The sequence below is a fragment of the Synechococcus sp. WC10meta genome, assembly GCF_047461475.1.
The window spans coordinates 1-55735 of record NZ_JANSHF010000013.1; the positions used below are offsets into that span (position 1 = coordinate 1).

The following is a 55735-nucleotide window of genomic DNA, read 5'->3' on the forward strand; positions in this document are numbered from 1 at the left end:
GTATAGGTGTGGGTGTGGGTTTGAGTTTCATCGCGACGGGGTGGGAGCACTCAACCTTCGCAGAACGTATCTGGGCTCTGGCCTAGTAGTTGGGGTTATGGCATCCCCCACAGGGTTGAGGTTTCAGCCTCATGCTCTTTCGCCTACGGCGGCGCGGAGCGCTTTGTAGCTCAGCCGGTAGGAGCCATCCTGCTGTCTGAGAAAGAATCCCTGCCTTTTATGGCAGGGAGAATGTCAAGTGCCCTGTCCCACACCAAAAGAGTATGAATCCCAAGCCAAAAGCTCGTCCACAGCCAGTTATCCACCCAGATCTTGCCGAGAACAGGTAGGGTCAAACCCTCTGTCCCTCCCAAAACTAGGCCAGCTGCCAAGATCAGCCCTTCAAAAGCAAGAAAACCCAGGATGAGCATGGCTGGGATCCAAAGATAATTCCACAGCCATCGTCCGGCTCGGAGAGGGTGGGGCTGGAAGAAGAGAGGGCGGTAGCTGGCTAGCAGGACCACTCCCACCGTGCCGATCCCCAAGACCACCCCCCAGGCAAAAGAGTCAGGCGTGCGGGGATAGTTGTGCCAGACATAGCCAAAGATTTGGTTGGCTAGCCAAATCATCGAGGCGCTAACTATTGCCCTTTGGCGAGTTAACGTGGTGCCCGCAATGATGCCAACGGTTACAAAAGGCAGCGTACAGGTATAGGCAATGTTGCTAAGGCAGCCAATGGTGGTAAATAGGCTGGGCCAAAATCGGCCACAGGCTAAGTCTTGGGCAGCCCGTAGCCAAATGGCAACTGGAATCCAGCGGCGAGGTTTGGGGATGGACTGCACAAGAGATTGCAGACTGACCATAGGCTAATCTCCGGGAAAAAGGTGAGCTTTCAGGGGGCAGTTCTTTAGCAGATGCTCCTGGACAATTTGCCGCGCTACTGGAGGTGTAACCCGCTTGTACCAAGTGCGGTCGCCAGAGTAGAAAACCACAGGCCCTTCTTGACAGACTTCTAGACATCCGGAAGTAATGACCCGAATATCTAAATTGGCTTCTTGCAGGGCAGATTGCAGGACTTCCACAACCGGTTGATAGTTGCGGGAAGGATAACAGCGGCTGGAGCGGCAAACCGCCAAGTAGGGCCGCTTGAGAGGGTTATCCTCGTAAGGGATCCGCCCTTTTCCCTCGACATAAATGGCTCGCAGGCGTTCATAGAGGGAGAGCTTTTGGTAGTTGGCTTTGCTTTCGGGCAGGTAGTCTTCTCCTGGCCCTAAAAAGGGACTGGGCAAGAAGATCTGCAGCAGAGATTCCTCTGCCCCGTTCCAAAATTGAATTCCCCATTGGCGAGGCTGGCGCTGCGGATTGAGGCGGCGATAGAGGGCGGCGCGGCTGACCAATCTTTTGCGGCGCAGTTCTAGGGGGGTTCGGCCATAGGGGCCGCCCCGGTGCTCTTCTAGACACAGATGCAAATGCCAAGTTTCGGTGGCCACGGTCAAGTAGCCGTCGTAGAGCACACAGAGAGCAGGGGGACTGGTAAAGGCCGCTTCCAGCACTCCTCCCTCCGCCACACAGCCCACTTGGATCTCAGCCCAGTGCTCCTGGAAGAGCTCATAGAGCAGCGGCCCAAGACAGTCGATGTGAGCCGGGATCCCTTCGTAGAGAGTTATCCAGCCAGTGGGGGAAACCTCCTGCCAACTTTGGTTTAGAGGCGTAATCCAGGGACTGAAAGCGGCCATAGGCTGCTCCTATTGGACTGGTGGAATGCGAGCAATCACCCCCTTTTTAAGAGGGCGCTCTGCCCAGGGCAGGACGCCATCGGGCTTTGTCAAATACAGCTCCGCTGTCTGCAAGATTGGCTCTACGTCTTGGGGATCGAGATCTCCAAACACGTAGGTCATCTTTCCAGGGGCTGCCAGGGCAATCACGCAAGCATGGCTGCAGCTGCTCATACAGGCAACTGGCTTAAGCTGCAATTAGGATTGAGCGCCTGCGATTGCAAGGCGGCTAGAAGCATTTCTCCTTTGCTAGTCCCTTCTTTTTGGCCGTTGACCCAGCGAGATCCACAGGTGGTACAAACCCAAAGGTAATGTTTGGCCTCAGCTTGAGTCGAGATTCTGGTTGAGATCGTCATACAGTTGCTTCCAAACTAGAAGCACCCTACAAATGGCTAGCCAGGGAGTTAAAAACAGCCTGAGATGTCGCTAAAATTGCCCCCGCAGGTTCACCCTTAGCGTGCGACCAACGCCGGGATAGCCGGGGAAAACTTCATACTGCTCATCCAGCAGGTTGTCGATCCCCATCTCTAGGCTTAGGTCCTCAGTCAACGGGATCCCTCCTCGCCAAGCTACGGTGGTGTAGCCTGGTAGGGATTCCGTGTTGGTGTTGTTGGTAAAAAAGCTCCCAATGTGATGGACTAAAATTGAGCTGTACCAGCCTTGCTCGTGGCGGTAGGTCAGGCCTAAGTCCAGGCTATCGGCTCCCACAAAGGCTAGCTGCTTGCCAACTGTAGCCGGGTCAAGGGCGGCGCGAATGATGGGATCATTGAGGGTGTAGTTGGCAAAAAGCATCCAGTTTTCCCCCAGCCGCACATCCAAAGCTGCCTCCAGGCCGGTATATTCAACCAGCCCAATATTTTCATAGGTTCCTCGGCGCGGCCCAAGGCTGACAAAGGTGATGCCATCGCGGATGCGGTTGTGGGCAACAGTCAAGCGCAGCAGGCCAAAATCTCCCAAGGTTTGATCTAAGCCAATGTCAAAGCTTTCCCCTCGCTCTGGGCGGAGATTGGGGTTGCCATCCACTTCAAAAAAGCCGCGCAGCCGGAAGAACAATTCCGAGATCAAGGGAGTGCGAAAGCTGCCGGCATAGCTGGCCCTCAAGGTGGTGCCTTCCGCCAAAGCCCAGCGGATCCCTAGAGCAGGCGAGGTAGCCGAGCCGCTGGCCAAACTGCTGAAGTCCTGGCGGATGCCTAAGTCGAGGTGGAAACGGGGATCTGGGCTGTAATCCAGGCGGGCAAACAGGGCTCCCTGGTTAACCGTATCGTCGTAGTTGGTATTGGTAGAACCCCTGGCAAACGAAAAAGTTGTATTGCGGGCTGAGATAGAGCGATAGTCTGCCCCCAAGACTCCCTCTAGGTTTTCGCCAGCTTTCCAAGCATACTGGAGCTGGGATCCCCAGCTATCGCGCAGGATGAGGTCGCGGGATCCCTGGCTTTGCGGGGCGCTGAAGCGGTAGTTGAGATCGTCCAAAAAGAGCCGAGCTTGCAGAGAGCCTGTTTCCTGAGTCCACAGCCACCTGAGATCCAGCAGCAGGTCGTTGGTGGTTTGCTCGGCATCGAGGGAGGGAAAGTCTATGCTGCCGGGCACGCGGAAGGTTTTGTTGAGGTAGAGGGCGTTTGCCGTTAGGACTTGGTCTTCGGCCAATTGCCAGGTGAGCTTGGCCTGCAAGTTGTGGTACTCCACCGCTGAGTTTTCCCGCCTGCCCGACTTGCCCAGCCGTCGGATGGTAAAGGGAAAGTCGTTGTTGCTCTGCAGGCGACGGTAGCTGAGCACCCAGCCCAGCTCCTGCCCTTGGCCGCGGCTTTGGATCCCTTGCTCATTGAGGCCATAGCTGCCGACCGCCGCTTCCACCACTGTCTCCGTTTCTGGCTGGGGCTCCACCGTGACGATGTTGATGACGCCGCCAACAGCGTCTGAGCCGTACAGGGTAGAGCCGCCGCCGGGGGAGACTTCAATTCGCTCGACGACATCGGTGGTGATTTGGGAGAGGTCAAACCCCCCAAAAAAACCCAGATCGTTGAGGGGGCGGCCATCCAACAGCACCAGCACCTGGGCCGTTCGCGCCCCTCGCAGGAACTGAGAGCTGAGGGCTCCCAACTGGTTGCCGGCTGTGCCATCGCTGAGGATGCCGGGCAGATAGCGCAGGGCTTCCTGCACGGTTCTTGCCCCTTGCTCGCGCATCTGCTGGCGGGTGATGACATAGACGGGGCGGGAAGACTCTCGCAAGAGGCCAGGACGGCGAAACGGGGTGGTGACGGGTTGATTCAAAATCTCGGCGCTGAGGCCGGTATCCAAGACCGCTTGCGCCCAGGCTGGGATCCCCAAAACCCAGCTTCCCAGCCCAAGGCTGAGGCCTAGAACTGTCTTTTTCATGTCAGCTCTTTGTTCCATGCGACCCGGAAGGGCTCTAAGCCCTGAGCTGAAGCCGCAGGCGGGCATCCTGACTGAGGGCTTTTGCCCATCACAGTTGCGGCACAGCGCCGGATTTGCACCGGACTTTCCCCATTGCTTGCCCTGGCTGATCCCCAGAGCAACCTAGCGGCACAGCTTTCTCCTTAGTCCTTCTGGAAAAAGCCGTGCTAGGCATCATACCTCTCCCGCCCTGGAGTTCCCATCCTGCTGGGGGGATCGGCGCTAGGGTCTAATCGTGAGACGGAAAAGAGCCTCGTCGGCCATTTGAAGAACTTCTTGCCCCGCTGCCATAAGCCGTTCTGGGGGCAGCTCTCGGTACTTAGCAATAAACCCAGGCAAGACTTGAAACTCCACTCGCTTGCCAGTTTCTCGATGGATGACAACACTGCGCATTTTGTCCAGGGAGTCCACCTCCACCAGCTTTAAGTTCAGCTTGCCCAAGCTGGCTCCAGTGGCGGCGTGCAACCCATCCACGATGCAGGCAAAGGGAATCTGGAGCGGCGACTCGTGAATGACTTCCACCACAAAGCGACTTGGGGAGGTGGGGGGGAGGGGACTTGCCAAGCCCAGCTCCTTGAGAGCCCGCATCCCCATGCGATAACCCACCACCGCCCAGGGGCCAGCACCGCCGTGGATTTCGGTAACTCGCTGGGTGGCAGCCTCAAGGGCAGCCGGAGGATTGGCAGAGCTGCTGCTGGGGTGGGCCAGGGCAGGGATCCCGACCGCTAGCTGAATGGCCATCCACAGCAGAGGAAGCTGCTGCGGCTTGAGAACCCATCGCTTGCGCATAGGCAGACAAGAACTAAACCCCAAGGCAGTATCCTAAGCCCTGCTCCTGGGTCTTGCCTATGCAGGGGGGGAGGTTACCTGAGCAAACGGAGAGCTAGACAACCACGTTGACCAGCTTCTTCGGCACCACGACGACCTTCTTCGGCGTCGCCCCTTGGAGATACTTCTGGGCCGCTTCCGACTGCAGAGCTAGCCGCTCCTGCTCCTCCGGCGTGACATCGGCAGGGGCTTCAAAGGAGCCGCGCAGCTTGCCGTTGACCTGCACCACAATCGTGACCGTATCGGCCACCAGCGCCGCCGGGTCGTAGCTGGGCCAAGACTGGCGATGCACCGAGTCGGTACCGCCTAGGGCCTGCCACAGCTCTTCGGCAATGTGGGGGGCAAAGGGCGCCAGGAGCAAGACCAGGGTGCGGATCCCTTCTGCATAAACTGGCGAGTCCGGGATCCCCGCCTCGGCTAGGGCATTGCTCAGCTTCATCAGCTCGGCAATGGCAGTGTTGAACTGGTACTCCTCCAGATCCTCACTGACTTCCTTGATGGCCGTGTGGACGGCGCGGCGCAGATCCCTTTCCGCCTTGGTCAGGGATCCCACCTCGACTTTGGCCTGCAAGGACGCCGTCCCGCCACCGCGACTGACAAAGTCGTACACCTGCCGCCAGACGCGGTTGAGAAAGCGGAACTGCCCTTCCACGTCGGCATCGTCCCATTCCAAGTCCTTTTCCGGTGGCGCCTTGAAGAGGATAAACATGCGGGCCGTGTCTGCCCCATAGTTGGCCAGCACCTCTTCCGGATCCACGCCGTTGCCCTTGGATTTGGACATCGTAGCGTAGATAACTTGCAGAGGCTCGCCGGTTTCGGGATCCCGCGGATCGTTGGGATCCTTAACCAGCGCTGTGGGGATCCAGCGATCCTTGCCGGACTTGTTGGGGTTGTAGTAAGTGCGCGCCTGCACCATCCCCTGGGTTAGCAGGCGGGAGAAGGGCTCATCGAAATTCAGCAACCCCAGATCCCGCAGCACTTTGGTGAAAAAGCGGGCGTAGAGCAGGTGCAAGATGGCGTGCTCGATGCCGCCCACGTACTGATCCACCGGCAGCCAGGCGTTGACCAGATCCTTGCGGAAGATCTCGCGGTCGTTGTGGGGATCACTAAAGCGCAGGAAATACCAGGACGAGCAGATGAAGGTGTCCATGGTGTCCGTTTCCCGGCGGGCCTCTGCGCCACAGGTGGGGCATTTCACCTTCACCCACTCCTCCAGTTGGGCTAATGGGGATCCGCCTCGCCCCGTCAGCTCTACATCTTCTGGCAAGAGCACTGGCAGATCTTCTTCCGGCACCGGCACAATGCCGCAACGGGGGCAGTGGATGACCGGGATGGGGCAGCCCCAGTAGCGCTGCCGCGAGATAAGCCAGTCGCGCAGGCGGTAGTTGACCTGCCGTTCCCCTAGCCCCTGCTCCTCCAGCCAGGCGATGGCCCTTTCCACACTTTGCCCTGGGCCCTTGCCCACCGGGATTCCGTTCAAGGGGCCGGAGTTTATCAACACCCCCTCCCCTGTCCAGGCCGCCTGCAGATCTTCAGCAGTCTCCACCCCACCCTGAGGCGGCTGCACCACCAGCTTGATGGGCAGGCCAAACTTGCGGGCAAACTCAAAGTCCCGCTGGTCGTGGGCCGGCACGGCCATGATGGCCCCTGTGCCATAGCCCATCAACACGTAGTCGGCAATCCAGATGGGGATGCGCTCTTGGTTGACGGGGTTGATGGCGTAGGAGCCCGTCCAGACGCCCGTCTTTTCCCGATCCTCAGCGCTGCGCTCGATCTCGCTGCGGGCAGCGGCCTCGGCCTGGTAGGCTTTGACGGCAGCCTGCTGCTCGGGGGTGGTGAGCTTCTCCACCAAAGGATGCTCCGGCGCCAGCACCATAAAGGTGGCTCCCCAGAGGGTATCAGGCCGGGTGGTAAACACCGGCAGCTCTTCCCCTGTTTCGGTTTTGAAGAGAACTCTAGCCCCTACCGACTGGCCAATCCAGTTCTCCTGCATGGTGCGCACCCGCTCTGGCCAGCCGGAGAGCTTCTCCAGGTCAGCCAGGAGTTGGTCGGCATAGGCCGTGATCTTGAGAAACCACTGCTTGAGGAGGCGCTTTTCCACCCGAGCCCCAGATCTCCAGGATCTCCCTTCCGCATCCACCTGCTCGTTGGCCAGGACGGTCTGATCCACGGGATCCCAGTTCACCGGCGCTTCCTTTTGGTAGGCCAGGCCTGCCTTGAAAAACTGCAGGAACAGCCACTGCGTCCATTTGTAGTAGTCGGGGGCGCAGGTGGTAATCTCCCGCTCCCAGTCGTAGGAAAGCCCCAGCCGCTGCAGTTGATCCCGCATCTGGGCAATGTTCTGGTAGGTCCACTTGGCCGGCGGGATCCCCCGGTCAATGGCGGCGTTCTCTGCCGGCAAGCCAAAAGCGTCCCACCCCATGGGGTGCAGCACCGCATACCCCTGCATCCGCTTGTGGCGGGCAATGACATCCGTGATGGTGTAATTGCGCACATGCCCCATGTGCAGGCTGCCGCTGGGGTAGGGGAACATCGACAGGGCGTAGAACTTGCGGCTTTCTGCTGTTAGCTCTGGCGTGCGATCCAACCCAATTTCACGCCAGTGGGCCTGCCATTTCCTTTCAATGGCCTGGGGATTGTAGCGCGCGTCCACAGCTTAGGACTCCTGGAAAACCTTTTGCTCTGGGGAGCCTAGATACCAGCATTTTGGCATGCTTTGGCCGCTCCAGAAACCTCCAGGACCCCCTAGTAGGTTTCCTCGTTCCAGCGGCTAGCTTTCTTGAGCTCCTTCTGGAAGCTGCTCCAGTCTTGGCCTGCTTGTTGGGCTACGGCAGCCATGACGCTGTTGATGCCATCCTCCATCCCCTTGAGACCACAGATGTAGACGTAGGTGTTGGGTTTTTGCAGCATCTCCCACAGCTCGGCGCCGTACTCGGCCATGCGGTTTTGCACATACATCTTTTTGCCATCGGGGGTTTGCTGCTCGCGGCTGATGGCGTAGTCGACGCGAAAGCGATCCCCATGCTCAGCTTTCCAGGCTTCCAGGTCGCCCCGATACAGCAGGCTGGAAGTGGTGGGTACCCCAAAAAACAGCCAGATCTTGCCTTGGTAGTTGGGATCCTCCTCGAGCAAATGCTTGATGAAAGCCCGAAAAGGAGCAATGCCCGTGCCAGTGGCAATTAAGATCAGGTTGGCGTTTGGATCCTCCGGCAGGAGGAACGTCTTCCCAGCCGGCCCCGTGATCATCACCTCATCCCCAGCTCGGAGATCGGTGAGGAAGCCCGAGCAGACTCCCACTCCCGGCTGGCCGGTTTCCTTATCCACGTATTCGGCCCGCTTCACGCTCAAGGAAACCGTGCGTCCCTCGCCATCGTCGCCGTAGCGGGTGGAGGCTATCGAGTAGAGGCGGGGCTTGTGGGGCTTGCCTTGGGCATCGACGCCAGGAGGAATAATGCCAACGCTCTGGCCCTCCAGGTAGCGGAAGTTGGGATCGGGCAGGCTAAGCACAATGTGCTTGGTTAGGCCAGGTGCCCCTTCCTCAACAAGGGAGTAGGTCTCCAAACATTGGCCAACTAGAGGGGCATTGGGGCGGTAGAGATTGACCACAACTTCTCGTTTTTGGGCGCTGGCAACCATGACTGGGATCTGCTCCTGGCAGTGGTAGCTACAGCAAACACCTTAGCAGGCTGCCTTTGCGGAAGGGAACCTGCCCTGTCAACTGGCGGCGTCTCCCTTGCCCATCCAGAAAAACGCCTGCACTGCCCAGGAAATGGTTTGTCTTCTGCCAGCGCCAGCTTTTCCAGCCTCAGGCTCGCTTGCGGTGGAGCGTCTTGTGGTAATATGCAAAGCCATAAAGTTTTAGAAGCCTCCTTGCAGTTTTGCCCCGCCTATCCCCAAGGAGTTCCCATGGCAAGCAGTCCCGAACGCATTGTGATGATTGGTGTTGCTGGAGATTCTGGCTGTGGCAAGTCCACGTTTTTGCGGCGGCTGAGTGACTTGTTTGGCCGGGATCTCATCACCACCATTTGTCTAGATGACTACCACTCCTTGGATCGCCAACAGCGCAAGGAAAAGGGCATTACGGCGCTGGATCCCCGCGCTAACAACTTCGACCTCATGTACGAGCAGGCCAAGGCCCTCAAAAATGGCCAGAGCGTGATGAAGCCCATCTACAACCACGAGACGGGGACCATCGACCCCCCTGAGCGGGTGGATCCCAGCCCCATCATCGTCTTGGAGGGCCTTCACCCCATGTACGACGAGCGGGTGCGGGAGTTGCTGGACTTTAAGATCTATCTGGATCTGGCGCCGGAAATTAAGGTTGCCTGGAAGGTTAAGCGGGACATGGCAGAGCGGGGCCACACCTATGAGGATGTGCTGCGCTCCATCGAGGCCCGCCGCCCGGATTTCGAGGCCTACGTCGATGTGCAGAAGCGCTATGCCGATGTGGTGATTGAGGTGCTGCCCACTAAGCTTCTGCCAGAGCTGGATCCAGAGCACAAGGTGTTGCGGGTGCGCCTGATCCAGCGCGAGGGGGTGAAGTACTTTGACCACGTCTATTTATTTGACGAAGGCTCCACCATTGACTGGATCCCGTGCGGCAAGAAGCTAACCTGCTCCTATCCCGGCATTCGCCTACACTACGGCCCCTCCACCTATTTCGACCATCCGGTCTCGGTGTTGGAAATTGACGGCAGCTTCGACAAGCTGGAGGAGGTCATCTACATCGAGAACCACCTGAGCAATCTGTCGACCCGCTATTACGGCGAGCTGACAGAGCTTCTGCGCAAGCACCCCGAATATCCGGGATCCCGCAACGGCTCCGGGCTCATCCAGGTCATTGTGGGCCTAAAGCTGCGATCCCTCTACGAGAAAATCCAGGCGGAAACCAAGAAGATGGCGGTCGCTTCTTAGGGGGATCCCTTTGGCCCGGCTAAGGCAGTAGAAGGCACCGATGCAAGGGTTCCAGTTGGAAATCTGGCCGGAGGGGGCAGCTCTTTTCCGCCGGGCGGTGGAGATCTGGCAGGAGCAGGCTGCGGCGGCCATTCGTCAACGGGGTCGCTTTACGGTAGCTTTGGCAGGAGGAAACACCCCGCGAAAGTTGTATGCCGCTTTAACCCAGACGCCAGGGATCCCTTGGCAGCAAACCTGGTTGTTCTGGGGGGATGAGCGCTACGTTCCCCCGGATCACCCCGAGAGCAACTACGGCATGGTACGGCGGATCCTGCTGGAGACGGTCGGGGTTCCTGCCTCGCAGGTCTTTCCCATGCCTACCCAGGCAGGGGATCCCTTGCGGGATGCAGCGGAATACGAGGCAACCCTGCGGCGGGTTTTCGGCAACGAATGTCCTGCCTTTGATCTCATCTGGCTGGGAGTGGGGGAGGACGGCCATACGGCTTCCTTGTTCCCCGGCACAGCCGCCCTGCAGGTGCAACACCGCTGGGTAACCGTGGGGCAGAAAGGAGAGGAGCCGCGCCTGACCCTGACCTATCCTGTCCTAAACCAGGCGGCCCAGGTGGTGTTTTTGGTTGCCGGAGCTAGCAAAGCCGAGATTGTCAAAAAGGCGCTGACGACGGAGGCCCACCTGCCTTGTCAGAGCGTCAACCCTAGAGGGCGGCTGCTGTGGCTGCTGGATGCGGCAGCGGCGGCAGAGTTGCCCCTGCCGGCAGCGGGCTTGCTTGGCTAGGCCCTGGCTGAGGATGGCCATTTGACTTGGATCACGGCTGTCTCCTCCTCCTTCTGAATTTCATAGGGGTAGTTGAGTTAGAGCGCTGCCCCATGTCCATTCGCCTAATTGTCGAATCAGTTCTCCAGAGTGCCTGCCTCACCCGCGAACAAGAATCCCAAATCTGCTATCTCCTCCAAGAACGGTTCTACGACGAATTGGATCTGGAGGCCCTTGACCGGCTAACCCTGGCTTTGCTGGAAGGGCAAGTCCACCTGGAGGGAGAGGAAAGCCGCGCTGCCTAGCCAGATCCTCAAGAAGCCCGATAGTTTGGCGGCCCGCCTGGCCTACCCTGCCCAGGGACGCCCTACCGCCACCGCTAGCAGCTTGCCTCCCTGAGGCCTTCTTGCCCATCTAAGCTATTGATAGCCATTCGAGAGCGCTGCCCCAAAGGAACGCGGACTGCCTGCAGTTATATGGAAAGAACTCTAGACGAAATTAACCGGCGGATTCTCCAAGGCCGGGTGCGGGTGTGGACGGCTCAGGAGGCCAAGGCCAAGCTAGCTACCCTTAGCCTTGAGGAGGCCTTCGAGCAGGTGGACGTGGTAACCACCGGTACCTTTGAGCCGATGGAGTCCTCGGGAGCGATCCTCAACCTAGGGCACACGGATCCCCCAATCAAGATTCGCCAGGCCTGGTTAAATGGTGTGCCCGCCTATGCCGGCTTTGGGGCTGTCGATCTCTACATCGGGGCGGCCCAGCCCAGTGAGCAGACTGACCAGCCCTATGGAGGGGGCCATGTCATCGCCGATCTGGTTGCCGGCAAGCGGGTGCACCTGCGGGCCATTGGCCAAGTAACCGACTGCTATCCCCGCGCCGACTACGAGACCTTGCTGACGCGGGATCAGCTTAACCAGTTCTACCTGTTCAACCCCCGCAACGCCTACCAAAACTTCATTGTCGGCGTCAATGGCGGCGATCGGCCGCTGTACACCTACTTGGGCCTGTTGGAGCCCAACCTGGGCAACGCCATCTATTCCAATCCCGGCGAGCTATGCCCCCTGCTCAATGATCCCCTCCTGCGCCGGGTGGGGATTGGCAGCCGCATCTTTCTAGGGGGCGGCATCGGCTATATAGCTTGGGAAGGTACCCAACACTTTCCGCTGCAAAAGCGGCTGCCCAACCAAACTCCCATTGGCCCCGCAGCCACCCTGGCCTTGATTGGCGACGCCAAACAGATGCAAGCCGAATGGGTGCGAGGCTGCTACTTCCGCAACTACGGCCCCAGCTTGATGTTAGGGGTTGGGATCCCCATCCCCATCCTTTCCCCCAGCGATTTGGAGCCCATTGCCATCCGGGACAAAGATTTGGTGGCGCCCGTGATTGACTTTTCTATCCCCCGGCGGGTGCGGCCCACCTTTGGCCTGGTGAGCTATGCCCAGCTCAAATCCGGCTACATTGTCCTCAATGGCCGCAAGGTGCGCACTGCCCCCCTAGTCAGCCTGCGCCGCTCGATGCAAGTTGCCGAGATTCTCAAACAGTGGATTGCCAGCGGTCAGTTTACCCTTACCCAGCCAGTGGCTCCCCTACCGCTAGATCGGGAGTTCCTCACCCAAAATCCCTATTCATGAGAGAACCTTGGCTGGCAAGGGGTTGCCTAGCTGAGAGTTGCCGCTACCATTACGCCTTAGGTGTCCCTGGGGGAAGAGGATGTTCCGGCGTATGGCTTTTGGCTGGGCGGTGTTGGGATGGCTCCTAGCCCTGCCTGTTCTTCCCGGCCACGGGTTTGGAGAGCGGCGGGTTGTGCCTGACACCCCCTTCTACTTCGATAACCACTACTTTGATCGCTACCCCGAGGCAGTGGTGGTGGGCGTGGTCAATGGCGACACGCTGGTGGCGCAGATTGAAGGGGAACAGAAATTGCGCTTGATCCGGCTGGCCGGGATCCAGGGCCTTAGCCCCCAGGAGGATCCTTTTTATCAGCAGGCGCTTGAGCTAATGCGTGAGCGCATCCTCCGCCGCACGGTCAAGCTGGAAGGGGATAAGCTGCTGCGCAACGTCGATGCCACTGGCTTGGTGGAAGCCTATGTCTGGCTGGAGGGCCAGCAGATGAACGCCATGCTGGTGCGCAACGGCTTGGCTCGCATCGCCCCCTACACCCACAACATCAAGTACGACAGCTACTTCCGCGGCCTGGAAAAAAGAGCTCGCCAAGAGCGCCTCGGCATCTGGAGCCGCCTCTAAGACCTTGGGTAGCTCTAGACTGGACTTAGCGCTAGACGTCTCTTCCTGCTTTGAGGGTCAAGCGAGATCCCAACCGCTGGCTGCGGCGACTGCCTTTGGTGGCAGGCGTTTTGGGCAGCATTCTCCTAGTCATCAACCGGCTGGCCTTTACGCCAGAACTGCTGGCCAGTCAATCCCGCTCTGACGCTTTGGGGATCCTCCTCAGCGCCGTCTTAATCCTAACTGGCCTTTTGTGGCAGCAGGTTCAGCCCCGTCCTCCCCAGACCGCTCCCCTGCAGGGGAGTCCAGGTTGCGATTGGCATCCTGAGCTGTCTGAACGCGAAAAACTGGAGCTGGCCTGGGCCTCCCACACTCTCCTTAGCACTACCGCCGCCCGCACCGTGGTGATCTGGGTGGAGGGACGCACTCTGCTGCAGCGAGGGATCCTAGCTAGCCCTGGCCAGTTGCCCTCCCTCCAGCCCCAAGGCACTCTGCAGCAGGTGTTGAAGACGGGGCAGCCGGTTTACCTAGGGGATCTGCGATTTTTCCCCGCCCGCGCCGAGTTCGAGGGCCTGTTGCCGGCCGGATCCCAGGCGGTTCTCTGCCAGCCCATTGGCCAAAAGGGATGCCTTATCTTGGGCAGTGACAGGCCGCGCAGCTTCAGCCGCCAGGAGCAAGCCTGGATTGCTGCCATCGCCAACAAACTAGAAACCCTGTTTGCCTAACTCCCCCCCTGGAGGAGGGGTTGGGAGCAAGGGCTAGGCAGCGCTCTCCAGGCTCACCTGAAACACCTCGCTAAAGGCCTTCTCGACCTTGTAGCCGGAGTCGATGGTTTCCAGAGGATCCTTGCGCAGGCGGTGGCGCAAGCACAAGCTAATCACCCGGCGAATGTCGGCAACAGTAACTTCCGTACGCCCTTCTAGAGCCGCTAGGGCCTTGGCCGCCCGGTTGGTGACGATATCTCCCCGCAGCCCGTCGACTTCCAAGGCCGCACACACGCCAGAGATCTTCAAGCGCAATTCGGGATCAATCCCCACCTGCGGCAATAGGTGTTGGGCTTTTTCAATGCGCTCCCGCAGGCGCTGCTGGGCATCGGCGTATTTGGCTAAGAAAGCCTGGGGATCGGCGTCGAACTGGCTGCGCTCTTCCACAATCTGCACTCGCAGGGCCGGATCCCGCACCGTTTCGATGCGGACAAACATGCCGAAGCGATCCAGAAGCTGGGGGCGCAGCTCCCCTTCCTCGGGGTTGCCGGATCCCACGAGCACAAAGCGGGCTGGGTGGCGAATGGAGATCCCCTCCCGCTCGACGGTGTTCCAGCCGGAGGCCGCCGCATCCAGCAGTACGTCCACCAGGTGGTCGTCCAGGAGGTTGACCTCGTCCACATAGAGGATGCCGCGGTTGGCCTTGGCCAGAAGCCCCGGCTCAAAGGCCTTCACCCCTTGAGAGAGAGCCCGCTCGATATCCAGGGTGCCGCAGACCCGGTCTTCGGTGGCCCCCAGGGGCAAGTCCACCATCGGCACCTGGATCCAGGTGGTTTCCAGGGTTTCTCCTGCCTGCAGGCGCTCCCACACCTGATCGCTCATCAGATCCCGCTGCCGCGGATGGCTGTTGAAGGGATCCCCTTTGACGACCTCAATTTTGGGAAGGAGATCGGCCAAGGCGCGGATGGTGGTGGATTTGCCCGTGCCCCGATCCCCCATGATCAGCACGCCGCCGATGCGGGGATCGATAACGTTGAGGAGCAGGGCCAGCTTCATTTCTTCCTGGCCAACAATGGCCGTGAAAGGGAAAACCGGGCGACGCTCCAAGTTCATAAAGCCACAACCAGCAATCCACCCTCATTATCCCCCTTCTGGGCTGTTCAAGGCCCCAGCAGGAACCTTAGGGCCACTTTTTGGTCAAAAGAAGTAGGCGCCGGCGACAACTGGCGGTGGCTTGCCTGGGGTAGCTTGAAGCGGGTTGCAGACAAAAGCTACACCTAGGAGAAGATCCCAGCGACACCGGCAACGCAGTGATTGGGTGGGGAGATAGTAGCGGTGTTTGGTCAAGCAGGTCGGAAAGGAGGAGCGGCACTCTCGCTGGCAAGCGTGGCCCAGAAAGGGCTGGTGGGCTTGATCTGGGTTTGTACCTGGATCCCGCTGGTGGGTGTTTCCCTGGCTGTAGCCCAAACCCCTGCCACTCCCCTAGCTCTAAGCGATGAACAGGTTACCAAGTATGCCCGCATCGTCTTGGAGATGGAGCCCCACCGGCAGGAAGCCCAGCAGCGCTCTCAGGCTACCGAGGATCCGGCCACCAAGGATCAAATCCGGCGGGAGTTCATTCGCACCGCCACCGAGATCATCACCCGCCATGGCATGACCGTGCCGGAATATAACCGCATCACCTTGTGGATTCGCTCTGAAGAAGGAAAAGAGCTCAAACAACGCATCGAGGCGGAAATCCTGCGCCTGCAAAGCAGGGACTCCCATCGCAAGCCCTAGCCTTCTAGATGACCCCACGGCTTAAGGTAGAGGCTTCTGCGCCGCGCCTTTCGGTGACGGGGGGCAGAGGATGGGGATAGGCTGGAAGCGGACAGAGAGCGGGGGAAGAAGGATGAGCGGACCCATGTCGCAGCTAGGAGGGGCGACGGTTGAGCGCATGCGGTCTCGCTTGCGCTTGACGCGCCGCTTTGGGTTCTGGTTTCAGGGGGTTCTGGGGGCAACGGCCCTGCTGCTGTGGCTTGGTTTTTTAATTGGCCAGAATACCGTCTATCGAGATGACTCGCTGGGGGCTACTATCGCCTTCTGGTTTACTCTGCTGACTTTACTCACTCTAGCAGCCGGCCTCTTCCTCAACTGGCGCTACTTGCTGCACGCAGAGCGCCGCTCAGCTTCCGCTACTGCCTCAGGCCAATTCGATTTGCCCAAGCAATTGCAGTTGGTTACCTACGTCAGCCTCATTGGAGCGTTCCTGGCTTTGATTGGCATGGAAGCCCAAGTCGGCGAGCTATTGGCACGCATTTTCGCCCGCACCCAGGCCAACCAGGTAACAGGAGTACTGCTCTTGGCTGCCAATATCAACGTCACCTTCGCCCACTTTGTCTGCTTGGCAGGAGTGCTCTGGATTACCGGTGTCCTTGACCGCGATCTCTGACTCCTCTAGAAGAGCTACTAGCCTGGGGCAGGGCATTCTGCAAAGACAACTAACCCCTCCGCGAGTGCAAGAGGGGCAAGCCGGAGCTACCGATTCCAGCCGACTGGGACTTTACTTAAAGCCCACCGCCGCCTGCCAGACAAAGGCAAGCAGGAAAAACAGAACGGGGATGATCGGCAAAATATCGACCAGTGGGTCGAACAGTTCATAGCCTTCTGGCAAAGCAGCCAGGAGCATCGTTACAGGCATGACACCAAACCTCACCAGGAAGGAAGTGGGACTAGAGAAACGAGTTCGTTAGGGATTTTCCTATTGGCTCCAGATCTTGGCTGGGTCGCAGTTTTCCTGAACCGCTCTGAAAGACTTATTCAACCCCGGGCAAAAGCAGACTTTCGCTCGGCGTTGAGGCTTTCTTCCTGCTTCCACGACCCGTAGCTAGTAGTAGAGTTCACCTCTACTACCCCGCCAGAGGGATCTCCACAGGCGTGACTTCCCCGCGAGCTGCAGGTAGTTGCCCCTTGCTCTTGATCGAGCACACCGGCTAAAGACGGAGCCAACTTTAGCCTAGGCAAAACGCCTACTCAAGAAGATGTACCTGCTAGCCTACTAGCTCAGCCCATCTACGTCAAGGCAGAAGGTTAGTTAGGTCCGGTGAACCAAGGACTAGAGGAGAACCCTGAGGGCAGGAGTGCTTTCAAGAAGCTGCGTCGCCACCTTACTGGCAGAGCCATAACTAGGCTAGCACAAGGCGACTTGTCCTCGGTCGCAGCAGCAGTGCAGAGCGCTTGGCACGAAGGCCAGGGCTTGCGTTGCCATGCAACCTAGAGAACCCCCATGTTGGAGAGGCCCAAGATTACTCCTACCCCCAGCAGATGACCAAAGCTGGCAACTCCCAAGACTTCTGGCCAGGTCATCCCCAACACCGGTCCAGTTTCTGAAGCCACCCCCGAAGAGGACTTGAAGCTCAGGTATGCCAGTCCCGTGCAGAGCAGAATGATCACCGCGCTTAGGGGAGACCAGGGGCTGGTGTGAGCGGTTATAGCTAGCGGCGCAACAAGGGGCAGCATGGTTTTCCTCCTTGGCTTAGGTTAACCGCCCCCTAGATTACCCCTGTTTTGCAAGGCTTAAAGGGATCCCCCCGCGATCTTCACATGAATTGCAACAGAGGCCGCAACAAAACCTCACAACAGTTCTTGCCGGGATCCCTGTCGGCGGCAGTTGGGGTTGGCGGGAAAATCAGGCCTGACGGGACAAGCTGAGCAGTTCTGTGCCGTATACTAACGAAAGTTAACAAAGTTTATCCCTGACGCTTGCTGGGGTTTGGCGGGTTGCCTTAAACCATCCCCACCGTCTGCGCTGTGCACACTCAAGGATGGCTGCCGATGACTGCTGCTGTGACTCCGCAACCGGACTCCAGGCCCTTTACCTTACCCCGTGAGCTGCTGGGGCCGCCGCCAGAATTTTGGAATCCCACCCTATTGATGTTTCTAGGGTCCGTGGCGCTGTCAGCCGCCTGCTTTTGTGGGTATGCCTTTTGGCATTGGCCCCGCTGGTTGGTGTTCTGGCTAAACTTTGTCGCCCTCTATGTGCTGGGCACGGTAATCCACGATGCCTCCCATGGCTCAGCCCACCGCAACCGCTTTTTGAACGAGGCTATGGGGCATGGATCTGCTCTGTTGCAGGGCTTTGTCTACCCTGTCTTTAAGCGGGTGCATATGCAACACCATGCCCACGTCAACCATCCTGAGAACGATCCGGATCACTACGTCTCCACGGGGGGGCCGCTGTGGCTTATTGCGCCGCGCTTTTTCTACCACGAGGTGTTTTTCTTCAAGCGGCAGCTCTGGCGCAAAGGCCGCTGGGACCTGCTGGAGTGGGCTTTGAGTCGGCTAGTAGTGGTCTTGACCTTTGCCTTGGCCTTCCACTTCGGCTACACCGACTACCTCCTGAACTACTGGCTGCCCCCTGCTTTTATCATGGGGCTTCTATTGGGCTTGTTTTTCGACTACCTGCCCCATCGCCCCTTTCAATCTCAGGAGCGGTGGTACAACGCCAGGGTCTACCCTAGCCGGCTAGCCAACATCCTCCTGTTGGGACAGAACTACCATCTCATCCACCACCTCTGGCCTTCGGTTCCCTGGTACAAGTATCAGGCGGCCTACTGGGTGGCTAAGCCAGAGCTGGACGCTCGCAACTGCCACCAAACCCTGGGCATTTGGCGAAAGGGTGAGTTTTGGAGCTTTCTTTACGACGCCCTAATTGGCCTGCACTGGCACAAGCCTGCCCCTGCGGCTGCCCAGGCCAAGTCACTAGGAGCGTCATCCTCTGCGGATCCTCAGCAGGGCGAAGAGGCCGATTGAGAGGGTCTTGCCCACGCCCGGATCCCTCAGTTGCTGCTGTTTGTCGAGGCAGCTAGCTTGCTGCAGGACGCCAGCCAAGCCGTTGTGGGCGCAGGTGCGCGGGTCCAGGGTCCGGCGGCACTGCTATCGCGAAGGCAAGCCAGCATGGGCTCGATCCCGCTAGAGGGAGATCTTGGCATAGGCCTGGCCAGCCTCTCGGCGCAGCTCTTGGGCCCGTCGAAACAGCTCTTGCCCGGTGTGCAGGTGGCGGTCGTCGAAGTTAAGCGGAAAATGGCTCAGCTCCTCCAGAGCATCTTCCAGGTGGTTGAGGGCGTAGTAGAGGCAGGAAGCCACTTTCCCCAAGCTGCTGGGGTTGGGAAGACGGCGAAAGATCTGCTGAGCTTGGGCCAATTTCTGCGCGCATTCCTCTAGGTATAGGCCAAAGGCCGCCAGCAACTCGGGATCGAAGGGATCGGCGGACAGAGCGTTTAGCTGGGGTTTTAGGGAAGCCAATAGAGATCCCAAGACTCGGTTCAGGGGGGTGTAAACCTGCCGAATCCAGTCTTCGCGGAGGAGGGCTTCTTGGCTGACCGTCGGCGGCGGGGAGGCTATCGGCTGAGAGCGGCGCCAGGTCTGGCTGGCAAGCAGTTGCCGGTCGTATTCGCGGCGGGCTTGGGGATCCCGGAGCACAGCGTAAGCGGCGTTGATCTGGCGGATCCGCTCAGCAGCGGCCTGATCCTTTTTGGCTAGCAGACTATCGGGGTGGTAGTACTTGACCAAGCGGCGGTAGGCACGCTTGATCTCGGCTGCCGTCGCCTGCATGGAGACTCCCAAAACCTCGTAGTGGGAAACCGCTTCCAATCCGCTCCCCATCGTCTTCCGCTAGCAAACCTTCACATTCTACGCTGGAGCCTACAATAAAGGTGAGCTCTCCCGTGTTGCCCCATGTCTTCCTCCTCTCCGGGATCCCCCCATCCCCTCAGCGCTCTCTTGGGGGCCACCTTTGCTGCCGGCCTAGGCTACGGTTTCCTGCAATTGCTGCTCTCAATGCTGGCCAAGCTGCCGCCTGTTGATCTAGACAGCGGATCCCTGGCACGGGGAGTCGGCATTTTGGTGCGCTACCTGTTGGTGGGCTCCGTTTCTCTAGTTGCCTTCATGTTTGTCATGGTAGGCTTGGGGCTGGCGGCCTACTCGGTGCAACTGCTGAGGGAGCGGCTGACCTCTTCCCGGCACCGGTCTAGCCTCTAGCTGGAGCGCGCTGGCCAGGGTGCGTCCTTCCCGCGTGTAGAGCTGCCAGTAGTTCCAGTAGTTGCCGAACACCGCCTTGACATAGCCGCGGGTTTCGGCAAAGGGGATCTGCTCCACAAACTCGTCGGGATCCTCAAAGCCAAATTGGCTCAGCCACTTGGCGACGTTGCCGGGGCCGCCGTTGTAGCTGGCCAGGGCCAGCAGGGTGTTGTCTTGATAGGCGCGGTGGGTGTAGTCGAAGTACCAGGATCCCAGGCGAAGGTTGTCGGCAGGGTTGGTGAGGCTATACTGGGCTAGGCCAATTTTTTGGGCAATCCAGCGGCCGGTGGCAGGCATCACCTGCATCAAGCCCAGCGCTCCTGAGGCCGAGACGATCTCCGGCTCAAAACGGGATTCCTGGCGAATCAAGGCCGCCACCATCAGGGGATTGAGGTTAAACTGTTGCGCCCAGTGGGCCAGGCCAGGCTGGGCATGGGGATCCCTCTCCCACCTGTTCTCGGGGCTGGCGTAGTAGTGCAGCGGGTAGAGGGCCTGCCAGAAGTCTTGCCGTTGCCTTAAGCTCTCCAGCAGCGGATCCGCCTCGGTGCTAAAGCGCAGGGCAGCCACCTGGTTGATGCCCCGCAGGTGCTCGCCGGCGTTGTTGCGCAAAATGCCACTTGCAAAGCGCTCGGCCACACTCATCTGGCCCGCATCCCGTTTCTGCAAAGCCATTTCCCCCTGCCAGCGCTCCCAGGCCAGTTGGCTAGCGCCGAGCAAATGCAGGGTCTGGGTGGCCTCGGAAACAGCAGGCAGAGGTTGGCGAACCGGCTGGAAATCCACTTCAACCCTTTGGCGCCCGCTGGAGAAATCTCCTACTGGCCAGCCCAGTTGCGCCGCCGCCCGCCAGCCGTAGTAAGTGCGAGGAAATCGCTGCAGCACCTGCTGATAGGTTTGCCGCGCCGCCGCCATGTCCCCCAGTCGTTCCCGCCATTTGCCTGCCCAGTAAAGTAGTTGCGCCCCCATTTCCGTATCCCGCTGGGCCAAGCCAATCTGCTGGGCCACAGCAATAGCTGCCCTCAGGTTGCCCGCCTGCGCCTGGCGCCAAGCCACTGTCCAGGCGGCGTTGGCTGCTGCTTCGCTGGCCGGGAAGCGCTCCCAAAGAGCCTGCCGCACCGCTTGGGCCAACTGGGGGCTGTTGTTGCGCTCATGAAGCTGGCTGAGGCTGAGGAGAGCCTCTGGGGCCTCTGGATCCGAGCCGGATCCCACCTGGCGAAGTAACTGGATTGCCGTCGGCAGGTCGCTCAGCTCGGCCAGGCGACGCCGGGTGAGGGAGGCCTCTGCAGCGTTGGGAAATTGCGCCAGTAGCGCCTGGTAGGCGGCCCTGGCCTGGGGGAGCTCTCGCGAGATCTGGTGGCTGCGGCCCCAGCGGTAGAGGTTCTGGGGGGTGGCAGGGGCGTACCTGTAGGCGCGGGCGGCTTTGCCGTACTCCCGTTGCTCCCAGTAGGCATCGGCCAGGATCTGCCAGTCGGAGGCCGTAAGGGATCCCTCTTGGGCTTGCCGCCAGCGATCCAAGAGGGGGGTTAACCCAGGGGTTTGCGGGTGATGTTGGGCCAAATCCCGCAGCAGGTCATAGCGGTTGGGATCCTGCTCCAGCAAGTGCTTGAGGGCGCGAGCAGTCAAGGGGTGGGTGGGAAATTGCTGCCGCAGTTGCTCCACCTGGCCTATTCCCCAAAGAGCATAGGCGGCTACAGGACTGTGGGGGTACTCCTGCAAAATCTTGGGCCACCAGACCCTCTGAGCAGTTTCTCGATCCCCCAGCTTTTCGTAGGCCTGGGCCCTGAGCTTCCAAATCTCATCGGTTAGAACGGGTAGCTTCTCTTCCAAGCCTTGCAAGTCCTCCAGGGCCGCTTGGGCTTGGCCGGCCTGCAAAGCTCTGTAGGCGCGCAAAAAGGCCGCGCCAGCAGTCGAGCTCAGGGGTGCTGGAGGCACTGCCGCCATCTCGACAGGTTCTGCCCAGGTGTAAAAGCCCCAAAGGGCACCGCTCAGCGCTCCGCCTGCTGCCAAAGCGCCAACAACCCATCGCCGCCAGCGTCCTCGGTTGCTCCTCGGGATCCCCATGCCTTTACGATACTCAACGGCAAAGTCTCGAGCTCCTTACCGGCTGGGAGCCGGTCCTCAAGGGGAAGGGCTCCAGTTTTCGATTGCAACTGGCTCGATGGGCTCTGCCAGGGGAAACCCCAGGATCTGGGCATAGAAGTAAAGCTCTGCCTCCAGGGCCCGTTTGAGGTTGGCTGCCTGGCGAAAGCCGTGCTGCTCTCCAGCAAAAGGCACGTAGGCCACTGGGATCCCTTTGGCCTGTAGGGCAGCCACCATCCTCTCCGCCTGGTTGGGAGGGACGATAGCGTCTTCCAGGCCCTGAAAGAAGATAACCGGGCAATTGAGGTCCTCTAGGTGGTAGATGGGAGAGCGTTCGCGGTAGAGATCCTGCCGCTCCGGGTAAGGACCGATGAGGCTGTCGAGGTAGTGCGACTCGAACTTGTGGGTCTCTTTGGCCAAAGCTTCCAGGTCGCTGATGCCATAGTAGCTAGCGCCGGCCTTAAAGACGTTGTGAAACGTCAAAGCCGCCAGGGTGGTATAGCCGCCAGCGCTGCCGCCGCGAATGAGCAATCGCTCCCCGTCCACCCGGCCTTGTTGGGCCAGAAACTTGGCCCCGGCGATGCAATCTTCCACGTCCACCACGCCCCATTGGCCCTTGAGGGCCTCCCGATAGGCCCGTCCATAGCCGCTGCTGCCGCGGTAGTTGACATCCAAAACGGCAATCCCGCGACTGGTCCAGTACTGGATCCCGAGATCGAGTACAGCTGCCGTTGCCCCTGTGGGCCCACCGTGGCTTTTGACCAAAAGAGGCGGCTTCTCGCCGGCAGGGGCCACGAAGTCGCGGTTCTTGGGGGGATAGAAGAAGCCGTAGGCCACTGCCCCGCCTGAGGTGGGAAAGGCGATGGGTTCGGGGATCGACAAATACTCTGGATCGACTGCCACATGGCTGGAGCGGGCCACCACCTCCAGCTGTCCAGACGGCAAATGCAAGCAGACTAGGGCAGGGGCTTCGCTAGGGGAGGCGGCCAGAAAGGCAGCTTTTTCGCCGCTAACTTGGAGGTTGTGCAGCTCGGTGTAGGACAAGGGGATCTCCTGAAGCTCTCCTGAACGGGGATCCAAAAGCGCCAGGTGGCAGAGCCCCTCTTGGCGATAGATGGCCAGGATCCGCCCGTCCTCACAAAAGCCGTAAGTGCTCAAGCCAAACACCCACTGGGGTTCTCCAAACTCGGCTTCCATAGGGCAGAGGGGAAGGGGGCCCTGGGGATCCCAGCGGTAGAGGTTCCACCAGCCGCTGCGGTCAGAAACCAAGTAAAGCTCCCCCTGCGGCGACCACTGGGGCTGGAAGATGGACTCAGCCGGGCCGCCGGCCAGTTTCTGGGGCTCTCCCAAACTGCCGTCGGGGGCAACCTCAGCCCGCCACAGCTCCGTGCCGTCCCAGGGCATCTGGGGGTGATCCCAGGTCAGCCACACCAGGGCTTGACCGTCTGGGCTGAGCCGCGGGCTGGCGTAGAAATCGTGGCCCCCGGCCAAAACCTGCTGAGCTCCGCTTTCAAGGTCAATGGCAACCAGCGTGTTTTCTGGCTCTCCCTGGCGGCTATGATCCTCGCGCACACAGAGAATGCGCCGGTGCCTCCTGTCCACCACCCCGTCGGCATAGCGGTAGGGGCCAGCTTCGGTGAGGGGCCGGATCTCCTCCCCTGGGGACAGGTAGTACAGCCGTTGATCGGCAAAGTTGCAGAAATACACCACTCCCTCAGAGACCCAGTAGGCGCCGCCACCGTACTCGTGGACTCGCGTGCGCACGTTAAAAGGCTCCGGTGTCAGCTCCTCCACCTTTCCGTTAGCCAAGCGCCGCCTCAGGACGTTGCGTCCTTTTTCCTGGGGCCGGCCCTCGATCCAGTAGAGATCCTGCCCTTCCCAGACCGGTTGTCCCAGGCGCAGGGATCCGGCTACCACCAAATCCGCGCTAATCGGGGACCGCCAGGATCCATAGCCAGCCTGTTGCACCATTTCTGCTCTGATCCAGGTCGATGCTTTCTTTTTCTACCATCCCGCCAGAGAGAAGGATCTCCACAGCCGTGACTTCCCCCCGAGCTGCAGGTACCTAGCCCTCAGCGTCGCCTAGGCAAAATGCCTGCTAGAAAAGACGCACCGGCAAGCGTACTAGCCAAGCTAGTCCAGGTCAAAGCAGGATGCTCGTTGTGCCCCAAAGCACCGTTTGCGCTACGCGAACGCAAGGGATCCCTGCAAAAGGGGGTATTCTACTGCTCCCGCAGGCAGAAATCTGTCAGGATCGAGCAAGAGAGAATCTCACACCTGTGGCTGCTCCCATTCACGTTACCGCCGAGCCCTGGCTGCACACCTACAGCGAGATTATCGACGTGCGCTCGCCAGCAGAGTATGCTGAAGACCATTGGCCAGGGGCCATTAACCTGCCTGTGCTCGACGATGCGGAACGGGCGGAGGTGGGCACGCTCTACAAGCAGGTGGATCCCTTCACAGCCCGCAAGCGGGGGGCCAGCCTGGTGGCCCAGAACATCGCCCGTCACCTGCAAACCCACTTTGCTGACAAGGACCGGGACTACCACCCCCTGATCTACTGCTGGCGGGGAGGACAGCGTTCGGCCAGCTTGGCCTTGGTGTTGTCCCAGGTGGGCTGGCAAGTAACCGTCTTGCAAGGCGGGTACAAAACCTACCGCGCCTGGGTGCGTCGGCAACTACAGACCTTGCCCCAGCAATTTACCTACCGAGTGCTCTGTGGGCCAACGGGGAGCGGCAAAACCTTGTTGCTCCACTATCTCCATCAGCAGGGGGCCCAAGTCCTGGATCTGGAGAAGCTGGCCTGCCATCGGGGATCCCTTCTGGGGGCCGAGTGGGGGAGGCCCCAGCCCAGCCAGAAGAGCTTTGAAAGCCAGTTGGTCCAGGTCTTCCTCAAGTGGGATCCCGCTAAGCCAGTTTGGGTGGAGGCAGAGAGTGCCAAAGTGGGCCAACTCCACCTGCCCCCAGCCCTTTGGCAAGCCCTCACCCAAGCCGACTGCATCGAGGTGCAGTTGCCCCTAGAAGAGCGCGTGAAGGGGTTGATTGCCCACTATCCCCACTGGATAGCCCATCCCCAGGCGCTCAAGGAGAAGTTGCTGCCCCTAAAAGCCCGCTATGGCCAAGCGCGCCTGCAGCGCTGGTTTGAGCTCATCGACGCCCAAGACTGGCCGCAGTTTGTCCGGGAGCTGCTGCTGCAGCACTACGACCCCACCTACCAGCACGGCCTGCAGCGGAACTTCAATCTTATTCGGGCCCGGCTTGAGCTGCCTGACCTCTCCGAGACCACCCTTAAGAAGGCTGCCACCTACCTCCTCGAGGGGCAGTTTGAGGTTGGCCTGACGGGGATCCCTGCACTTCAATCTCCCAGCCCGCCTCTAGCCTGGATATTAAGATAAGCAAATCAGCACCCAAAGAATTGTCTGGGCCTGAGCCTCAAGGGAGGCTTGCAGTTGGTGCAGAAGTCTCCAGGGTGCCCCTCTAGGTTTAGCAGGAGTGCATGTGAGGAAAGTTGGGCAGCTCCAGTCAGCGCAGCGACGCAACTTGGGCGTCCTGTTTGTAGCCGGCTTGCTCTTTTGGGCTAGTTTGTCCTCGCTGCTACCCACCCTGCCCCTCTATGTCCGGGATGCCGGCGGCACTAGCCAACAGGTGGGCTTGGTGATGGGATCCTTCTCCGTTGGGCTGCTAGCCTTTCGGCCTTGGTTGGGGCGCCTGGCAGATGGCTACAGCCGTCAGATTGTGCTTCTTATCGGCATGGGGGCAGCAGCAGTGGCTCCCTTGGGGTATTGGCTTTCGGACTGGATCCCATGGGTAGCGCTGGTGCGGGCCTTCCATGGAATTAGCATTGCTGCTTTCGCCACTGCCTACGTGGCTCTGGTCGCGGATCTTGCCCCCGAGGAAAGACGCGGCGAGATCCTAAGCTTCATGAGTTTGGTCAATCCTCTGGGTATTGCCATTGGCCCCGCTTTGGGGGGCTTTTTGCAGGAACTGGCTGGCTATGGGCCCCTATTTTTCTTCGCCGCTTTGCTGGGAGGGGTGGGCTTTCTCTGTACCTGCGCCGTCCAAGAGCAGCGGCGGGAACAAGGGGGATCCCTGGCCTGCAAGGGGGCCTTCTGGAGCCTTTTGCTTCACCCGAAGGTGTGCTCCCTCACGGGAGTGATGCTGCTGGTGGGGTTGGCCTTCGGCACCCACACAACTTTTGTGTCTCTGTTAATGCAGGAGGCTGGAGTTCCCTTGAATCCAGGTCTTTTCTACACGGCCGTGGCCTTTGCCAGCTTTGGCGTGCGCCTGCTCACGGGTCCCGCTTCCGATTGCTACGGGCGGGGGCCATTTATCGCTCTTAGCTTGGCCACCTATGCGCTGGTTATGGGAGTGCTGCTTGTAGCCAACAGCGCTTGGGCCTTTCTGGCTGCTGGGATTGGGGTGGGATCGAGCTTTGGCACCCTGATCCCGCTCATCTCTGCCCTTGTAGCCGACCGCTCTGAGCCAGCAGAGCGCGGGCGCCTGTTTAGCCTGGTGATGTGTGGGTTTGACTTGGGCGTGGGCCTGGCAGGGCCTCTTCTCGGCACCCTGGCGGTTGGGTCTAGCTATCGAATCCCGTTTGGCTACGCCGCTCTCCTGGCCTTTGCCTCCTGGGTCTGTTTTGTCTGCTTCTGCAACGGCAAGCTGGTCTCCTCCCTGCGCTTTGCTTTAGGTTGGGAGCCGGATCGCTACAGGTGGCAAGACAAGTCCCCTCAGCGGGATCCCGCTAATTTTCCCCGTCTCTTGCCCTATCCTAAGCTGAGGTGGCTGGAGAAACCCTAGCTAGATGAAAGCACGGCGTTGGCTTGCCTTCCTTGGATCCCTGCTGCTGGGCCTCTGGGGGGGAGAGGTGGAAGGCGCTTGGGCGGTAACGGTGCGGGTTCAGTTGGCTGATACCACCAGTCCTTTGGTGGTGGGGGTTTCTCTGCCTGCCCGGCTGACCAATGGTCGCGGAGAGGTGTTGGCAGATCTGCCGCCCCTACGGGGGTTTTGGGCCCGCCCCAGCCGCCGGGGAGTACACCTGCACGAGGCTGTGAGCCCAGTGCTGTTCATCGAGCCGCCGGAGGGGGGTCTTGTGGCAGTCAACGGCCGCTGGTATTCCGGCAAGGTGCTCTTGATGGGCTACAACCGCGTGCAAGCCATCAATTACGTTCACCTCGAGGACTATGTGGCCAGTGTGGTGGAAGCTGAGATGGGAGCCCGCTTCTTGCCGGAGGCCCTGAAGGCGCAGGCAGTAGCTGCTCGCACTTATGTCCTCTACCACCGCAATTCCCGGCGCTGGTTTGATGTGTTTAGCGACACCCGCTCCCAGGTGTACCGCGGCCTCTCGCAGCGCTCGGCAGCCGCCCTAGAGGCAACACGGGCTACCCGCGGCGTGGTCTTGGTGTATGGAGGAAAGTTTGTCAATGCCATGTACAGCGCCAGTGCCGGAAGCCGAACTGTGGGAGTGGACGGGATCCCTTACCTGCAGAGCCTGCCGGACTTTAGTCCCTACCCCAAGTTTGGCCATGGCATTGGCATGAGCCAGTGGGGTGCCCAGGAATTGGCCCGCCGGGGCTGGAGCTACCGCCAAATTTTGGCCTACTACTACCCAGGCGTTAGACTTGCCCGCTTGCCAGACTAAGACGTTCCTTGAGGTCTTTTGAGGGAAGGGGGGAAATGCCGCAGAATAGGGATGGCTATCCCCGCTTAAGTTTGCTTGCGCACCTCACCATGAACGAAACGACTTCCTACGATCCAGCCACAGCGGCCCCTGCTGGGGATCCTGCTGCTCCCAAAACTGCCGCGGGCTCTGAAAAGGGATCCCTTGGCCGCCGTCTCCGCCAATTGCTGGGCATGAAGGGGGCGGAGGTAGAGTCTCGCTCCATCTGGCAAGTCCACCTGCAACTGATGAAGCCGGTTACCTGGATCCCGTTGATGTGGGGCTTGATCCCGGGAGCGGCTTCCTCTGGCCACTTCACCTGGACTTGGGAGAACGTGGCGCTAGTCTTGGCGGGCATGGTCCTAGCCGGCCCTCTGATGGCAGGTTACACGCAAACTCTGAACGAGTACTATGACCGCGACATCGACGCCATCAACGAGCCCTACCGCCCCATCCCTTCCGGGGCCATTTCCCTGCGGCGGGTGGTCATCCAAATCTGGGTGCTGCTGATCCTGGGGCTGGCGCTGGCCTATGCCCTCGACTGGTATACTGGCCACCCCTTCCCGGTGATTACCGGCATTGCCCTGGGGGGAGCCTTGCTGGCCTACATCTACTCGGCGCCGCCCCTGAAGCTGAAGCGCAACGGCTGGCTGGGCAACTACGCCCTGGGCGCTAGTTACATCGCCCTGCCCTGGTGGACGGGCCACGCTCTATTTGGCGAGCTGAACTGGACGGTCTGCATCCTAACCCTCCTCTACAGCTTGGCGGGCCTGGGGATTGCCGTGGTCAATGATTTCAAGAGCATGGAAGGAGATCGGCAGTTTGGCCTGGCCTCGCTGCCGGTGATGTTTGGCGCCATGGGGGCAGCCTGGATCGCGGCGCTGATGATCGACCTGTTTCAGCTTGGCATGGCCGCGTTTTTGCTGGGAGCTGGTCTAAAGCTCTACGCCGCGGTTTTGGTGCTGCTCATTCTCCCCCAGATCACCTTCCAAGACATGTACCTGCTGCGGGATCCGCTGAAGAACGACGTGAAATACCAGGCCAGCGCTCAGCCTTTTTTGGTGTTGGGCATGCTAGTGGTGGGGCTGGCGTTGGGCCGCTCAGGGCTATGGTAGTCAAGCTAAGGTGCCCATTCTGGCAACCGAGGTGACGGTTTCTGCCCTAGATTGCCCCCGCTGTCTGGGCCAAGATCAAGCCAGGGATCCCGCTGGGATGAACAGTGGGATGGCCTCGGGCCAAAGGAGGTGTTCGATGAAGCTGTTTCTTCCCCTCCAACTCAGCCTGAGCCTGGCTTTGCTCTTGGGGGCTGGCGCTCCTGCCCAGGCGCAGCGGATTGTCATCGACGAGCGTGGGATTGTTGTCGAACCCAGCCCAGGTGGCTTGCTCATCCTCAACCCCAACCAGCCGCTTTTTGCTCCGATCCCACCCGGGAGAGTTCCTTTTTCCATCGATGCAGAGGGCCAAGTGGTCTCTGCCCCTGGCTATCGCTGCAGCGCCGCTACCGCTGCCGACAACTCTCCCATCCTCTGCCGCTCCCAGTTCAACCCTAGCGAGGTGGTAGTGTACGAGCGGGATGGCCGCCCCAACACCCTCTTTGCCGACAACGTGATCCGGCCCACCGGCAGCGGCCTGCGGATTCTGCCCAACCCTGGGCCAGGGCAGTCCTCCGGCAGTGGCCTACGCATTATCCTCAACTAGGAGGCGAGGAGCGTCCAGCCCGTCTTGCTTCCAGTTCCTGCAGGATCTGCCGATGGCGCTGCCGGGTAATGGGGTAAAGCCACACTAGACACATGCCGCCAATCAAAGCCACTGCCGGCAGGGGGCCGATGGCGAGGCGGATGGCCAGCAAGGCTGATTCGGGCTGGGAAGGCAGAGGCTCTCCAGCTACCGAAGGGATAAAGCCAGCCCAATCTAGAACTTGCCCCAGGAAAAACAGCCCCAGCCCCAGGCCTACCTTTTGCAGGAACACCATCAAGGCATAGAAGATCCCTTCCCGCCGCTCCCCGGTTTGCAGCTCGTCCAGGTCAATGACATCTGGCAACATCGACCAAGGCCCGAGGTAGGCCGTGGCTGAAACCCCTGCTCCTGCCAACAACGCCAGCGCAATCATGAGCTGCTCCTGGCCGGGCTGTAGGAAGAACAGGCCTGCCTGCGCGATCAACCAGAACCCCGCCCCGATCAGGTACATGGCGCGCTTGCCTAGCCGGGCGCTCAGTCGCGTCCAGGCAAACAGGGTCAGCACGGCAACGCTCTGAACCGCCAGCACCACCAGGGAAATCCACACCTCGGGCAAGTCCATCCAGAAAACGATGAAGTAGGGGATGATGGTGGCCGTAAACTGAAATGCCAGCCAGGAACATAGGTAGATGCCGCTTACAAATAGATAGGGGCGGTTGCTGAGGGCCACCCCCAACTGCTGGAGCAAAGGCAGCGGATCCCGCCAGGACTGATGCCGTTCCCGCACCCCCCAAAAGCAAAGCACTAGAGGCAGAGTGGAGATTACCCCAAAACAGCTCCCTGCCAGCAAATGCCCACTAGCTCGATCCGGCAGCAGGTTAACCAAGAGGGGAAAAGTGGCCACTGCAACCATGCTGCCCCCCACCGAGAAAGCAAAGCGGAATTGGTTAAGCTGGGTGCGCTCGTCGTAATCCTGGGTCAGCTCCGCCGTCAGGGAGGCATAGGGGATGTTGGCAGCCGAGTAGAAGGCGTTAAACAGCAGCGACACCGCCAGGTAGTAGGCAAACAGAAGCCCAGTTCGACCGGGAAAAGGGATCCACCACTGCGCTACAAAGGTTAGGCCAAAAGGGATGGCTGAAAACAGGAGCCAGGGGCGGCGGCGACCCCAACGGCTGCGAGTGCGGTCGCTGAGGAGGCCGATGATGGGATCGTTGATGGCATCCCAAAAGCGGGTGAGGGCGGAGATGCTGCCGGCCAAGCCTGCTGCCATGCCGACGGTGTTGGTGAGAAAGGGCAGCAGGAAAAAAATGAGGATACTGGCCGTCATGCCCGTGCCCAGATCCCCCACCCCGTAGGCCAGCTTTGTCTGCAGGCTGAGTTGTTGTCTGGTCATCATCCCCCCTGGAATGCCAGGATTCCAGTGTAGGGGGTATGGGGATCCCTTTAAAGCTCAGGGTCTTCTCCCAGCTCTCGGAGCCGCTGGGCCAGTCGTTCGGCCCGGGAGCGTTCTAGGTCTGCCCGCTGCCGCTCCATTTCTGCCCGTTCCCGTTCCCTTTCTGCTCTTTGCCGTTCCAACTCTGCCCGTTGCCGCTCTAACTCCGCTGCCGTGGGCAACAATTGCCCTGCTCTGTCGTACCAGCGCACCCAAAAGCGTTCTCGCCCCTCGTAGGATCCCCACCACCGACCGATGCTCAAGTCCAAATCGGGCAACAGAATTGGGGGATGTTCCCCAGCGCCTGAGCCGGGGAGCAGCTCATAGTGTCCGCCTTGGAGCTGATAAACGTTCAACTCACTGGTCTCTAGCTCGAAGGTGACGTAGTAAGGGATCCGCAGCCGCCTTTCATAGAGCTGGAACTTGGCTTGCCCGGGTTTTTCTTCCCCCAGGTCGTTGCAAATGATCTCCAAGATGAGGACAGGCAAGATATTCCCTTCATCCCAAACCACATAGCTTTTGCGGGCAGTGCCATCCCGCCAACGAGGAACCCCTAGCACTAGAAACAAATCTGGAACAACGACCTGCCGGGGTAGGGCGTAGTAAAGGCCCATATTGCAAGCCACAAAAAAGTCTTGCCGGTCTGACCAGTGCAGCAGCAGCGGTTCCCGCAGCAGGGGGTATTGGCGGCCTTGATCCTCGTTGTCCAAGGGAGTGTCGTCTGTGTCGGGCAGGTCGTGCTGGGTGGGCCAGCGATAAGGGGTAACGGTCATGGTCAGGGGGAAGCAGTACACCTCCACTCTAGCAATGGGTCAGGCCTGCATCTGGCTCATCGCCTCCAGATCCAGTACCTTGGCCACTTCTTCCGGGCCCATCAAGTTGCGCTCCAACAGGATCTGGCGGATGGGCTTCCCGGTTTCCAGGGAGATCTTGGCCACCTCTGCCGCCTGCAAGTAGCCAATGTAGGGATTGAGGGCAGTCACCAAAGCCAGGGTTCCCTCGGCATAGCTGCGACAGCGATCTGCCTGGGCCTTGATGCCGCGGACGCAGCGCTCAGTAAAGACGCGCAGGCTGTTGTTGAGGATCTGCAAGCTATGCAGGAGGTTATAGGCAATCAGCGGCATCATCACGTTGAGCTCAAATTGCCCTGCCTGAGCTGCCAAGGTGATGGCGGTGTCTAGCCCGATTACCTGAAAGCAGACCATGTTCAGCATCTCAGCTATCACCGGGTTGTACTTGCCAGGCATGATGGAGGAGCCAGGCTGCACGGGTGGCAGTTGGATCTCTTTGAGGCCAGTTTTGGGGCCAGAGTCCATCAGGCGTAGGTCGTTGGCCACTTTGATGCCGTCTTGGGCCAGGTTGCGCAGGGATCCCGACAGGTGCACAAAGGGAGCCATGCTCTGCATAGCCGCCATGGGATGGGGAGCCGGTGTGAGGGGCAACTGGGTGTACTCTGCCAGCCGCTGCACCACCTTCTGCCGGTACTGGGGGTGGGTGTTGAGGCCGGTGCCCACGGCGCTTCCCCCTAGCCCCAAGCTGCACAGGGCTTGGCTGGCCTCCTCGATCCACTGACGATGTTGGGCAAAGATGGCTGCGTAGGCGCCGAAGCTGTCTCCCAGGCGCACCGGCACGGCATCCTGCAAATGGGTGCGGCCCGCCTTGAGGATGTCGCGAAACTCCTGGGCCTTTTGCTCCAGCGCCGCCACCAGGTTGTCCAGCGTGCCCAAAAGATCCCGCCGCACCCGCAGCAGGGCTGCCAGGCGAATGGCGGTGGGAATGACATCGTTGGTGGATTGGCCGTAGTTGACATGGTCGTTGGGGCTGACCCGCTCGTACTTGCCCTTGGGCTCCCCTAGGATCTCCAAAGCCCGGTTGGCCAGCACCTCGTTGACGTTCATGTGGTGGGAGGTGCCTGCCCCGGCCTGGTACACATCCACCACAAACTGATCCCGCAGGGATCCCTGCAGGATCTCATCGGCTGCTTGGACAATGGCCCTGGCCACCTCCACTGGAATGCAGCCCAGCTCGCCGTTGACCTCCGCCGCCGCCTTTTTAATCAGCACGCAGGCTTCCACGTACTCTGGCAGCGGCTTGAGGCCGCTGATGGGAAAATTCTCCAGGGCGCGGGCCGTTTGAATGCCGTAGTACACCGACTGGGGCAGTTGCCACTCCCCCATCGAGTCTCGTTCGCTGCGCACCTGTGAAGGCATGGCCATTTGGCTGGCTTAGCTGGCGGGGTTGGATCCCTTTTCCTGCAAAGCAGCCAACTGCTGGCTGAGGCGCTCGTTGTTTTCCGCCAAGACCAGCACCATGGCTGCACAGGCCAAGTGAACTGCCGCCCGAAACTCTGCCGAAGTCTTATACTGGGCCAACGCCTCGCTGTCGCCTTCGCGGGGGCTAAGGATCAGTTGGACGGACTTTTGAGCCAGCTCTTTCAGTTCTCGTTCCGTTAAACCCAGTTGCACCGCTTTTGCCCTCCCTGTAAACTAGAAGGCTAACTTTGCCCCACCCTCTTTGCCAGCAGGGCTGCCACCTGGCTATCCTACCGCAGTTGTTACCCCAATCCAGCAGTATTTTTCCCGTGGGCAAGCCCAAAGCTTCTAGAAAGAAACAGGAAATACCGGCTAGTATAAGTGCAGAAGCTTCTGCCCTTCTGGCCAATAACAGGGTTTTTTGCCCATTGGCCGGCAGCGGCGCAAAGTAAACTAAATTCTGTTGTTCGTTCAGAGAGAGGAGAACTTGTCCGTCGAACGTCCACTTGACCCCTCTTCCCCCAAGCAGCGCGCAGAGCTGCCCGCTATCAACGAGCGGATTCGCTTCCCCAAAATCCGTCTCATCGATACCGATGGCACCCAGCTGGGGATCATGAGTCCTCAGGAAGCGCTGCGCATAGCAGAGGAAAAGGATCTGGACTTGGTCTTGGTGAGTGACAAAGCGGATCCTCCTGTCTGCCGCATTATGGACTACGGCAAGTTCAAGTTTGAGAAAGAGAAAAAAGAACGGGAGGCCCGCAAGAAACAACACACTGCCGAGATCAAGGAAGTGAAGTTTCGCTACAACATCGGCGAGCACGACTACCACGTGCGCCTGCGGAGTGCCCAACAGTTCCTGGGGGAGGGAGACAAGGTGAAGGCTACGGTAATGTTCCGTGGCCGCGAGGCACAGCACGCCGAGCTGGGGGAAGAGTTACTGCACCGCTTGTTCAGAGACTTACAAGAGGTGGCGGAAATGCAGCAGCCTCCCCAGAAGGAGGGTCGGAACATTACGATGATCCTTGCTCCTAAACCTGCTCCTAAAAAATCAACCTAAGGAGGGATCTTGCCCATGCCCCTTGCTGTTGGGGATCCTGCCCCGGAGTTTACCCTGCCGGATGCCGAGGGTAGGCCGATTAGCCTCAGCCAACTGCGGGGCCAGCGGGTGGTGCTCTACTTCTACCCACGGGACAACACTCCCGGCTGCACCAAAGAAGCCTGCGGCTTTCGGGACACCTATGCCGACTATCGAGCCCACGGGATTCAGATCCTGGGGGTGAGCCCCGACGATGCCCGCTCCCACCAAAAGTTTGCCCAGAAGCTGCAACTGCCCTTTCCGTTGTTGGTGGATGAGGGGGCTAAGGTGGCCACTGCCTACGGGGTCTACGGCCCGAAAAAGTTCATGGGCAAAGTCTACAACGGCGTCCACCGCACCACCTTCGTTATCGACCCGGAGGGGAAGATCGAGGCCGTTATCACTAAGGTCAAGGTGGAAACCCACGCGGCAGAACTGCTCAAGCAGCTAACCGGCTCCTAGCCTTTGGAGCTCAGCAGAGTTTTTGCTGGTGGATCCCGCCCCAAGCAAGGAAAGCGATTCCCCTTGGGCTAGACTGTGTCCCGGCGCACCCGCACCACCAAGTCAATCCACGACAGCTACCAGATCCTAGGCTTGGCTGGACAAGGACAGTATGGGCGAGTCTTCTGCGCCCGGCCCCGCCAAGGAGGGAAGCTGGTGGCTCTCAAGGAGCTGCCGCTGGAGCGCTTTCCCACCCCTAACCTACTGCGGGAGCTGCGCTATCTGCTGACGTTAAACCACCCCAACATCACCCGCTGTTACGCCCTGGAACATGCCCGCGAGGGGCGCTATCTGGTGTTGGAGTACTGCGAGGGAGGTACCCTGCGGGAGCTGATCAACCAGGTGGAGCAGGGGCTGTGGCTGCCCGTCAAGCTGGTTTTGGGCTTTGTGGATCAGATCCTGGCTGGCCTAGACCATGCCCATGGGCAGGGAGTCATTCACTGCGATGTAAAGCCCGAGAACATTTTGCTTAAGCCCACGCCCCAGGGCTGGCAACTGAAGTTGACCGATTTTGGCATTGCCCGCCAGCCGCAGCCAGTTCCTCGGGAGAGCGCTGCTACCGGCTCACCGGCCTACATGGCTCCCGAGCGGTTCTACGGTCAGTTTAGCCCTGCCTCGGATCTCTATGCGGTGGGAATCATCCTGCTGGAGCTGTTGACGGGCCGGCGGCCCTTTTCCGGATCTCCCCCCCAGTTGATGCACGCCCACCTCAACCAGCGGTTTGTCTGTCCGGAGGGGATCCCGGCGCCTTTGCAGGAGGTGCTAGAGGTGGCTTTGCGCAAGCTGCCCCTGCGGCGGTTCCGCACAGCAGCGCAGATGCGTTCGGCCCTGGCGGCGGTTGCCCAGAAGTGGCAAGAGCCAGCTGCCTGTTGGGTTGGCCCGCGCCTGCTGCGCCAGTCCCCCCCCGGGGTTCAGGTTTGGGATCTGCCAGCCAACGGCGGCTTGCAGAAGTTTTATGTCTGTGAGGATCCCAGCGGCTGCCGTTCCCCCCTGCTGCTGCGAGTTACCCCCCAGAGCTTAGAGTGGCTGGAACTCCAGACCCTTGCCCTGGGGGCGCCGCCGCTGGCCTGTTTTCCCTTGGCCGAGCCCCTGCAGGAGGTGGTGTTCCTGGGGACTTTTCCAGAAGCCCTGGCTGTTTCCAAAAGTAGCCTTCTGCACCTCAGTCCCACCCGCATCCGCACCCTCCTGAGTTTTGAGGAGAGGTGGCAAGCCACCTGGCTAGAGGAGCGCCAGGAGCTCATCTGGGCCACTGCCAAGGAAATTGGGGCAGTGCAATGGCTGCCAACTGGGCCAACTGCAGCTCAACCTTTTCCCGAGTTCCACTGCTACTTCCGCTGGCCTTGGCAGGTGCCAACGGGATCCCTGCCCCGTTTACTGGCCCTCTCGGAGCAGCTGGTGCTGCTAGTAGGGCGGGGACGGCAATGGGTGGACATGAGCGTGTTGCCCTATCCAGGAGTTGGGCAGACGGGAGTGCAGCCGCTTTGCTATCGCCTGCCGCTAGATCCCCGAGGGGAGGTGCTCAGCTTGGGAGAACGGCTGCTATTCGCCCCTAGCGAGGGCGAGAGACAGGGCGGCTGCCCCCACCTTGGCGTAGTCCAGCTCAACCCGCTGCGCCTGCGCCGCTGGTTTTTAAAAGGGTGGCCTGTCCAGATAGCCAAGGCCCCTTGGGGCGTGCTGCTGCTGTGTCAGGAGGGGGAGGGGTTCTTGTCCCTCTGGCTGTACAGCAAGGGGGGGGACCCCTTGGCCCAGGTGGCCGTGCCCGCCGCCTCCAGAGTGTTGCAGGTGGGAAAAAAGGGACGGGTCTGGCTGCAGGTGCCCAAGGCCGGGGAGCTGCAGCGCTTTGAGCTGTGGCAATTGGATTTCAACCAGTTGCCAGGGGAGGGCCATGCTGCCCGAGTAATTCCCTTGGACTAACTTGGCCCAGGGAAAGTCCTTAAAATCGTACTCTAACCTGGCCTCGGCGTGGCCAGCTGCCGCCCTTTGGGATTCCAGTGGATCTTTGCCCTGCTTTCTGGTAGTGGTTGCGGAGGAAGCTTTGCCATGAGTCAGCATTTGCCTGAACCCTCCCCCAGCGGGTTGCTGGAGCAGCTGCGGCGCAGGGAGGGAGGGTGGTTGGACTGGGCCAAGGCCTGCCAAAGCTTGCAGCACCAGAAAATGACCCCCCAGGCCATCTTTGAGGCAACGGGGCTTGAGCCTGCCCAACAAAACCAGATGGTTGTTGCCGCCCAAGTCTACGAGGGAATGGCCAAGGCAGGCGCCAGCGCGGCCCTCTTGGAGCACTTTGCCCAGCGAGGTAGCGACATCCTCTACGAGCTGCGCATCCTCTCCCCCAAGGATCGCATCCGGGTAGCGGAGCTGGTGGTCAGCCGCAACCTAGGTGCCGGGGAGGCCCACGAGATTGCTCGGGCTGTGAAAAGCTATGCCCAACTGCGGCAGCTTCCGGAAGGGTTTACGGATCACCCCGGCGACGCAGTGGCCTATCAAGCCTGGAAGACTGCCCAGCAAAGCCGCGATCTGCAGGAGCGGACACGGGCCATTGGCCGGGCTCTCCAGTATGTCCACAGCGAAACCGCCCGCCGCCAGATCGAGCAGCTCCTGACGACGCTGGCTCTCGGCTCCCGGCGCAAGCTCTTGCCCAGGCTGTCGGTATTTCGCCCGGAAGAGGAGTTGCCTCGCTTGTTGCCCGTGGCCGGATCCCTGCCGCTAGCCACCGCCACTTGGGAAGGGATCCCTCCTGCTGCACCGCAGGGGCCTTTTGGCTGGGTCAGCAGTGCCGCTGGACAGATGTGGATAGCTTTGCCCGCTTGGCCAGCCCTTCAGAGGGCCGCTGATCCCGTGGCCCTGCAGGTGGAAAATCAACTCCTGGGATCCCTCTTGGACCAGCCGGTGGCCGCTGAGGAGGAGCGGGATCCCGTCCTGCTAGTGGTCGATCGCGCCGTTCGCACCTGGGAAGGGAGAGCGGGGGTTTTTCTAGTGGATCGGGAGGGATGGCTCTCCCTGGAGTGGATCGACGAGGACTTGCCCCCCTCTCCCCTCTTGGGTCAAGTGCTAATGGCCATGCGCCCGCCCCGCATCTTCGATGAGGAGGTGGCCCAAGATCCCTGGCAGCTAGAGGAGTAAGCAGCGGCTCTTTTCACGCGGCCGCTAAGAGGGGCCCTTCAAGGGCCGGTGTAAAGCCACAGGGGCAAGCCAGAAGTACTGACCTCAAAGTGCAACCGTTCCAGGGCCTCTGCGACGGGCAGGAAGCGGGCCCACCCCCTGCGCCGGGGCAGCAGATCGTAGAACTTGGCCTCTGGTGGCAGCCCTGCGAGTTCAGCCGCCCAGAGGCGAGCATCTTCTTCCGTTCCCAAGCGATCAACTACTCCCAAGTGCAGCGCTTGCTCGCCACTGAAAATGCGGCCATCGGCAAAGGTTTTGACCACACTCACGCTCAGCCGTCGCGCCGCTGCAACGGTGTGCACGAACTGGTTGTAGGTGATGTCGATCAGCTCCTGGAGGATGTTGCGCTCTTCGGGAGTCAGCTCGCGATCAAAGGAGAGGATATCTTTGTAGGGGCCGGACTTAATTACCTTAAAGGAGATCCCAATTTTGTCTAGCAGCTTTTCAAGGTTGTTGCCGCGAATGATAACACCAATGCTGCCAGTGATGGTGCCAGGGTTGCTGACAATTTTTTCCGCTCCCATGGCAATGTAAACTCCCCCCGAGGCTGCGATGTTGCCAAAGCTAGCCACAATGGGGATACCTTTTCGATCCCGCAGGCGCACAAGGGCGCTGTAGATTTCCTGCGAGTCCGCCACCGTCCCGCCAGGGCTGTCGATGCGCAGCACCACGGCAGGGATCTGTTTTTCTTCCACCTCTTTCAAGGCTTTGAGAACCCGCTCCCGGGTTTTGCTATCGATAACTCCCGCCACCTCAATGCGGCCAATTTGCCGACGTAAACCACCCGAGAACCATTGCTTCAGCATAGTAAAGAACGGCACAAAAATAAGCCCATATCTCCTATCATGGTAAGGTGCTTGGTGGCTGGGTCAACCAACTGGATTAGACATTGCCATACACCGGGATCGCTGCCCCTCTGAGATCGCGGGCTGCTTCCGAGACCAAAAAGGCAATCACCTGCCCAATCGACTCCGGCTTCACCCACAGCTCTGCCTGCTCAGATCCCATGGCGGCGCGATTGGCGGGGGTGTCAATAATGCTGGGCAGGATGACGTTGGCGGTGATGTCGGTGCCTCTGGTCTCGGCGGCAATGGTGCGGGTGAGGGCCACTACCCCGGCTTTGGAGGCACAGTAGGCCGCCAGCTGAGATCCCGGTTCTACTGCCCCTCGGGAGGCTATCGTTACGATTCGTCCATAACCCTGTTGCCACATCTTGCGCAGGCTGTGCTTGCAGGCCAAAAAAGTGGTGGTGAGATTGAGGTCGAAGTCGCGCCGCCAAGCTTCTAGGCTGTACTCGTGGGTGGGGCCCATGGCAAAGCCACCCACCAGGTGCACCAAGCCATCGACGCGGGGCAGATCGTCAATGAGCCGGGCCACAGCCGCTTCGTTCAGCAAGTCCACCTGCACAAAGCGCACCCGATCCAGGCTATTGGCTGGCAGGCGCTGCCGCAAAGCAGCCAGCTCCTCTTCTTGGCGGTAGGTCAAGGTCAACGCTGCCCCTGTGTCCAGGAGCACAGGGGTTACTCCCAGCCCCAGCCCACCGGTACCTCCAGTAACAAGGATCTGTTTGCCCTGGTTGTTGAGCATAGGTTGTTCTGGGCGAGAACTCCCTCTCACCCTACCGCGGTTTTCCCTTGCCGGAAACGGCAGCCATCCTAGGCATCTGCTCCAGCAGTAGATTGCTCAGGGCCAGCCAATCGCCCAGATCCAGCTCTTCGGCGCGCGCCGTGGGGCTGAGGCGGAGTTGGGCCAGAGCGGCGGCCACGGTCTCGCGATCCACGAGCCCTCTTAGAGCGTTGACAAGTTGCTTGCGGCGGGCAGAGAAGCCCTGGCAAACCAGTTGGGAGAACCAGCGGGGATCGTGGGCGGGGGTGGGGGCAGGGCGGGGAGTGAGGCGAACCACTGCTGACTCCACTTGGGGAGGAGGCTGGAAGGCGCTGGGGGGCACGCGACAGATGAGCTCGCACTCAGCTAGGTAACGCACCCGCACACTCAAAGCGCCGTAGGCTTTGCTGCCGGGGCTGGCCTGCAGGCGCTCAGCCAGCTCTTTTTGCACCATCAAGACGATGCGCTCAAACTGCCTCACCGGCTGGGCTGGGGATCCCAGAACTTTCTCCAAAATGGGGCCAGTGAGGTTGTAGGGGATGTTGGCCACCAGCAGGCGGGGCTGAGGCGGGAGCGGCAGGCGCAGAAAATCTCCCTCCAATAGCTGAAAGCGGGACTCGTTGGCAAAGCGCTTGCGCAGCAACTGGCACAGATCCCGATCGATCTCCACTGCCACCACCTGGGCGCCTTGGGCCAACAGCCGCCGTGTTAACTGCCCCGTACCTGGGCCAATCTCCAGCACCCAGGGGGGATCCCTGCCCTCTTGGGGTGGTGGCAACTGGGCGGCCTCCACAATTGCCGCGTGGACAGCAGGATCTTTGAGCCAATGCTGGCCAAAGCGCTTGCGGGGATAGGGCATGGGTGGGCTGTCGGCTGGAGAATCAGGGTGAGACCGGCGTCTTCTCCTGGGGCAGGTTGGGATCCCTCCCTGGGAGAGGCTGGCGGTAGAGCGGCACGGTAAAGGTAACGGTGGAGCCCAATCCCTCTCCCAAGCTGTAGAAATGGATCTCCCCCCCCATTGCCTGCACCAGGCGTTGGCTGATGGCCAAGCCTAGGCCGGTGCCCCCGTACTGGCGAGTGGTGGAGCCATCTACCTGGGTGAAGGCCTGGAACAGCTTTTGCTGCTTTTCCAACGACACGCCGATCCCGGTGTCGATAACGCGAATGCGGGCCATCCCTGGCTCGCCAGGCAGGAGGTCTGCTCGCACCGTTACCGAACCCTTGGGGGTAAACTTGATGGCATTGCCCACTAGGTTAAGCATCACCTGCAGCAGGCGTTGGTAGTCGCCGTAGAGCAAAATGGGCTCCGCCGTGGGGGGCAGGTGAAAGCTGAGCTGCAATCCCTTTTGACTGGCCTGCAAACTGGTTTTGGCCTCCACATCCTTGAAGAGAGCTTGCAGGTCGCAGGGTTGAAACTGCAACTCCAGTTTGCCGGCTTCAATTTTGGCAATATCCAGCACGTCGTTGATTAAGGCCAACAGGTGCAGGGCAGAGCGGTAGGCTTCCTGCAAAAAGTCCAGCTCCTCTTCCCGGCTTTCGGCCATTCCATCCAGTACCAGCCTAATGAAGCCGATGATGCTGTTTAAAGGGGTGCGCAGCTCGTGGGAGGTGTTGGCCAGAAATTGGCTTTTGAGTTGGTTGGCCGATTCTGCTTGGGCGCGGGCCAGCTCTAGCTCTTTGTTTTTCTGAAGCAAGGTTTGGTTAGCCAGTTGCAGACGGGTGGCCAGTTGGCGACTTTGTTCGAGCAACCTGGCGTGGGCAATGGCAGTACCCAAGTAGGTGGCAATAATCTGCAGCAGCTGGAAGTGGCCGGTCTGCCAGGCAGGAGCTGTCTTGGGGGGCAGCACTTCTAGCCAAAGCAAGCTGTTGGGATAGCTGCGGTAGCACATGGCCACGGCTAGGTGGCGTTCTGTTACCACTGGCTCTTCCTGTCTAAGGGCCTGGAGCAAATGGGGGTGATCTCCTAGCCGCAGCGTCTGGTTGAGCAGCGAGGGAGTTTCCGGATAGCAGCGGTACTCGGCGTTAACCGTCAGGAAATCCTGTCCCACCTCGTAGAGGGCAAGTAGACACCGATCCACCCCAAACAACTGCCCCAACTGTTCTACCGTCTGCTGGCACAGCTCGCGGATACCTGCCGAGTGGCCAATGCTGCGCAGAAGCTGAGCTGTAACCGCCTGGAGCGGCTCACCGTCACTGAAGGAATAGGGCGACCTAGGAGTCTTGCTTGTCCCTCCAGCCAAGTTGAAGGGCGTTGCCCCCAGCACTCTACCCACCACCGCAACAGCTACCACCTCCCCCTCTGTATCCCGCACGGGGTTGAGGCAAAGGTGCAAATGCAGCTTGTAGCGGGGCGAGAGGACTTGGCATTCGTGCTGCAGGGGCTCCCCTGCCGCAAACACCTGGCTGAGCTTGGCTTGGTACTCCTCCCCGTTCACCAACTCCCACCTCTGCTGGGCAGCCACAATCTGCTGCGGGTAGATGCCGTAGCTCTCAGCGCCTTCCCAGTAAAAGCTTTGAAAGCGCTGCTGGCGATCCTGCGTGTAGAGGATGAGATCCGGTCGAAGCACACCCACCTTGCTTTGAGCTTTGAAAAACCAAGCTCTTGGGATCCAGAACTTAGGTTTTTGCAGAGGAAGCTGAGGTAGTGGGGTTGGAGTCTCTGTCGGCAAGGCGGGCAAAGAGCATTCGCCCTGCCGAGGTCTGGATGGAGCCAGTAACCACGACCGAGCGAGTTTTGCCTACGGCCCGCTGTCCCTCTTCCACCACCACCATCGTGCCATCTTCCAGATAGCCTACCCCCTGGCCTGGCTCCTTGCCCTCACGAGTAATCTTGATGTCGAAGCTATCGCCAGCGATGTAGATAGGCCGCAAAGCCTCGGCCAGCTCGTTGACATTCAGCACCTTGATCCCTTGCAGCAGAGCTACCTTCTTTAGGTTGTAATCAGTAGTTACCAGCGTCCCGCCCACACTTTGGGCAAGGCGCACCAGCTTCTCGTCGACGGTGTTTAGGTCAGGGTAGTTGGCTTCGTGGATAACAAAGCAGTTGGGGTTGGCCTGGCGAAGGGCCTGCAGCGTATCCAGCCCCCTCCGACCCCGCTCCCGTTTTTGGGGATCGGCCTTGTCAGCAATGGCCTGTAGCTCGGCAATCACAAAGCGGGGAACGACTAGCGTTCCCTCCAGAAAGCCCTTCTCAATCAACTGAGCCACGCGCCCGTCAATGATGGAGCTGGTATCCAAAACCTTGGGGCTGGCTGCCACCACACTCCCTTCTGCTGCCGCCTGTAGGGCATAGTTAGGGTTGAATAGGCGCAACAGCGCCGGGCCGTGGGTATCGGCCAAACTCACTCCCAAGTAGGCAAAGGAGAGGCTAAAGAAGACAGAGGCCAGGGGTTCCAGAAAATTGTTCAGCTCCTGGGGCAGGGGCAGTAAATAGACAGGAGCCATAGCCAAGTTGGCAATCACCAGGCCAATGACCAATCCTACCGAGCGGCTAATCAACACATCCGGTGGCAGCGAGCGCACGTTGGCCTCGAAGCGGCGGTAGCCCCAGCGCACCAGGGATCCCAGCGCCAAACCTGCCAAGGCCCCAAAGCCGCCAGTAACCACGCGCGCCCCTTCGACGTTGGCTCCTTCAAGAGCAGCAGGGGGGAGCAAATCCAGGCCGTAGAACCCAAGGCCCGAGCCCGCTAAGATGAAGATTGCAATGAGTAAAATGTCCAACATGGCGCGGAAAGTGCCCCTGCTGGGAATGGCAAGCTGTCAGCAAGGGGCAAACCTGCCCCCTATTCTAGTCTTCGGGCTGGAGGCGGATCTCCTCCCCAAACTCTAGAAAAAGGAGGCTATGCTGAAAAAGGGCGATCCCTGGCCGGCTTAAGTGCTAGTCAAGCTTAACGCCACCAATCAAGGTCTGAGCAAGCTAGAAGGAACCATGGCCCAAACCCTAGAACTAACTGCCGAAAATGTGGAAAAAGTCCTCAACGAGCTGCGCCCCTATCTGCAAGCTGATGGCGGCAATGTAGAGCTGGTGGAGATCGATGGCCCAGTGGTGAAGCTGCGCCTGCAGGGGGCCTGTGGCGCCTGCCCCAGTTCTACCCTAACCCTGAAGATGGGCATTGAGCGCAAGTTGCGGGAGAGGATCCCCGACATCCTAGAAGTGGAGCAGGTGTTCTGAGGATCCCTGCCCCGAGGACTTCGGGCTGAATTCCCCTCTCTTGCGAGGGTAGCTGTCTCCTCTTTTGTTGTTGCCAGCACATGCCGATTCTTCTCTCCATCGCCATCCTAGCCCTCCTCATTCTGGTGCACGAGGCGGGCCACTTCGCAGCAGCCAAACTGCAAGGGATCCACGTCAACCGCTTTTCGCTGGGGTTTGGCCCCGTGCTGTGGCGCTACCAGGGCAAGGAAACAGAGTATGCCATTCGCGCGCTGCCCTTGGGAGGCTACGTAGGGTTTCCTGACGATGACGAGCGCTCCCCCTACCCCCCCGATGACCCGAATCTCTTGAAAAACCGCCCCCTTGCGGATCGCCTGGTGGTGATGAGTGCCGGAGTGCTGGCCAACTTGGCCTTTGCCTACCTGGTGCTGGTGCTGACGTTTGCTCTGCTGGGGATCCCCTCGGTTACCCGCATCCAGCCCGGCATTCTCATTGCTCAGGTCATGCCAGGTAGCCCGGCAGAGCGGGCGGGCCTACAGGCAGAAGATGTGGTGCTGCGGGCAGCTGACCACGACTACAGCGACCTTGCCGATGCCGCCTCGGCCCTGTCTCTTATACACATCTGACGCTGCAGATGTGTATAAGAGACAGCCCTCAGAGCGCGTTGGCAGAAGCTTTAGCGAAGCAAGGGGTCCGAGAACAGTTTGAGAACAGATTAGCAGTCTTGGAGGCGTTGCTCAGCCGAGGGGCACCTCTGAGTGCTATCGCTCAGACGGTCTCCCAAGCGAAGGCCCTGCTTGAGAGCGTCGCGAAGCTCTAGAGCGTGCCGCTCTTCTCCTTGAGCTTCTCCTCATCTTTGATGATGATATAGTAGCGCTTCTTGTCCAAGATGCCCTCTTTGGCAAGGCGATTGAGGGCTGAGGTGGTGTTCTCGCGGGCAGACCCGATCAGATCAGCTAATTCTTTGTGAGTGATCTTGAAGCTGATCTGGGTTCCCTCGGGGGTCCGCTCGCCATGCTCCTCGATGAGTCTGAGTAACTGGCGCGAGAGCCGCGTCGTGATGTCTTTAAAGACTAAATCTTCGAGCTTTTGCTCCAAATCCCGCGCCCGCTTGCCAAAGAGCTGAATAATTTCTAGGGCTAACCAGGGCTTGCGCTCTAAGAGATAGAAGAACTTCTCACGCTCAATGGGGTGAATGATCGCATCTTGCAAGACTTGGGCCAAGTGTTCACGGCGCTTGGCCCCGACCAAGACCATCTCCCCGAAGATCTCACCTTCCCCCAAGATCGCTAAGGTCAATTTGCGCCCGCTCTCATCGAGATACGCCAACTTCACCTTGCCGGCCTTGATATAGTAGACCCGCTCGTCTACATCCCCTGGCTGGTAGATGACCTCGCCCTTTTTGTAGAACCGCCCGCTGGTGGATTCAACAAGCTCGCTGAGGGCTTGCGCGATCTGTTCGCCTTGGCGTCCGGTCATGCTCAGCATCGTGAAGTGATTGACCATAGTCTCTCCACACTCTCTCAAGGAGCGCCTGATCCGAGCGCTCTGGGATGCTCTTACTCTAGCGGGCTGAAGAAGAGACGAGAAGGACCTCTGGTAGAGTGGCGATGGCGGGTTCGTGACGCGGGCGACAGCCGAGGGCGCGTTTTTGGGACAACTGCCGTCACTTCGCGATGGGACAGAAGACCGGAAAGAAAAAAAAGAGAATGACAAGCTTGGATAGCATGAGCAAAGCGCCCTCAAGGAAGATCGTCTGCAGCTCTAAGGAGAGAACTCCTTAGAAAGGAGGTGATCCAGCCGCACGTTCCCGTACGGCTACCTTGTTACGACTTCACCCCCCTCACGAAAGCGGCCTTCGGCCCTTGCGGGACTTCGAGCCGCTCCCGCTCGGCTGGTGTGACGGGCGGTGTGTACAAAGCCCGAGTACGTATTCACCGCGGCGTGGCTGATCCGCGATTACTAGCGATTCCGGCTTCATGAGGTCGGGTTGCAGACCTCAATCCGAACTGAGGGCGGTTTTTTGGGATTGGCTCCCCCTTGCGGGTTCGCGACCCTTTGTACCGCCCATTGTAGCACGTGTGTCGCCCAGGGCATAAGGGCCATGCTGACTTGACGTCATCCCCTCCTTCCTCCGGCTATTCACCGGCAGTTCCCCTAGAGTGCCCAGCGGACCTGGTGGCAACTAGGGGTAGGGGTTGCGCTCGTTATGGGACTTAACCCGACGCCCCACGGCACGAGCTGACGACAGCCATGCAGCACCTGTGCCCGCTGCCTCCGGATTTCTCCGGAGGCTCGTTCCCCTTTCGGGGTCCTACTACGGGCATGTCAAGCCCTGGTAAGGTTCTTCGCTTACCATCGAATTGAACCACGTGCTCCACCGCTTGTGCGGGCTCCCGTCAATTCCCTTGAGTTTCAACCTTGCGGCCGTACTCCCCAGGCGGCCGACTTACCGCGTGAGCTGCGGCACTGGCCCAGCATGTGCGAGGCCAACACCTAGTCGGCATCGTTTAGGGCGTGGACTACCCGGGTATCTAATCCGGTTTGCTCCCCACGCTTTCGTGCCTCAGCGTCAGGAACCGGCCAGGAGGCTGCCTTCGCTATTGAGGTACCTTCCGGTATCTACGCATTTCACCGCTACTCCGGAAGTTCCGCCTCCCTCTCCGGCCCTCCAGCCGCGCAGTTTCGTTGGACCCCTCCCCGTTGAGCAGGGAGATTTCACCAACGACACGCGCGACCGCCTACGCACCCTTTACGCCCAGTGAATCCGGGTAACGCTCGCCACCTCTGTCTTACCGCGGCTGCTGGCACAGAGTTAGCCGTGGCTTCTTCCAGGGGTACCGTCATCATCCGGGCATTTCCTCCCGGACTTATTCGTCCCCCTGAAAAGGGGTTTACGACCCGAAGGCCTTCATCCCCCACGCGGCGTCGCTCGGTCAGGCTTGCGCCCATTGCCGAAGATTCCCCACTGCTGCCTCCCGTAGGAGTCAGGGCCGTGTCTCAGTCCCCATGTGGGGGGCCACGCTCTCACGCCCCCTACCCGTCATCGCCTTGGTGGGCCGTTACCCCACCAACAAGCTGATAGGCCGCAGCCCCCTCTCCGCGCGCTCCCTTGCAGGAGCTTTCCTCGCAGGGCCGAAGCCCCGTGAGCATATCGGGTATTAGCCACCCTTTCGAGTGGTTATCCCCGTCGCGGAGGCAGGTTAGCTACGTGTTACTCACCCGTTTGCCGCTGCGGTAGGACCGCAGCCCCTCCTGAGGGCAACCCTTGTGGGGCTCCCCTCAGCAAGGCTGCGGCCCTGCCGCCGCACGACTTGCATGTGTTAGGCGCGCCGCCAGCGTTCACCCTGAGCCGGGATCATACCCTCTAGAAAATCCTAGAGAGACTCAAGGGCCCATCTCCCTTACGTAAAAGAGAGATAGCGCTTTGCTTCATGCTATCCACTTGTCAAAGAGCGACCTTCCTTGAGGAGCGCCCGCATTATAGCACAGAGTTAGTCACTTGTCAAGGCCCCCAAAATCTCGTTGTTAAAAGAATTTTCACGCAAGCCCCTCCAACGCCCCCCGGATGGCAGCTAGGTCCGGCAGTTGCCGCGGGTCCTCGCTCACCCACTTATATCGAACTACCCCTTGCTTGTCTATCACGAAGACGCTGCGCTTGGAGACCCCCTTCAGCCCCATCAAGTCCTCGTGGAGCACCCCGTATGCTCGGCTGATCTCTCTGTTGAAGTCCGTCAAGAGCTTGAACTTCAGATCGTGAGCCTTGATGAACGCGTTGAGCACAAACGGGCTGTCTACGCTGATCCCGTAGACGCGAGCCTTTAGTGAACTAAACTGACTTAAATTATCGCGGAACGAGCACATCTCGTTGGTGCAGACGGGGCTGAACGCCAAAGGGAAGAACGCTAAGACGATATTCTCCTTGCCCAGCTCCTTGCTGAGCGTAAAGTCTTCAAACTTTTCGCCATCACAGACTTTGGTGGTGAAGTCTGGAGCTTTCTGATTGAGCTCTGCAGGCATGATCGAGCCTCCTTTGGGATACGCTGAGATAGCTGTATTGTAAAGCAGACTGGGAGAGTCTGCAAACTAGTGAAACTCAGGGCACACCTGGGGGCTATATATTCCGTCCATCTCTCAGCAGAAAGGGGTGAGCACAATGACGGGCAAGAAGATCGTGCGCATGATGGCGCTGGCTCTGCCAGTGATGGCCCTCATGGCCGCCGGACCGATCTTGGTAACTCAATCGCACAGCAGCGACTCTGTCTCCGCGGGCATCAGCGAGCGGCCGGGCAAGCAGCTGACGCTCACCTTCACCAACGACACGGGCGTCGAAGTCGACGGCCTGCAGATCGAGTTCAAGAGGGTTCCTGCGGGCATACAGTCCGTCAAAGTCGAGCCGTTCAAGAGCACGATGGCGATTCTCAAGAGCAACGTGTTAGTGCTGACGAACGGGCGCGTCGGGCCGGGTGAGAAGGTGCGCCTGACGGTGCTCGCCGATCCGATGGGGCTTGCCGTGACGGACTTCCAATGGATTCGCCAAGGGGTGCTGATCGCCGGGAAGAGCCGGCAGATCGAGATCGAGGAGCGTGTCATCAATCGTGAGACGGTCTTGATAGATCGCACAGAGAAAGCGCCAGAACCACTGTTGGTCTCAGTGCGCTTCGAGCTGACCAATGGAGCGAGTCGGCTCTTTGTGACCCAAGGGATGATGGTCGCCGAAGGGGCGCTGCTGGCGATCAAAGACCAGGTGCGCTTCGAGCAGCTCATGAACGAGATCGCGCGGGCGAAGAACCTCAAAGAGCGCGAGAAACTGCAAGCTGAGCTGAAGAAGCTCGAGGTGCGGGCGCCGATCAGCGGGCTGGTGCGCGAGCTGGCGTTTGACGTCGGGGAAGAGACAACCAAAGTCGAAGCCAAGCTCATGGTCGTTGCCGGGGCAAACGCCCTCCAGTAAGAACGCTCATGCCAAAGAGCGCCGAGAAGCCACGGGGAAACCCCCGTGGCTTTTTGTAACATTAGAGATCGTTTCATGCCTAGCCCCAGTCGGTTTCTTGAGCCAGCATCACACCTCACCCTTGATAACGATCTCTTAGCGTAGGGCCCTTGGGGGACTTGACAGGCGAAGGGAAAAAAAAATTATAATTGGCTCTGTAGACATCCTTGGGAGCCGAATGCTGAAGCATCCGGCTCAGCAGATGAAAGCCCGCTGAAGCGGCTGTAGGAGCGTGCTTCAGCACGCTTTCATCTGCTAAGACGGCGGATTCATCCGCCGGTACAACAGTAAGGGGGAAGGTTAAGGTATGGATAAGGAGAAGGTTCTCCAAGCCTGGGAGAGCGCAGACGCTGGCTTGAGCATAGTTGCTTTAACACGTCTTGCCCTCGAACAGGGATGGACCTCCGTACCGGAGGGGAACCAAGAGGAGTTACTAGCTTCGGCTCGGCGCTGCGACCAAGCGTTCCATGAAGCAAGAAAGAGGATGTTCGAAGAGCTCATCGAAGGAGCTGATCCACGGGAGGCAGCTCAGAGGTTTGGTCAACAATTAGAGCAGATAGCGAAGAAGTTTATCCTTGAAGGCATACGGTTGGGAGAGCTCTCTAACGGAAGGCCTCTCTTAGAGGTTCTTGAAGAGCTCGCTAACAACCCGTGCTTTTGCTCTGACACAGAGTTAGCAGAGATCGGGGAGGAGTTCGGCATAGAGACAGACAAACTTTGGAAGATCAGGGAAGAGGCGAGAGAAAACATGAAGCGATTTGTCGAGGAAATCAAAGCTGAGCTCAGAGGGGGGAATTCCAAATGACTCAGAAAACTGCGCTTTCTCGACGTTCTTTCCTCAAAGCGGTTGGAGCAGCCCCTGTCATCATAGGTATTTCCTTCATAGTCCCCGGTTGCGCACCAGCAAAAGATCCACGATCGTTCCTCCTCTCACCTGCAGGACTTGCACCAGCGCAAGTTAATGGCAATTTTTGTTTAAGGTTCGCGCTTCGCGCGTGTTCTCGATTCCTGTTTACACCAAGTCTCTATATTGCTTGTGTAGGTGTTGTGTATGCAGCATGCGTGCGCGCAATACTGGCACCATGATGCCTGATCTTGTCCTATAATACTCTGTCTATGGCTTGAGCAACCCACAGATGTGCCCTGGTAACAATCTCTTGGCGCAGGGGCTTATTTATGATATAGTAAGGACAGTATGGCTAAGCCGAAACCTTCTACAGTTGAGATCGAGGTACACTACGACGAAGGCTGCTGGCAAGCCGCAGGAATCCACCACGGTATCTTCACAACGGGCCAGACCCTCGACGAATTATGGGCAAATCTTTGCGAGGCAGCTTCGTTGTATTTTGATGTGCCTGCTGAGCGCCTTCCCCAGATCGTGTTGAAGATCTCCCAAGATGCGACTGCCGCAGCTACGAGCCGTTGAAATCTTGCGTTTGCTGGACCTGAGCTGATCGGGCAGTTGCACCGCCCAGAGAATTTCAGTATCTTAACGGGGATTATCCCAGTCTGTCTTTTGCACGAGAGGAGTCGGGAATATGCATCGCAAGAATGAGCTATCATGGCTCGTGGGAGGCGCTCAGGGCAGCGGTGTAGACTCCGCTGCCAATATCTTTGCCAAAGCCTGCGCCTTCGGCGGATTGTACGTCTACGGCCAACGCGAGTACTATAGCAACATCATGGGCGAGCACAGCTACTACCAAGTTACGGTCAGCGACCGCCCCGTCCGCTCAACTCGTTCTTACACAGATATTTTAGTGAGCGCCGACGCCGAGACGGTCTTCCTGCATGCGCGCGATGTCAACCCCGGCGGCGCGATCATCTACGACCCCAAGCTCGCAGAGACCGCGCTCAGCAAAGTCGCGGCCCTGGAGCATCGCGCGCGCCATGACCTCCAACGCTATCTGAGCTCCAAGAATCTCCCTGAGACTCTGGGGGGAATGCTCCACGACGCGCACGCGCGCGGCGTGCGGCTCTACCCCGTGCCGTTCGATGAGCTTCTCCAGAAGATGACAGGGGAGAAGGCCCCACAGCTCTCCGTAGCCAAGCGCATGGCTAATACTATGGCCGTGGCGGCGTCGTGCGCCCTGGTGCGCTACGATCTTAAGTTCATAGAGCGAGCCCTCGAGGACGTCTTCCAGGGGAAAAAGAAAGTGATTGAACTCAACTTGCGCGCCTGCGAGCTGGCCTATGAGTACATCTTGAAAAACTTCGCGCAAGATTTTCCCATCGCTCTGGAAGCGCTGAAGGCGAGCGAGCCGCGCATCTATCTGACGGGCAACCAAGCCACAGCCCTGGGGAAGCTCGCCGCAGGCTGCACGGTGCAGACGTACTACCCCATCAGCCCGGCGACCGACGAGAGCACCTATCTTGAAGCCCACGGGGTCTTCGATCGTGGTGGCGAGCGCGGGGCAATACTAGTCGTCCAAGTCGAGGACGAGATCGCCGCGATCACCATGGCCACGGGGGCGGCGCTCGCCGGCGCGCGCGCCGCCACGAGCACCTCCGGGCCGGGCTTTTCGCTCATGGTCGAAGCGTTGGGCTGGGCAGGCATCAACGAAGTCCCAGTCGTCGTGACGCTCTATCAACGGGGCAGCCCCAGCACCGGGCTCCCCACCCGCCACGAGCAGGGCGATCTCCGATTTGTGCTGCACGCCGGACACGGGGAGTTCCCCAGAATCGTGCTCGCCTCAGGAGACTTAGAAGAGTGCTTCTACGATGAGATTCGCGCGTTCAACTACGCCGAGAAGTATCAAGTGCCCGTGATTCATCTCTTAGACAAGTCGTTGGCCAGCAGCAGCCAAACGCTGACGCTCTTCGAGCCCCAGCGGTGCCGCATCGAGCGAGGGGCATTGCTCAAGGGTTCGGCAGGCGAGGGCTACAAGCGATTCGCGTACACGGAGACGGGCATCTCCCCACGGGTTGCCTTGGGCACCCCCGGCGGGGTCTTCTGGAACACCGGCGATGAGCACGACGAGCTGGGGCACATTACCGAAGACCCCATCGAGCGCGTTCGGATGATGGAGAAGCGCGCCAAGAAATTAGAAGTTGCCGCGCGCGAGATCCCGCTCTCTGAGAAGCTCACTATCTTTGGCGATCCCAACGCTGAAGTGTTGCTACTCAGTTGGGGCTCGCCCAAGGGGGCTATTCTCGATGCTCTCGAAGTCTTGCACGCTGAAAAGCACTCGGTCTGTTTCGTGCAGTGTCGGCTGCTCTGCCCCCTGCCCAGCGACGACTTAGCCCAGCTGTTGCAGAAGGCGAAGCGTCGCGTCTGCATTGAGAATAACTACTCAGGGCAGTTTGCCGGGCTGGTGCGCGAATCTACCGGGATCGCTATGGACCATCTGATCGTCAAATTCAACGGACGGCCCATCACTATGGACGAAGTCTATGACGCTGTGAAGCAGATTCTTTCTGGCAAAGCCCCACGAAGGATGGTGTTGACGCATGGCGCGTAAGCCGCAAGACTACAAGACGGACGTGCACAACAACTGGTGCCCGGGCTGTGTGCTGCCCGGCTCGCTCATCCACACAAACCCCGATGTCAAGCCCATCGAATCCATCAAGGAAGGCGATCGGGTGCTGGGGTGGGACGGGCGCTACCACAGGGTGACGGAGGTCTTCAGCCACCGCCACCAGGGGATGATGTACAAGATCCGCGCGAAGTGTCTGGGAGAGGTCACGCTCACCCCAGAGCATCCCGTGCTCATCGCAAGACGAGCTCACCCGAAGCGACACAATGAGAAGTTCGAGCTGATCTGGGAACGAGCTGACCAAATCCACAAAGGGGACTATTTGGCGTATCCTATCCCCGCTGAGGTCGTTCCCCAAGAGAGCTTACAGCTCCCATCCCCCAAGGAGAAAGATCGGCACAGCACCCCACTGCCAGAGCGCGTCCCCATTACTCCTGATTTTCTGCGTCTAGCAGGGTATTATCTTTCTGAAGGGTGGATAGACCATCGCTCGAGTGAGAAAGACTATCTCGAAGCTTCCGTTTGCTTCACTGTTCACAGAAAAGAGAGGGCACTTGTGCGCGATATAGAGACGATCGTGGCCAAGCTCTTCGGGTTACACGTGTCGGTGACCGAAAGACCCTCTCGCAACACCATCGAGCTGGCTGTGCATTCTGCGCGATTGGCGCGAGCCTTCAAAGAATGGTTCGGCGATGGAGCTGCAAACAAGAAAATTCCCCATGAGCTGATGCTCTTGCCCCCACTGCACCAGCGGGAGTTGCTCAAGGGGCTCTGGCGCGGCGATGGCTGGGTAGATTCTCGACGAGCCCGGGCCAGCTATAAGACCATCTCGAAGACGCTGCGAGAGCAGCTCAAGCTGTTGCTCCTGCGCCAAGGGATCGTGCCCTCGGTCTATACCACGCCCGCTCGCCCAGGCCACCGCGAAGTCTATAGCATCTTCGTCACGAGTGCACGGGACTACGAACGCTTGATGGAGATATTGGGCGTAAAGCCCAAGAAATTGCCCACAGGCAAGCCCCCCTCAACAGTGATCGGGCAGAACTTCGTGATGGTCCCCGTAGCAGACATCGAGACCTTCGAGTATGACGGCCCGGTGTGGAACCTTGAAGTCGAGGGGGTTCACAGCTATGTGAGCGAGTGCGCGACCCTTCATAATTGCGGGGACTTCGGGATTTTGAATGCAGTGCAGATGGCCCTGGCTGAGCTCGACTTAGAGCCCCATCGCGTGGCGGTCTTTTCGGGGATCGGCTGTTCGGGCAAGACCCCGCACTATATCAACACATACGGGATTCACACGCTGCATGGGCGCGTCCTGCCCTACGCTACGGGGGCGAAGCTCGCCAACCCCGATCTTACTGTGATCGCCGTCGGCGGCGATGGCGACGGCCTGGGCATCGGCGCGGGGCACTTCGTCAACGCCGGCCGACGCAACGTGGATATCACGTACATTCTGCACAACAACGGGGTCTACGGCCTGACCAAGGGCCAAGCCTCGCCAACGCTGAAGCTGGGTATGCAGACAAAATCCCTCCCACAGCCCAACATCAATCAAGGGATCAACCCCTTGATGATCGCGCTCGCGGCTGGGTATACGTTCATCGCGCGCAGCTACGCCTATGATATCAAGCACTTGGTGAGCATCATCAAGCAAGCGATCGCCCATAACGGCTCGGCGTTCATTGACGTGCTCCAGCCCTGCCCAACGTATAACGACATCAACACGCGCGAGTGGTACGGCGGCGAGGACCGCAAAGACCCGCAGACGGGCAAGCCCCTCCCGCGCGTCTACAAGCTCGACGAGCAGGGCTATGACCCGCTCATCACGCCAGGGATGAGCGACGCCGAGATTACCGCGAAGCTCAATAAATTCATCGAAAAAGCCCTGGAATGGGGCGATCGCATCCCCATTGGAGTCTTGCTGAAGAACGAGACGGTGCCGCCCTACGAAGACCGAATCCTTCAGAGGATCCCGTTCTACCGGGAGGCGCCTCCGGCCAAACAGACGATCGCGGACGACCAGGGCCGACCGATGATCGACCTGACGAAGTTCTTAGAAGAGCTGAAGGTCACCTAACAGTTAGAAGCGACGTTCAAGGAGCACGACTCTATACGTCAGGGTGGACTCTTGAGGGGAGGCGATCGTGGCGCCGATGTTGTAGCCGAGCGTCGCGCCCAGCGCGGCCATCGTCACCGGGTTTACGACGAGCGAAAGATCCGTGGGCTCGAGCACCCAGTTGCCGGCGACCGCTGTTCCTACGATAGTGCCGACGATGCTCCCGGCAAAAGCTAAGAATACATTCCCCTGCACCCCGACGATCGCTCCGGCGAGCGCCACTCCCAGAAACGTCGCTCCTGGAGGAATCCCCAGATTGGGCCCGACGATCAGCGAGATGAGCGATGTTCCCAGCTCACAGGCGCGGCGCTCCGGCTGGGTCGGCGGACAGGGCTGCACTACTGAGAGCGTCCAATATGTCGCATAGAATCCCAGCCCGCCCCCGACGATCGCCCCTTGCACGCCAAAGAGAAATTCGAGAAAGATATAATCTGTCGGCTGCATCGGGCGCTCGGCGCGGAGCTCCCCTGAAACCAAGCACACGATGAGCATATAGACGACGATACTTATCAGAACTCTTTTCTTCACCCTCACCCCCATCCCCTCTCCCCTCGGAGGAAGAGGTGAGCTAAGGGGTGAGGGGAGATAAGCCCTAGAAAAGATCATAGTTCGCCGTGATCGTCAGCCCTTGAGTCCACTCTTCAAAGTCGCTCGCCAGCGTGAATTCGAGCTGCACCGCAAGATTGAGATTGGCCTGGACTTGGAACGTCAAGCGCAGCTCGAGACTCTGAATATCCAAAGGAGTGCGATCTTTGATCTGCGTGCGCACGAAGTTATACGACGCTTGAGCGTCTATGCTCTCGCTGATGCGAAACCCATAGTGCGCCTGGGCGATGAGCACATAATCTTCTAAAAGGGCGAGCGAGGAGCTGAAGCGCAGACTGCTCTTGAACTGCGAGCGTGGCGCAGGCGCGAGCGCGTACTCAAACGACGCCAGCGTGAGCCAATCACGAGTTCCCCCGTGTGGATCAAGCAGCTCATAGCCCATCCCTACGCGCAATTCCCAGCCGCACAGCTTCTCGTCAGCAGTTTCGTTGAGAATCTCTTCAATGCGCAGGAGCGCGACAGCTCCCAGTTGCCCCTGGGGGACGAAGCCCGTCGCTTCGATGATCTCTTCTAATCTCTGGACGAGGCTTGCTACATCGGGGAATTCGAGGCGGCGCCCGATAGTGTCGGCTACCTCAAAGAGCACCGCGGCGGGCAGGGGCGCCGAGAGCGCCTTGAGGTTGAGCAAACGCTCTTGGATCTTGAGGGCTTTGGAGAGCGCCGTCACATCTTTAAAGCGCCCGTACCCCAAGCCTGCTGAAACCCGCAGGCCAGGGTTGAGAAACGCCGTTGCCCCTTGGGCTTCGAAACCAACAAACCCAAAGAGATTCGTCTGCTCAAGATACGCCCGAAGATTCATGGCGCCGTCGGCTTGGTAGCTGAGCGCGTCTTTGGAAAGATCGAGCTTGAGGTTAGCCTGCTGGGAGAGCCCGAACGCGGGCGCATCGAGCAGCCGAGAGAACGAAGCCCGGAAGCTCCCGGAGTTGACGTTGTCGCGATCGTCCGCGAACTGATCGTTATAGTAGCGATAGTTCGCAGAGAGCTTGAAGTCTCGAAACTCGCTGCGCGGCGGCGTGTACCCGCAGAGCGGCCCAAGGCGCGGTTGCGCCCACACACTTTCAATATCGAAGACGACGAAAACCGTCAGAGCCAATAAGAGTTTTTTCATAAGTATTGTGCGAAGATTGTACTCTATCGGGTACGGGTGGCGTCAAATCCCTCTGGACGGCGAACGGGAAATTTGGTAAAACAGAAAGCAAGATGCGCAAGCGATATTTTATTATCGGGGTAGTTTGTTGTGTCATAGCTGGTGGCGCAGCAGGCTGGCTGTGGTGGGCGTTGGGGCCGGGAGCGCCATCAAGCACGACGGCGTTGCCGCCGGTGC

Annotated in this window: 52 protein-coding genes, 1 rRNA gene, 1 pseudogene and 1 riboswitch; of the genes and pseudogenes, 27 read left to right on the forward strand and 27 right to left on the reverse strand. The window is 59.6% G+C overall.

Annotated elements, in window-relative coordinates:
- Nucleotides 1-170: 170 nt before the first annotated feature.
- From NW804_RS07755 to NW804_RS07785, 7 genes are all read right to left on the reverse strand, one after another.
- Nucleotides 171-842 carry a hypothetical protein gene (locus NW804_RS07755; protein WP_414423247.1) on the reverse strand — a complete coding sequence of 224 codons (672 nt, stop codon included), beginning with the start codon at nucleotides 840-842 and terminating at the stop codon, nucleotides 171-173.
- Between the two features lie 3 nt (nucleotides 843-845).
- The gene (locus tag NW804_RS07760) at nucleotides 846-1715 is read right to left on the reverse strand and encodes a (2Fe-2S) ferredoxin domain-containing protein (protein ID WP_414423248.1); all 870 of its coding nucleotides are present in this window, start codon (nucleotides 1713-1715) and stop codon (nucleotides 846-848) included.
- 9 nt (nucleotides 1716-1724) lie between these two features.
- The gene (locus NW804_RS07765; protein ID WP_414423249.1) at nucleotides 1725-1928 is read right to left on the reverse strand and encodes a DUF1636 domain-containing protein; all 204 of its coding nucleotides are present in this window, start codon (nucleotides 1926-1928) and stop codon (nucleotides 1725-1727) included.
- A gap of 252 nt (nucleotides 1929-2180) precedes the next feature.
- On the reverse strand, nucleotides 2181-4127 hold the full coding sequence (locus NW804_RS07770; protein WP_414423250.1) for a TonB-dependent receptor plug domain-containing protein: 1947 nt from the start codon (nucleotides 4125-4127) through the stop codon (nucleotides 2181-2183).
- Nucleotides 4128-4166: 39 nt separating this feature from the next.
- Nucleotides 4167-4308: riboswitch (cobalamin riboswitch) on the reverse strand.
- An 80-nt stretch (nucleotides 4309-4388) separates the two neighbouring features.
- Nucleotides 4389-4979, reverse strand: a complete 591-nt coding sequence (locus NW804_RS07775; protein ID WP_414404998.1) for a formylmethanofuran dehydrogenase subunit E family protein — start codon at nucleotides 4977-4979, stop codon at nucleotides 4389-4391.
- 70 nt (nucleotides 4980-5049) lie between these two features.
- Nucleotides 5050-7647, reverse strand: a complete 2598-nt coding sequence (gene leuS, locus NW804_RS07780; protein WP_414423251.1) for a leucine--tRNA ligase — start codon at nucleotides 7645-7647, stop codon at nucleotides 5050-5052.
- A gap of 92 nt (nucleotides 7648-7739) precedes the next feature.
- Nucleotides 7740-8630, reverse strand: coding sequence for a ferredoxin--NADP(+) reductase (locus NW804_RS07785; protein WP_414410013.1), 891 nt, complete (start codon nucleotides 8628-8630; stop codon nucleotides 7740-7742).
- Nucleotides 8631-8900: 270 nt separating this feature from the next.
- Here NW804_RS07785 and NW804_RS07790 point away from each other — a divergent pair, with 270 nt between their 5' ends.
- The 6 genes from NW804_RS07790 to NW804_RS07815 all read left to right on the forward strand — a co-directional run bounded on the left by NW804_RS07790 (nucleotide 8901) and on the right by NW804_RS07815 (nucleotide 13607).
- Nucleotides 8901-9908 carry a phosphoribulokinase gene (locus NW804_RS07790; protein WP_414396180.1) on the forward strand — a complete coding sequence of 336 codons (1008 nt, stop codon included), beginning with the start codon at nucleotides 8901-8903 and terminating at the stop codon, nucleotides 9906-9908.
- Between the two features lie 40 nt (nucleotides 9909-9948).
- The gene (gene pgl, locus NW804_RS07795) at nucleotides 9949-10680 is read left to right on the forward strand and encodes a 6-phosphogluconolactonase (protein ID WP_414420038.1); all 732 of its coding nucleotides are present in this window, start codon (nucleotides 9949-9951) and stop codon (nucleotides 10678-10680) included.
- A 92-nt stretch (nucleotides 10681-10772) separates the two neighbouring features.
- A complete protein-coding gene (locus NW804_RS07800) occupies nucleotides 10773-10964 on the forward strand; it encodes a hypothetical protein (RefSeq protein WP_414405001.1) in 192 nt (63 codons plus the stop codon).
- A 171-nt stretch (nucleotides 10965-11135) separates the two neighbouring features.
- On the forward strand, nucleotides 11136-12290 hold the full coding sequence (locus NW804_RS07805; protein ID WP_414420039.1) for a homocysteine biosynthesis protein: 1155 nt from the start codon (nucleotides 11136-11138) through the stop codon (nucleotides 12288-12290).
- Between the two features lie 91 nt (nucleotides 12291-12381).
- Nucleotides 12382-12903, forward strand: a complete 522-nt coding sequence (locus NW804_RS07810) for a thermonuclease family protein (RefSeq protein WP_414410016.1) — start codon at nucleotides 12382-12384, stop codon at nucleotides 12901-12903.
- Between the two features lie 50 nt (nucleotides 12904-12953).
- Nucleotides 12954-13607, forward strand: a complete 654-nt coding sequence (locus NW804_RS07815) for a cofactor assembly of complex C subunit B (RefSeq protein ID WP_414423252.1) — start codon at nucleotides 12954-12956, stop codon at nucleotides 13605-13607.
- A 33-nt stretch (nucleotides 13608-13640) separates the two neighbouring features.
- Here the strand turns inward: NW804_RS07815 and bchI are convergent, their stop codons facing one another.
- Nucleotides 13641-14699: a magnesium chelatase ATPase subunit I gene (gene bchI, locus NW804_RS07820; protein WP_414396168.1), complete on the reverse strand. Its 1059-nt coding sequence runs from the start codon at nucleotides 14697-14699 to the stop codon at nucleotides 13641-13643.
- A gap of 273 nt (nucleotides 14700-14972) precedes the next feature.
- On the opposite strand from bchI, the gene NW804_RS07825 reads away from it, so the two are divergent.
- Nucleotides 14973-15365, forward strand: a complete 393-nt coding sequence (locus tag NW804_RS07825) for a DUF4168 domain-containing protein (RefSeq protein ID WP_414396166.1) — start codon at nucleotides 14973-14975, stop codon at nucleotides 15363-15365.
- 112 nt (nucleotides 15366-15477) lie between these two features.
- Nucleotides 15478-16017, forward strand: coding sequence for a DUF3611 family protein (locus tag NW804_RS07830; RefSeq protein WP_414405007.1), 540 nt, complete (start codon nucleotides 15478-15480; stop codon nucleotides 16015-16017).
- A 111-nt stretch (nucleotides 16018-16128) separates the two neighbouring features.
- Here the strand turns inward: NW804_RS07830 and NW804_RS07835 are convergent, their stop codons facing one another.
- Both NW804_RS07835 and psaK read right to left on the reverse strand, forming a co-directional pair.
- On the reverse strand, nucleotides 16129-16266 hold the full coding sequence (locus NW804_RS07835) for a photosystem II reaction center protein K (RefSeq protein WP_414396163.1): 138 nt from the start codon (nucleotides 16264-16266) through the stop codon (nucleotides 16129-16131).
- A 572-nt stretch (nucleotides 16267-16838) separates the two neighbouring features.
- On the reverse strand, nucleotides 16839-17084 hold the full coding sequence (gene psaK, locus NW804_RS07840; protein ID WP_414410019.1) for a photosystem I reaction center subunit PsaK: 246 nt from the start codon (nucleotides 17082-17084) through the stop codon (nucleotides 16839-16841).
- A gap of 315 nt (nucleotides 17085-17399) precedes the next feature.
- Between psaK and NW804_RS07845 the strand changes: the two genes are divergently transcribed.
- On the forward strand, nucleotides 17400-18377 hold the full coding sequence (locus NW804_RS07845; RefSeq protein WP_414410020.1) for a fatty acid desaturase: 978 nt from the start codon (nucleotides 17400-17402) through the stop codon (nucleotides 18375-18377).
- Between the two features lie 159 nt (nucleotides 18378-18536).
- Here NW804_RS07845 and NW804_RS07850 read toward each other — a convergent pair whose 3' ends face one another.
- Nucleotides 18537-19229, reverse strand: a complete 693-nt coding sequence (locus NW804_RS07850) for a J domain-containing protein (protein ID WP_414423253.1) — start codon at nucleotides 19227-19229, stop codon at nucleotides 18537-18539.
- Nucleotides 19230-19301: 72 nt separating this feature from the next.
- Here NW804_RS07850 and NW804_RS07855 point away from each other — a divergent pair, with 72 nt between their 5' ends.
- On the forward strand, nucleotides 19302-19604 hold the full coding sequence (locus NW804_RS07855) for a DUF3082 domain-containing protein (RefSeq protein ID WP_414396155.1): 303 nt from the start codon (nucleotides 19302-19304) through the stop codon (nucleotides 19602-19604).
- Here the strand turns inward: NW804_RS07855 and NW804_RS07860 are convergent.
- Both NW804_RS07860 and NW804_RS07865 read right to left on the reverse strand, forming a co-directional pair.
- On the reverse strand, nucleotides 19500-21701 hold the full coding sequence (locus NW804_RS07860; protein ID WP_414423254.1) for a transglycosylase SLT domain-containing protein: 2202 nt from the start codon (nucleotides 21699-21701) through the stop codon (nucleotides 19500-19502). The two genes, NW804_RS07855 and NW804_RS07860, sit on opposite strands and share 105 nt — an antisense overlap.
- A 57-nt stretch (nucleotides 21702-21758) precedes the next feature.
- Nucleotides 21759-23690 carry a S9 family peptidase gene (locus NW804_RS07865; RefSeq protein WP_414423255.1) on the reverse strand — a complete coding sequence of 644 codons (1932 nt, stop codon included), beginning with the start codon at nucleotides 23688-23690 and terminating at the stop codon, nucleotides 21759-21761.
- Nucleotides 23691-23998: 308 nt separating this feature from the next.
- Between NW804_RS07865 and mnmH the strand changes: the two genes are divergently transcribed.
- The 5 genes from mnmH to NW804_RS07890 all read left to right on the forward strand — a co-directional run bounded on the left by mnmH (nucleotide 23999) and on the right by NW804_RS07890 (nucleotide 29076).
- Nucleotides 23999-25114 carry a tRNA 2-selenouridine(34) synthase MnmH gene (mnmH, locus tag NW804_RS07870; protein ID WP_414423256.1) on the forward strand — a complete coding sequence of 372 codons (1116 nt, stop codon included), beginning with the start codon at nucleotides 23999-24001 and terminating at the stop codon, nucleotides 25112-25114.
- 103 nt (nucleotides 25115-25217) lie between these two features.
- Nucleotides 25218-26519 carry an MFS transporter gene (locus tag NW804_RS07875; RefSeq protein ID WP_414423257.1) on the forward strand — a complete coding sequence of 434 codons (1302 nt, stop codon included), beginning with the start codon at nucleotides 25218-25220 and terminating at the stop codon, nucleotides 26517-26519.
- Nucleotides 26520-26523: 4 nt separating this feature from the next.
- On the forward strand, nucleotides 26524-27360 hold the full coding sequence (locus tag NW804_RS07880) for a SpoIID/LytB domain-containing protein (protein ID WP_414396145.1): 837 nt from the start codon (nucleotides 26524-26526) through the stop codon (nucleotides 27358-27360).
- 89 nt (nucleotides 27361-27449) lie between these two features.
- Nucleotides 27450-28493 carry a chlorophyll synthase ChlG gene (gene chlG, locus NW804_RS07885; protein WP_414423258.1) on the forward strand — a complete coding sequence of 348 codons (1044 nt, stop codon included), beginning with the start codon at nucleotides 27450-27452 and terminating at the stop codon, nucleotides 28491-28493.
- Between the two features lie 136 nt (nucleotides 28494-28629).
- Nucleotides 28630-29076 (forward strand): hypothetical protein, encoded by a 447-nt coding sequence (locus NW804_RS07890; RefSeq protein ID WP_414423259.1) that lies wholly within the window; start codon nucleotides 28630-28632, stop codon nucleotides 29074-29076.
- On the opposite strand, the gene NW804_RS07895 is transcribed toward NW804_RS07890, so the two are convergent.
- Genes NW804_RS07895 through NW804_RS07910 form a run of 4 tightly spaced genes read right to left on the reverse strand, consistent with a single transcriptional unit; the run spans nucleotide 29069 to nucleotide 32952 of the window.
- Nucleotides 29069-30448 (reverse strand): MFS transporter, encoded by a 1380-nt coding sequence (locus NW804_RS07895; RefSeq protein WP_414423260.1) that lies wholly within the window; start codon nucleotides 30446-30448, stop codon nucleotides 29069-29071. The two genes, NW804_RS07890 and NW804_RS07895, sit on opposite strands and share 8 nt — an antisense overlap.
- A gap of 50 nt (nucleotides 30449-30498) precedes the next feature.
- Nucleotides 30499-31260, reverse strand: a complete 762-nt coding sequence (locus tag NW804_RS07900; protein WP_414420049.1) for a Uma2 family endonuclease — start codon at nucleotides 31258-31260, stop codon at nucleotides 30499-30501.
- A 39-nt stretch (nucleotides 31261-31299) separates the two neighbouring features.
- Complete coding sequence (locus tag NW804_RS07905; protein WP_414420050.1) at nucleotides 31300-32703, reverse strand: aspartate ammonia-lyase; 1404 nt, start codon at nucleotides 32701-32703, stop codon at nucleotides 31300-31302.
- A 9-nt stretch (nucleotides 32704-32712) separates the two neighbouring features.
- The gene (locus NW804_RS07910; RefSeq protein WP_414396133.1) at nucleotides 32713-32952 is read right to left on the reverse strand and encodes a hypothetical protein; all 240 of its coding nucleotides are present in this window, start codon (nucleotides 32950-32952) and stop codon (nucleotides 32713-32715) included.
- Between the two features lie 274 nt (nucleotides 32953-33226).
- Here NW804_RS07910 and infC point away from each other — a divergent pair, with 274 nt between their 5' ends.
- The 4 genes from infC (at nucleotide 33227) to raf1 (ending at nucleotide 37435) form a co-directional block, all read left to right on the forward strand.
- Nucleotides 33227-33796: a translation initiation factor IF-3 gene (infC, locus tag NW804_RS07915; protein WP_414405020.1), complete on the forward strand. Its 570-nt coding sequence runs from the start codon at nucleotides 33227-33229 to the stop codon at nucleotides 33794-33796.
- 15 nt (nucleotides 33797-33811) lie between these two features.
- A complete protein-coding gene (gene bcp / locus NW804_RS07920; protein ID WP_414396129.1) occupies nucleotides 33812-34276 on the forward strand; it encodes a thioredoxin-dependent thiol peroxidase in 465 nt (154 codons plus the stop codon).
- A gap of 75 nt (nucleotides 34277-34351) precedes the next feature.
- Nucleotides 34352-36229, forward strand: a complete 1878-nt coding sequence (locus tag NW804_RS07925) for a serine/threonine-protein kinase (RefSeq protein ID WP_414423261.1) — start codon at nucleotides 34352-34354, stop codon at nucleotides 36227-36229.
- 126 nt (nucleotides 36230-36355) lie between these two features.
- Nucleotides 36356-37435, forward strand: coding sequence for a RuBisCO accumulation factor 1 (raf1, locus tag NW804_RS07930; protein ID WP_414423262.1), 1080 nt, complete (start codon nucleotides 36356-36358; stop codon nucleotides 37433-37435).
- A 38-nt stretch (nucleotides 37436-37473) separates the two neighbouring features.
- Here the strand turns inward: raf1 and sppA are convergent, their stop codons facing one another.
- The 5 genes from sppA to NW804_RS07955 all read right to left on the reverse strand — a co-directional run bounded on the left by sppA (nucleotide 37474) and on the right by NW804_RS07955 (nucleotide 42802).
- The gene (gene sppA, locus NW804_RS07935; protein ID WP_414420053.1) at nucleotides 37474-38280 is read right to left on the reverse strand and encodes a signal peptide peptidase SppA; all 807 of its coding nucleotides are present in this window, start codon (nucleotides 38278-38280) and stop codon (nucleotides 37474-37476) included.
- A 76-nt stretch (nucleotides 38281-38356) separates the two neighbouring features.
- On the reverse strand, nucleotides 38357-39061 hold the full coding sequence (fabG, locus tag NW804_RS07940) for a 3-oxoacyl-ACP reductase FabG (RefSeq protein ID WP_414396123.1): 705 nt from the start codon (nucleotides 39059-39061) through the stop codon (nucleotides 38357-38359).
- Between the two features lie 31 nt (nucleotides 39062-39092).
- Nucleotides 39093-39938 carry a 16S rRNA (adenine(1518)-N(6)/adenine(1519)-N(6))-dimethyltransferase RsmA gene (rsmA, locus tag NW804_RS07945; RefSeq protein WP_414420054.1) on the reverse strand — a complete coding sequence of 282 codons (846 nt, stop codon included), beginning with the start codon at nucleotides 39936-39938 and terminating at the stop codon, nucleotides 39093-39095.
- Nucleotides 39939-39960: 22 nt separating this feature from the next.
- Complete coding sequence (locus NW804_RS07950; RefSeq protein WP_414423263.1) at nucleotides 39961-41646, reverse strand: ATP-binding protein; 1686 nt, start codon at nucleotides 41644-41646, stop codon at nucleotides 39961-39963.
- A 49-nt stretch (nucleotides 41647-41695) separates the two neighbouring features.
- Complete coding sequence (locus NW804_RS07955) at nucleotides 41696-42802, reverse strand: PIN/TRAM domain-containing protein (RefSeq protein WP_414410037.1); 1107 nt, start codon at nucleotides 42800-42802, stop codon at nucleotides 41696-41698.
- A gap of 205 nt (nucleotides 42803-43007) precedes the next feature.
- Between NW804_RS07955 and NW804_RS07960 the strand changes: the two genes are divergently transcribed.
- Nucleotides 43008-43250 carry a NifU family protein gene (locus tag NW804_RS07960; RefSeq protein ID WP_414396728.1) on the forward strand — a complete coding sequence of 81 codons (243 nt, stop codon included), beginning with the start codon at nucleotides 43008-43010 and terminating at the stop codon, nucleotides 43248-43250.
- An 80-nt stretch (nucleotides 43251-43330) separates the two neighbouring features.
- Nucleotides 43331-43834 (forward strand): annotated as a pseudogene (locus tag NW804_RS07965) (site-2 protease family protein); the annotation flags it as partial.
- Nucleotides 43835-44045: 211 nt separating this feature from the next.
- On the opposite strand, the gene NW804_RS07970 reads toward NW804_RS07965, so the two are convergent.
- The 3 genes from NW804_RS07970 to NW804_RS07980 all read right to left on the reverse strand — a co-directional run bounded on the left by NW804_RS07970 (nucleotide 44046) and on the right by NW804_RS07980 (nucleotide 47249).
- Complete coding sequence (locus tag NW804_RS07970) at nucleotides 44046-44735, reverse strand: Crp/Fnr family transcriptional regulator (RefSeq protein ID WP_414423264.1); 690 nt, start codon at nucleotides 44733-44735, stop codon at nucleotides 44046-44048.
- 278 nt (nucleotides 44736-45013) lie between these two features.
- A 16S ribosomal RNA gene (locus tag NW804_RS07975) occupies nucleotides 45014-46603 on the reverse strand.
- A 166-nt stretch (nucleotides 46604-46769) separates the two neighbouring features.
- On the reverse strand, nucleotides 46770-47249 hold the full coding sequence (locus NW804_RS07980; protein ID WP_414423265.1) for a peroxiredoxin: 480 nt from the start codon (nucleotides 47247-47249) through the stop codon (nucleotides 46770-46772).
- Nucleotides 47250-47385: 136 nt separating this feature from the next.
- On the opposite strand from NW804_RS07980, the gene NW804_RS07985 reads away from it, so the two are divergent.
- From NW804_RS07985 to NW804_RS08010, 6 genes are all read left to right on the forward strand, one after another.
- A complete protein-coding gene (locus NW804_RS07985) occupies nucleotides 47386-48180 on the forward strand; it encodes a hypothetical protein (protein ID WP_414423266.1) in 795 nt (264 codons plus the stop codon).
- Nucleotides 48181-48526: 346 nt separating this feature from the next.
- The gene (locus tag NW804_RS07990; RefSeq protein ID WP_414423267.1) at nucleotides 48527-49024 is read left to right on the forward strand and encodes a hypothetical protein; all 498 of its coding nucleotides are present in this window, start codon (nucleotides 48527-48529) and stop codon (nucleotides 49022-49024) included.
- Nucleotides 49021-49305: a twin-arginine translocation signal domain-containing protein gene (locus tag NW804_RS07995; RefSeq protein WP_414423268.1), complete on the forward strand. Its 285-nt coding sequence runs from the start codon at nucleotides 49021-49023 to the stop codon at nucleotides 49303-49305. Before NW804_RS07990 ends, NW804_RS07995 begins: the two co-directional genes overlap by 4 nt.
- 109 nt (nucleotides 49306-49414) lie before the next feature.
- On the forward strand, nucleotides 49415-49645 hold the full coding sequence (locus NW804_RS08000; protein WP_414423269.1) for a hypothetical protein: 231 nt from the start codon (nucleotides 49415-49417) through the stop codon (nucleotides 49643-49645).
- A gap of 112 nt (nucleotides 49646-49757) precedes the next feature.
- Entirely contained in the window at nucleotides 49758-51677 is a 1920-nt protein-coding gene (locus NW804_RS08005) for a 2-oxoacid:ferredoxin oxidoreductase subunit alpha (RefSeq protein ID WP_414423270.1), read from the forward strand.
- A complete protein-coding gene (locus tag NW804_RS08010) occupies nucleotides 51667-53766 on the forward strand; it encodes a 2-oxoacid:ferredoxin oxidoreductase subunit beta (protein WP_414423271.1) in 2100 nt (699 codons plus the stop codon). The genes NW804_RS08005 and NW804_RS08010 overlap by 11 nt, the downstream gene beginning before the upstream one ends.
- Nucleotides 53767-53769: 3 nt before the next feature.
- Here the strand turns inward: NW804_RS08010 and NW804_RS08015 are convergent, their stop codons facing one another.
- Together NW804_RS08015 and NW804_RS08020 are read right to left on the reverse strand one after the other, a co-directional pair.
- Complete coding sequence (locus NW804_RS08015; RefSeq protein ID WP_414423272.1) at nucleotides 53770-54345, reverse strand: hypothetical protein; 576 nt, start codon at nucleotides 54343-54345, stop codon at nucleotides 53770-53772.
- Between the two features lie 52 nt (nucleotides 54346-54397).
- A complete protein-coding gene (locus tag NW804_RS08020; protein ID WP_414423273.1) occupies nucleotides 54398-55519 on the reverse strand; it encodes a hypothetical protein in 1122 nt (373 codons plus the stop codon).
- Between the last annotated feature and the right edge of the window lie 216 nt (nucleotides 55520-55735).

What these genes read in the sequence shown, in the direction of transcription:
- NW804_RS07755 (WP_414423247.1), bottom strand. Translation starts at nt 842, where the DNA reads ATGGTCAGTCTGCAATCTCTTGTGCAGTCCATCCCCAAACCTCGCCGC.
- NW804_RS07760 (WP_414423248.1), bottom strand. Translation starts at nt 1,715, where the DNA reads ATGGCCGCTTTCAGTCCCTGGATTACGCCTCTAAACCAAAGTTGGCAG.
- NW804_RS07765 (WP_414423249.1), bottom strand. Translation starts at nt 1,928, where the DNA reads ATGAGCAGCTGCAGCCATGCTTGCGTGATTGCCCTGGCAGCCCCTGGA.
- NW804_RS07770 (WP_414423250.1), bottom strand. Translation starts at nt 4,127, where the DNA reads ATGAAAAAGACAGTTCTAGGCCTCAGCCTTGGGCTGGGAAGCTGGGTT.
- NW804_RS07785 (WP_414410013.1), bottom strand. Translation starts at nt 8,630, where the DNA reads ATGGTTGCCAGCGCCCAAAAACGAGAAGTTGTGGTCAATCTCTACCGC.
- NW804_RS07790 (WP_414396180.1), top strand. Translation starts at nt 8,901, where the DNA reads ATGGCAAGCAGTCCCGAACGCATTGTGATGATTGGTGTTGCTGGAGAT.
- pgl (WP_414420038.1), top strand. Translation starts at nt 9,949, where the DNA reads ATGCAAGGGTTCCAGTTGGAAATCTGGCCGGAGGGGGCAGCTCTTTTC.
- NW804_RS07800 (WP_414405001.1), top strand. Translation starts at nt 10,773, where the DNA reads ATGTCCATTCGCCTAATTGTCGAATCAGTTCTCCAGAGTGCCTGCCTC.
- NW804_RS07805 (WP_414420039.1), top strand. Translation starts at nt 11,136, where the DNA reads ATGGAAAGAACTCTAGACGAAATTAACCGGCGGATTCTCCAAGGCCGG.
- NW804_RS07810 (WP_414410016.1), top strand. Translation starts at nt 12,382, where the DNA reads ATGGCTTTTGGCTGGGCGGTGTTGGGATGGCTCCTAGCCCTGCCTGTT.
- bchI (WP_414396168.1), bottom strand. Translation starts at nt 14,699, where the DNA reads ATGAACTTGGAGCGTCGCCCGGTTTTCCCTTTCACGGCCATTGTTGGC.
- NW804_RS07830 (WP_414405007.1), top strand. Translation starts at nt 15,478, where the DNA reads ATGAGCGGACCCATGTCGCAGCTAGGAGGGGCGACGGTTGAGCGCATG.
- NW804_RS07835 (WP_414396163.1), bottom strand. Translation starts at nt 16,266, where the DNA reads ATGCCTGTAACGATGCTCCTGGCTGCTTTGCCAGAAGGCTATGAACTG.
- psaK (WP_414410019.1), bottom strand. Translation starts at nt 17,084, where the DNA reads ATGCTGCCCCTTGTTGCGCCGCTAGCTATAACCGCTCACACCAGCCCC.
- NW804_RS07845 (WP_414410020.1), top strand. Translation starts at nt 17,400, where the DNA reads ATGACTGCTGCTGTGACTCCGCAACCGGACTCCAGGCCCTTTACCTTA.
- NW804_RS07850 (WP_414423253.1), bottom strand. Translation starts at nt 19,229, where the DNA reads ATGGGGAGCGGATTGGAAGCGGTTTCCCACTACGAGGTTTTGGGAGTC.
- NW804_RS07855 (WP_414396155.1), top strand. Translation starts at nt 19,302, where the DNA reads ATGTCTTCCTCCTCTCCGGGATCCCCCCATCCCCTCAGCGCTCTCTTG.
- NW804_RS07860 (WP_414423254.1), bottom strand. Translation starts at nt 21,701, where the DNA reads ATGGGGATCCCGAGGAGCAACCGAGGACGCTGGCGGCGATGGGTTGTT.
- NW804_RS07865 (WP_414423255.1), bottom strand. Translation starts at nt 23,690, where the DNA reads ATGGTGCAACAGGCTGGCTATGGATCCTGGCGGTCCCCGATTAGCGCG.
- NW804_RS07880 (WP_414396145.1), top strand. Translation starts at nt 26,524, where the DNA reads ATGAAAGCACGGCGTTGGCTTGCCTTCCTTGGATCCCTGCTGCTGGGC.
- chlG (WP_414423258.1), top strand. Translation starts at nt 27,450, where the DNA reads ATGAACGAAACGACTTCCTACGATCCAGCCACAGCGGCCCCTGCTGGG.
- NW804_RS07890 (WP_414423259.1), top strand. Translation starts at nt 28,630, where the DNA reads ATGAAGCTGTTTCTTCCCCTCCAACTCAGCCTGAGCCTGGCTTTGCTC.
- NW804_RS07895 (WP_414423260.1), bottom strand. Translation starts at nt 30,448, where the DNA reads ATGACCAGACAACAACTCAGCCTGCAGACAAAGCTGGCCTACGGGGTG.
- NW804_RS07900 (WP_414420049.1), bottom strand. Translation starts at nt 31,260, where the DNA reads ATGACCGTTACCCCTTATCGCTGGCCCACCCAGCACGACCTGCCCGAC.
- NW804_RS07905 (WP_414420050.1), bottom strand. Translation starts at nt 32,703, where the DNA reads ATGGCCATGCCTTCACAGGTGCGCAGCGAACGAGACTCGATGGGGGAG.
- bcp (WP_414396129.1), top strand. Translation starts at nt 33,812, where the DNA reads ATGCCCCTTGCTGTTGGGGATCCTGCCCCGGAGTTTACCCTGCCGGAT.
- raf1 (WP_414423262.1), top strand. Translation starts at nt 36,356, where the DNA reads ATGAGTCAGCATTTGCCTGAACCCTCCCCCAGCGGGTTGCTGGAGCAG.
- sppA (WP_414420053.1), bottom strand. Translation starts at nt 38,280, where the DNA reads ATGCTGAAGCAATGGTTCTCGGGTGGTTTACGTCGGCAAATTGGCCGC.
- fabG (WP_414396123.1), bottom strand. Translation starts at nt 39,061, where the DNA reads ATGCTCAACAACCAGGGCAAACAGATCCTTGTTACTGGAGGTACCGGT.
- rsmA (WP_414420054.1), bottom strand. Translation starts at nt 39,938, where the DNA reads ATGCCCTATCCCCGCAAGCGCTTTGGCCAGCATTGGCTCAAAGATCCT.
- NW804_RS07955 (WP_414410037.1), bottom strand. Translation starts at nt 42,802, where the DNA reads ATGTTGGACATTTTACTCATTGCAATCTTCATCTTAGCGGGCTCGGGC.
- NW804_RS07960 (WP_414396728.1), top strand. Translation starts at nt 43,008, where the DNA reads ATGGCCCAAACCCTAGAACTAACTGCCGAAAATGTGGAAAAAGTCCTC.
- NW804_RS07970 (WP_414423264.1), bottom strand. Translation starts at nt 44,735, where the DNA reads ATGGTCAATCACTTCACGATGCTGAGCATGACCGGACGCCAAGGCGAA.
- NW804_RS07980 (WP_414423265.1), bottom strand. Translation starts at nt 47,249, where the DNA reads ATGCCTGCAGAGCTCAATCAGAAAGCTCCAGACTTCACCACCAAAGTC.
- NW804_RS07985 (WP_414423266.1), top strand. Translation starts at nt 47,386, where the DNA reads ATGACGGGCAAGAAGATCGTGCGCATGATGGCGCTGGCTCTGCCAGTG.
- NW804_RS07990 (WP_414423267.1), top strand. Translation starts at nt 48,527, where the DNA reads ATGGATAAGGAGAAGGTTCTCCAAGCCTGGGAGAGCGCAGACGCTGGC.
- NW804_RS07995 (WP_414423268.1), top strand. Translation starts at nt 49,021, where the DNA reads ATGACTCAGAAAACTGCGCTTTCTCGACGTTCTTTCCTCAAAGCGGTT.
- NW804_RS08000 (WP_414423269.1), top strand. Translation starts at nt 49,415, where the DNA reads ATGGCTAAGCCGAAACCTTCTACAGTTGAGATCGAGGTACACTACGAC.
- NW804_RS08005 (WP_414423270.1), top strand. Translation starts at nt 49,758, where the DNA reads ATGCATCGCAAGAATGAGCTATCATGGCTCGTGGGAGGCGCTCAGGGC.
- NW804_RS08010 (WP_414423271.1), top strand. Translation starts at nt 51,667, where the DNA reads ATGGCGCGTAAGCCGCAAGACTACAAGACGGACGTGCACAACAACTGG.
- NW804_RS08015 (WP_414423272.1), bottom strand. Translation starts at nt 54,345, where the DNA reads ATGGGGGTGAGGGTGAAGAAAAGAGTTCTGATAAGTATCGTCGTCTAT.
- NW804_RS08020 (WP_414423273.1), bottom strand. Translation starts at nt 55,519, where the DNA reads ATGAAAAAACTCTTATTGGCTCTGACGGTTTTCGTCGTCTTCGATATT.